This window comes from Bartonella sp. MR110HLJHH (assembly GCF_042194225.1).
Classification (GTDB): Bacteria; Pseudomonadota; Alphaproteobacteria; order Rhizobiales; family Rhizobiaceae; genus Bartonella; species Bartonella grahamii.
In genome coordinates, this window is record NZ_JBHIMQ010000002.1 from 185,593 (window position 1) to 243,263 (window position 57,671).

General features: G+C 40.1%; 54 protein-coding genes, 1 tRNA gene, 1 other RNA gene and 2 pseudogenes. 40 read left to right on the forward strand and 18 right to left on the reverse strand.

The annotated features are described in order from the left end of the window. Positions 1-2,246: 2,246 nt before the first annotated feature. Positions 2,247-2,816 (reverse strand): hypothetical protein, encoded by a 570-nt coding sequence (locus tag ACFIKB_RS02765; RefSeq protein WP_375635598.1) that lies wholly within the window; start codon positions 2,814-2,816, stop codon positions 2,247-2,249. A 237-nt stretch (positions 2,817-3,053) separates the two neighbouring features. On the opposite strand from ACFIKB_RS02765, the gene ACFIKB_RS02770 reads away from it, so the two are divergent. The 4 genes from ACFIKB_RS02770 to ACFIKB_RS02785 all read left to right on the forward strand — a co-directional run bounded on the left by ACFIKB_RS02770 (position 3,054) and on the right by ACFIKB_RS02785 (position 5,489). After that, on the forward strand, positions 3,054-3,473 hold the full coding sequence (locus ACFIKB_RS02770) for a hypothetical protein (RefSeq protein ID WP_375644509.1): 420 nt from the start codon (positions 3,054-3,056) through the stop codon (positions 3,471-3,473). 58 nt (positions 3,474-3,531) lie between these two features. After that, on the forward strand, positions 3,532-4,155 hold the full coding sequence (locus tag ACFIKB_RS02775) for a hypothetical protein (protein ID WP_375652764.1): 624 nt from the start codon (positions 3,532-3,534) through the stop codon (positions 4,153-4,155). 24 nt (positions 4,156-4,179) lie between these two features. Next, on the forward strand, positions 4,180-4,863 hold the full coding sequence (locus ACFIKB_RS02780) for a hypothetical protein (RefSeq protein WP_375644511.1): 684 nt from the start codon (positions 4,180-4,182) through the stop codon (positions 4,861-4,863). 281 nt (positions 4,864-5,144) lie between these two features. Beyond that, a complete protein-coding gene (locus ACFIKB_RS02785; protein WP_375635606.1) occupies positions 5,145-5,489 on the forward strand; it encodes a hypothetical protein in 345 nt (114 codons plus the stop codon). Here ACFIKB_RS02785 and ACFIKB_RS02790 read toward each other — a convergent pair. Further along, positions 5,480-7,519, reverse strand: coding sequence for a toprim domain-containing protein (locus ACFIKB_RS02790; protein WP_375652765.1), 2,040 nt, complete (start codon positions 7,517-7,519; stop codon positions 5,480-5,482). The genes ACFIKB_RS02785 and ACFIKB_RS02790 overlap by 10 nt on opposite strands. Positions 7,520-7,873: 354 nt before the next feature. On the opposite strand from ACFIKB_RS02790, the gene ACFIKB_RS02795 reads away from it, so the two are divergent. Then, a complete protein-coding gene (locus ACFIKB_RS02795; RefSeq protein WP_375647332.1) occupies positions 7,874-8,062 on the forward strand; it encodes a hypothetical protein in 189 nt (62 codons plus the stop codon). Positions 8,063-8,199: 137 nt separating this feature from the next. On the opposite strand, the gene ACFIKB_RS02800 is transcribed toward ACFIKB_RS02795, so the two are convergent. Beyond that, positions 8,200-9,270 (reverse strand): YdaU family protein, encoded by a 1,071-nt coding sequence (locus ACFIKB_RS02800; protein WP_375635609.1) that lies wholly within the window; start codon positions 9,268-9,270, stop codon positions 8,200-8,202. Between the two features lie 415 nt (positions 9,271-9,685). Here ACFIKB_RS02800 and ACFIKB_RS02805 point away from each other — a divergent pair, with 415 nt between their 5' ends. The 6 genes from ACFIKB_RS02805 (at position 9,686) to ACFIKB_RS02830 (ending at position 12,837) form a co-directional block, all read left to right on the forward strand. Further along, positions 9,686-10,003 (forward strand): transcriptional regulator, encoded by a 318-nt coding sequence (locus ACFIKB_RS02805; RefSeq protein WP_015857134.1) that lies wholly within the window; start codon positions 9,686-9,688, stop codon positions 10,001-10,003. Positions 10,004-10,315: 312 nt separating this feature from the next. Continuing rightward, entirely contained in the window at positions 10,316-10,705 is a 390-nt protein-coding gene (locus ACFIKB_RS02810; RefSeq protein WP_375652767.1) for a hypothetical protein, read from the forward strand. A gap of 2 nt (positions 10,706-10,707) precedes the next feature. Beyond that, positions 10,708-10,896, forward strand: coding sequence for a hypothetical protein (locus ACFIKB_RS02815; protein WP_375635610.1), 189 nt, complete (start codon positions 10,708-10,710; stop codon positions 10,894-10,896). 23 nt (positions 10,897-10,919) lie between these two features. Next, positions 10,920-11,054: a hypothetical protein gene (locus ACFIKB_RS02820; RefSeq protein ID WP_375652768.1), complete on the forward strand. Its 135-nt coding sequence runs from the start codon at positions 10,920-10,922 to the stop codon at positions 11,052-11,054. Between the two features lie 614 nt (positions 11,055-11,668). Then, positions 11,669-12,412: a YqaJ viral recombinase family protein gene (locus tag ACFIKB_RS02825; RefSeq protein ID WP_375647299.1), complete on the forward strand. Its 744-nt coding sequence runs from the start codon at positions 11,669-11,671 to the stop codon at positions 12,410-12,412. A 245-nt stretch (positions 12,413-12,657) separates the two neighbouring features. Then, positions 12,658-12,837 (forward strand): hypothetical protein, encoded by a 180-nt coding sequence (locus tag ACFIKB_RS02830; RefSeq protein ID WP_375652770.1) that lies wholly within the window; start codon positions 12,658-12,660, stop codon positions 12,835-12,837. A 186-nt stretch (positions 12,838-13,023) separates the two neighbouring features. Here ACFIKB_RS02830 and ACFIKB_RS02835 read toward each other — a convergent pair. Next, a tRNA-Thr gene (locus tag ACFIKB_RS02835) sits at positions 13,024-13,098 on the reverse strand. A 177-nt stretch (positions 13,099-13,275) separates the two neighbouring features. Here ACFIKB_RS02835 and ACFIKB_RS02840 point away from each other — a divergent pair. The 8 genes and pseudogenes from ACFIKB_RS02840 to ACFIKB_RS02875 all read left to right on the forward strand — a co-directional run bounded on the left by ACFIKB_RS02840 (position 13,276) and on the right by ACFIKB_RS02875 (position 21,217). After that, a complete protein-coding gene (locus ACFIKB_RS02840) occupies positions 13,276-13,428 on the forward strand; it encodes a hypothetical protein (RefSeq protein WP_015856869.1) in 153 nt (50 codons plus the stop codon). A gap of 175 nt (positions 13,429-13,603) precedes the next feature. After that, the gene (gene murA, locus ACFIKB_RS02845; RefSeq protein WP_375652771.1) at positions 13,604-14,899 is read left to right on the forward strand and encodes a UDP-N-acetylglucosamine 1-carboxyvinyltransferase; all 1,296 of its coding nucleotides are present in this window, start codon (positions 13,604-13,606) and stop codon (positions 14,897-14,899) included. 190 nt (positions 14,900-15,089) lie between these two features. After that, a pseudogene (locus tag ACFIKB_RS02850) lies at positions 15,090-15,283 on the forward strand (UDP-N-acetylglucosamine 1-carboxyvinyltransferase); the annotation flags it as partial. A gap of 163 nt (positions 15,284-15,446) precedes the next feature. Beyond that, a complete protein-coding gene (locus ACFIKB_RS02855; protein ID WP_375652773.1) occupies positions 15,447-15,713 on the forward strand; it encodes a hypothetical protein in 267 nt (88 codons plus the stop codon). Positions 15,714-16,515: 802 nt separating this feature from the next. After that, positions 16,516-16,920 (forward strand): helix-turn-helix domain-containing protein, encoded by a 405-nt coding sequence (locus ACFIKB_RS02860; protein ID WP_375652774.1) that lies wholly within the window; start codon positions 16,516-16,518, stop codon positions 16,918-16,920. A 525-nt stretch (positions 16,921-17,445) separates the two neighbouring features. Further along, positions 17,446-19,352 (forward strand): annotated as a pseudogene (traG, locus tag ACFIKB_RS02865) (Ti-type conjugative transfer system protein TraG). An 837-nt stretch (positions 19,353-20,189) separates the two neighbouring features. Continuing rightward, complete coding sequence (locus ACFIKB_RS02870; protein ID WP_375644519.1) at positions 20,190-20,582, forward strand: helix-turn-helix domain-containing protein; 393 nt, start codon at positions 20,190-20,192, stop codon at positions 20,580-20,582. A 281-nt stretch (positions 20,583-20,863) separates the two neighbouring features. Continuing rightward, positions 20,864-21,217 (forward strand): helix-turn-helix domain-containing protein, encoded by a 354-nt coding sequence (locus tag ACFIKB_RS02875; RefSeq protein ID WP_375652775.1) that lies wholly within the window; start codon positions 20,864-20,866, stop codon positions 21,215-21,217. 368 nt (positions 21,218-21,585) lie between these two features. Here the strand turns inward: ACFIKB_RS02875 and ACFIKB_RS02880 are convergent, their stop codons facing one another. The 5 genes from ACFIKB_RS02880 to ykgO all read right to left on the reverse strand — a co-directional run bounded on the left by ACFIKB_RS02880 (position 21,586) and on the right by ykgO (position 25,390). Next, the gene (locus tag ACFIKB_RS02880; RefSeq protein WP_375652776.1) at positions 21,586-22,407 is read right to left on the reverse strand and encodes a TIGR00282 family metallophosphoesterase; all 822 of its coding nucleotides are present in this window, start codon (positions 22,405-22,407) and stop codon (positions 21,586-21,588) included. An 18-nt stretch (positions 22,408-22,425) separates the two neighbouring features. Then, positions 22,426-23,031, reverse strand: a complete 606-nt coding sequence (locus ACFIKB_RS02885; protein ID WP_375635661.1) for a 5-formyltetrahydrofolate cyclo-ligase — start codon at positions 23,029-23,031, stop codon at positions 22,426-22,428. Positions 23,032-23,374: 343 nt separating this feature from the next. After that, positions 23,375-23,535, reverse strand: a non-coding RNA gene (ssrS, locus tag ACFIKB_RS02890) — 6S RNA. Positions 23,536-24,338: 803 nt separating this feature from the next. Further along, on the reverse strand, positions 24,339-25,124 hold the full coding sequence (locus tag ACFIKB_RS02895) for a tetratricopeptide repeat protein (protein WP_375635618.1): 786 nt from the start codon (positions 25,122-25,124) through the stop codon (positions 24,339-24,341). Between the two features lie 140 nt (positions 25,125-25,264). Next, complete coding sequence (gene ykgO, locus ACFIKB_RS02900) at positions 25,265-25,390, reverse strand: type B 50S ribosomal protein L36 (protein WP_013545486.1); 126 nt, start codon at positions 25,388-25,390, stop codon at positions 25,265-25,267. Positions 25,391-27,967: 2,577 nt separating this feature from the next. Between ykgO and ACFIKB_RS02905 the strand changes: the two genes are divergently transcribed. Then, positions 27,968-28,111 carry a hypothetical protein gene (locus ACFIKB_RS02905; protein ID WP_375635619.1) on the forward strand — a complete coding sequence of 48 codons (144 nt, stop codon included), beginning with the start codon at positions 27,968-27,970 and terminating at the stop codon, positions 28,109-28,111. Between the two features lie 248 nt (positions 28,112-28,359). Here ACFIKB_RS02905 and ACFIKB_RS02910 read toward each other — a convergent pair whose 3' ends face one another. Further along, on the reverse strand, positions 28,360-29,565 hold the full coding sequence (locus tag ACFIKB_RS02910) for a 5-(carboxyamino)imidazole ribonucleotide synthase (protein ID WP_375652778.1): 1,206 nt from the start codon (positions 29,563-29,565) through the stop codon (positions 28,360-28,362). A 1-nt stretch (position 29,566) separates the two neighbouring features. After that, a complete protein-coding gene (gene purE / locus ACFIKB_RS02915; protein ID WP_015856858.1) occupies positions 29,567-30,064 on the reverse strand; it encodes a 5-(carboxyamino)imidazole ribonucleotide mutase in 498 nt (165 codons plus the stop codon). 815 nt (positions 30,065-30,879) lie between these two features. On the opposite strand from purE, the gene ACFIKB_RS02920 reads away from it, so the two are divergent. The 3 genes from ACFIKB_RS02920 (at position 30,880) to ACFIKB_RS02930 (ending at position 32,465) form a co-directional block, all read left to right on the forward strand. Further along, positions 30,880-31,032, forward strand: a complete 153-nt coding sequence (locus ACFIKB_RS02920; protein ID WP_015856857.1) for a DUF5993 family protein — start codon at positions 30,880-30,882, stop codon at positions 31,030-31,032. Between the two features lie 10 nt (positions 31,033-31,042). After that, positions 31,043-31,624: a disulfide bond formation protein B gene (locus ACFIKB_RS02925; protein ID WP_375635621.1), complete on the forward strand. Its 582-nt coding sequence runs from the start codon at positions 31,043-31,045 to the stop codon at positions 31,622-31,624. A 697-nt stretch (positions 31,625-32,321) separates the two neighbouring features. Next, positions 32,322-32,465 carry a hypothetical protein gene (locus tag ACFIKB_RS02930; RefSeq protein ID WP_375652779.1) on the forward strand — a complete coding sequence of 48 codons (144 nt, stop codon included), beginning with the start codon at positions 32,322-32,324 and terminating at the stop codon, positions 32,463-32,465. Positions 32,466-33,521: 1,056 nt separating this feature from the next. On the opposite strand, the gene ACFIKB_RS02935 is transcribed toward ACFIKB_RS02930, so the two are convergent. After that, positions 33,522-33,887 (reverse strand): helix-turn-helix domain-containing protein, encoded by a 366-nt coding sequence (locus ACFIKB_RS02935; RefSeq protein WP_375652780.1) that lies wholly within the window; start codon positions 33,885-33,887, stop codon positions 33,522-33,524. Positions 33,888-34,839: 952 nt separating this feature from the next. On the opposite strand from ACFIKB_RS02935, the gene ACFIKB_RS02940 reads away from it, so the two are divergent. Beyond that, positions 34,840-34,977 carry a hypothetical protein gene (locus ACFIKB_RS02940; RefSeq protein ID WP_375652782.1) on the forward strand — a complete coding sequence of 46 codons (138 nt, stop codon included), beginning with the start codon at positions 34,840-34,842 and terminating at the stop codon, positions 34,975-34,977. 132 nt (positions 34,978-35,109) lie between these two features. On the opposite strand, the gene ACFIKB_RS02945 is transcribed toward ACFIKB_RS02940, so the two are convergent. Continuing rightward, positions 35,110-35,475, reverse strand: a complete 366-nt coding sequence (locus ACFIKB_RS02945; protein ID WP_375652783.1) for a helix-turn-helix domain-containing protein — start codon at positions 35,473-35,475, stop codon at positions 35,110-35,112. A gap of 155 nt (positions 35,476-35,630) precedes the next feature. On the opposite strand from ACFIKB_RS02945, the gene ACFIKB_RS02950 reads away from it, so the two are divergent. From ACFIKB_RS02950 to ACFIKB_RS02975, 6 genes are all read left to right on the forward strand, one after another. After that, entirely contained in the window at positions 35,631-35,768 is a 138-nt protein-coding gene (locus ACFIKB_RS02950) for a hypothetical protein (RefSeq protein ID WP_375635625.1), read from the forward strand. A 38-nt stretch (positions 35,769-35,806) separates the two neighbouring features. Continuing rightward, a complete protein-coding gene (locus ACFIKB_RS02955) occupies positions 35,807-35,998 on the forward strand; it encodes a hypothetical protein (protein WP_375652784.1) in 192 nt (63 codons plus the stop codon). Positions 35,999-36,666: 668 nt separating this feature from the next. Then, the gene (gene infA / locus ACFIKB_RS02960) at positions 36,667-36,885 is read left to right on the forward strand and encodes a translation initiation factor IF-1 (RefSeq protein ID WP_004857577.1); all 219 of its coding nucleotides are present in this window, start codon (positions 36,667-36,669) and stop codon (positions 36,883-36,885) included. 220 nt (positions 36,886-37,105) lie between these two features. Continuing rightward, positions 37,106-37,819, forward strand: coding sequence for a Maf family nucleotide pyrophosphatase (locus tag ACFIKB_RS02965; RefSeq protein ID WP_375652810.1), 714 nt, complete (start codon positions 37,106-37,108; stop codon positions 37,817-37,819). A 98-nt stretch (positions 37,820-37,917) separates the two neighbouring features. Continuing rightward, positions 37,918-38,124 carry a DNA gyrase inhibitor YacG gene (gene yacG / locus ACFIKB_RS02970; protein ID WP_375622490.1) on the forward strand — a complete coding sequence of 69 codons (207 nt, stop codon included), beginning with the start codon at positions 37,918-37,920 and terminating at the stop codon, positions 38,122-38,124. A gap of 363 nt (positions 38,125-38,487) precedes the next feature. Beyond that, a complete protein-coding gene (locus tag ACFIKB_RS02975; RefSeq protein ID WP_375652786.1) occupies positions 38,488-39,636 on the forward strand; it encodes an MFS transporter in 1,149 nt (382 codons plus the stop codon). 468 nt (positions 39,637-40,104) lie between these two features. Here the strand turns inward: ACFIKB_RS02975 and ACFIKB_RS02980 are convergent, their stop codons facing one another. Continuing rightward, positions 40,105-40,476 (reverse strand): helix-turn-helix domain-containing protein, encoded by a 372-nt coding sequence (locus ACFIKB_RS02980; RefSeq protein WP_375652787.1) that lies wholly within the window; start codon positions 40,474-40,476, stop codon positions 40,105-40,107. A 1,017-nt stretch (positions 40,477-41,493) separates the two neighbouring features. Between ACFIKB_RS02980 and ACFIKB_RS02985 the strand changes: the two genes are divergently transcribed. Beyond that, a complete protein-coding gene (locus tag ACFIKB_RS02985) occupies positions 41,494-41,634 on the forward strand; it encodes a hypothetical protein (RefSeq protein ID WP_375635629.1) in 141 nt (46 codons plus the stop codon). 990 nt (positions 41,635-42,624) lie between these two features. Here ACFIKB_RS02985 and ACFIKB_RS02990 read toward each other — a convergent pair. Together ACFIKB_RS02990 and ACFIKB_RS02995 are read right to left on the reverse strand one after the other, a co-directional pair. Beyond that, entirely contained in the window at positions 42,625-42,957 is a 333-nt protein-coding gene (locus ACFIKB_RS02990; protein ID WP_375652788.1) for a hypothetical protein, read from the reverse strand. Beyond that, complete coding sequence (locus ACFIKB_RS02995; protein WP_375644527.1) at positions 42,954-43,550, reverse strand: DUF3472 domain-containing protein; 597 nt, start codon at positions 43,548-43,550, stop codon at positions 42,954-42,956. The genes ACFIKB_RS02990 and ACFIKB_RS02995 overlap by 4 nt, the downstream gene beginning before the upstream one ends. Positions 43,551-44,419: 869 nt before the next feature. Here ACFIKB_RS02995 and clpB point away from each other — a divergent pair. Beyond that, positions 44,420-46,999, forward strand: a complete 2,580-nt coding sequence (gene clpB / locus ACFIKB_RS03000) for an ATP-dependent chaperone ClpB (RefSeq protein ID WP_375652789.1) — start codon at positions 44,420-44,422, stop codon at positions 46,997-46,999. 417 nt (positions 47,000-47,416) lie between these two features. On the opposite strand, the gene ACFIKB_RS03005 is transcribed toward clpB, so the two are convergent. Next, entirely contained in the window at positions 47,417-47,788 is a 372-nt protein-coding gene (locus ACFIKB_RS03005; protein WP_375652790.1) for a helix-turn-helix domain-containing protein, read from the reverse strand. 1,902 nt (positions 47,789-49,690) lie between these two features. Here ACFIKB_RS03005 and ACFIKB_RS03010 point away from each other — a divergent pair. The 5 genes from ACFIKB_RS03010 to ACFIKB_RS03030 all read left to right on the forward strand — a co-directional run bounded on the left by ACFIKB_RS03010 (position 49,691) and on the right by ACFIKB_RS03030 (position 54,062). Beyond that, entirely contained in the window at positions 49,691-49,960 is a 270-nt protein-coding gene (locus ACFIKB_RS03010; protein ID WP_375652811.1) for a DNA polymerase, read from the forward strand. 538 nt (positions 49,961-50,498) lie between these two features. Then, positions 50,499-51,734: an MFS transporter gene (locus ACFIKB_RS03015; RefSeq protein ID WP_375652791.1), complete on the forward strand. Its 1,236-nt coding sequence runs from the start codon at positions 50,499-50,501 to the stop codon at positions 51,732-51,734. 164 nt (positions 51,735-51,898) lie between these two features. Then, positions 51,899-52,021: a hypothetical protein gene (locus ACFIKB_RS03020; protein ID WP_375652793.1), complete on the forward strand. Its 123-nt coding sequence runs from the start codon at positions 51,899-51,901 to the stop codon at positions 52,019-52,021. A 974-nt stretch (positions 52,022-52,995) separates the two neighbouring features. Then, positions 52,996-53,391, forward strand: coding sequence for a hypothetical protein (locus tag ACFIKB_RS03025; RefSeq protein ID WP_375652794.1), 396 nt, complete (start codon positions 52,996-52,998; stop codon positions 53,389-53,391). Positions 53,392-53,918: 527 nt separating this feature from the next. Further along, complete coding sequence (locus ACFIKB_RS03030) at positions 53,919-54,062, forward strand: hypothetical protein (protein ID WP_375652795.1); 144 nt, start codon at positions 53,919-53,921, stop codon at positions 54,060-54,062. A gap of 1,279 nt (positions 54,063-55,341) precedes the next feature. Here the strand turns inward: ACFIKB_RS03030 and ACFIKB_RS03035 are convergent. After that, positions 55,342-55,713: a helix-turn-helix domain-containing protein gene (locus ACFIKB_RS03035; protein WP_375639156.1), complete on the reverse strand. Its 372-nt coding sequence runs from the start codon at positions 55,711-55,713 to the stop codon at positions 55,342-55,344. Positions 55,714-56,836: 1,123 nt separating this feature from the next. On the opposite strand from ACFIKB_RS03035, the gene ACFIKB_RS03040 reads away from it, so the two are divergent. The 3 genes from ACFIKB_RS03040 to ACFIKB_RS03050 are packed head-to-tail and all read left to right on the forward strand — an operon-like array spanning position 56,837 to position 57,498. Then, positions 56,837-57,163: a hypothetical protein gene (locus tag ACFIKB_RS03040; RefSeq protein WP_375639170.1), complete on the forward strand. Its 327-nt coding sequence runs from the start codon at positions 56,837-56,839 to the stop codon at positions 57,161-57,163. Between the two features lie 13 nt (positions 57,164-57,176). Further along, a complete protein-coding gene (locus tag ACFIKB_RS03045) occupies positions 57,177-57,314 on the forward strand; it encodes a hypothetical protein (RefSeq protein WP_375647317.1) in 138 nt (45 codons plus the stop codon). Then, entirely contained in the window at positions 57,307-57,498 is a 192-nt protein-coding gene (locus ACFIKB_RS03050) for a hypothetical protein (RefSeq protein WP_375652796.1), read from the forward strand. The genes ACFIKB_RS03045 and ACFIKB_RS03050 overlap by 8 nt, the downstream gene beginning before the upstream one ends. Positions 57,499-57,671: the final 173 nt, after the last annotated feature.

Consider the following 57,671-nt stretch of genomic DNA (forward strand, 5'->3'; position numbering starts at 1 on the left):
TTGAGCAGTATCCGTTGAGGGGAAGGGTGCACTCTTTTGAGGGCTGGAGTGCATCCTCTACAGTTTGGATGCTGCTTTATCAGGGTTGAGCAGTATCCGTTGAGGGGAAGGATGCACTCTTTTGAAGGCGGAGTGCATCCTCTACAGTTTGGATGCTGCTTCATGAGAGTGAGCAGTATCCAAAGGGAAAGGCATATTCCGTAAAAAACAGGGATAGCCAAAAGATTTGTTTTTATATTTTTATTGATAGGTTGCTGTATTTGTTAGGGCTATTCATTCTTTATTCTCAACATTTAAGATGATTATGTGATCAGGGTTGTTCGTCAATACAATCGTAAAAGACGCTGAGTATTTTTATAATAATTAAGATATTTTTGTGCCTTTTTCTTGTTTTTTTTATGTTTACACAAGATTTACACTGCTTTTCAACAGTTTGTTTTTTTGCTTCGCTAATGGCGTTGGTTAAACACTTTAATTATTTTAACTGTTTCAACACCGCCTTAAAATAACAGTGCTTTATAATATGACAAAATGAGCTGTATAACGTTTGATTCTTGAGGGATGCTAGAAAGAGGGGGGTGTTAGGAGAGATGTTGTATATATTTTTAGTTTATCTTTTAAAGCAGGAAGATCAACATATTTGAGAAGAATATGAAGTGCTATGGATAAAGCTTCCCTCCGTCTTTCCGAGATCTATGTTTTATGCGGTTTGACGGTTAAAGAGCAATAGCTGAATGGAATCACGCTTGCTTTATGTTTTTATCCTCACGCTTTAGATTTTTTCTCGTGGGGATACCAGTTTTTTAATGGGGTTTTACGCGCCTTACGTAAAACAGAATGTTCTAAACAGAATATATTTTTGTTGCACATTTACGTCCTTATTTAAAAAACATCATGTTGTCTTATCTCACAATAATGTTGGTGAATGGGGATGTTGGTGAATGGGATAATGGGGAAATCTCTCGTGAAGTGGATAAGCCCTTCTTTAAAAGCTCATAAGGGGAAAGCCAGCACTATCATACTATTCTAGTGCCTAATGTGATGACAGCCTTTAGTGCTTGAGCGTGTTTATAAGAGGCATTTTGATTCTTTATCTTTGAAGTGTTTTATTTCATATGTCTCTCATGTTGGTAATGTGCAAAAGACATGGCGTTGATTCTTGCAACCTGAAATAAATTTAAAATGAGAGAACCCTTATGATATTCGGGTCTCTTATTTTAATATGAAGAACGGGTGATTATAATTATAAATCAATATGGTGTCGTGATACATCAACCTTTTGGTGGGGTACAGGATAAAGAAAGTCATTAAATATAAGTCATTCTGTTATGTCGTAAAACACTGTCATTTGCGGTTTGGTGATATGAGAGCCAGCCGCCTTGGATATATTGAAGTGTTTTTTTAAGGGTGCGGTGGATTTTTAGGGCAGAGCTTGTTTTGTCGCACCTTGAGTTTAGCTGAAAACCCTGAATGGAAAATCAAGAGTGAAGTCTATCCAAGCTGTTTGTAGATCAGATTGGGTTAAAAAGCTTTGTTCTTTGAGGATGGAACGCAAGCCAATTTGACAAAAGAATGATCCATTTTGCGGGGAGATTTTATGGAGGAATATAACAAAGCTCATAAGAGAGTGATTTAAGACAATACAGTTATAAAAAAGTACAGTCGTAAAAAAAAGTCCCCTGTTGTAATCAGAGGACTAAAAGCAGGAGAATTTTAACATTGGCTAGTAGGACATGTTAAAAAAATGAACTCAAAAGACTGTATTCAATCCACAAATTCATACTTACAAAACTATTACGCTATAATTAGCAGAGAATTGAAAAGATATCAATATAAAAAATACTTTTTACAAAAAAGAAGATTATGTCATTTTGCATTAAAAATTAATGAATACTTTTTTCAATTGAATATTTATTTTGAGATTCGATATTAATTAAACAATTAAACTGTATTTAAAGCTGTTATGATGCATGCAAGCATCTTAAACAAAACGTATTCTTCAATAAAAAACGAATAAACGTAAAAGCACCCCATGATTACAGGACTGGTGTGGGGGAAGGATTTTTGTTTTTAAGGGTGCGGAGTGTATTTTGAGTGGGTGTGGAGTGAAGTATTGTCCTTTTGGGTGTGTGGGGGGGTGAGGGGATGGAAGAGGTGGGGGGGAGCTTCTGGATGGTTGAGCCCGTCTGGGGGGCTTTAGAGGGGGCAGCAACATGGGAGGTAGCTTAGAATGGCGAGGAGGGGGATTATTCAGAATGTTTATGGTTTGCATATCCCCAATGAAATGCTAACAAGTCTAAACAATCTCGTAAATGATCGGCAAGGGAATTTTGTTTGCGTTTTGAAGAACTTAATTCTTTGATTGCTTGTCCATAGCCGATAACGCGTTCAAGCAGTGAATAGCCAAGAATACCCAGTTGAACTTTGATTGTTTTTAAATGATTGGATGCTTCTATTTGACGTTCAATGGGGTGTGTGTACCCTTGGCTACAGGAAACCTTTTCACGGGTGTAGTCAAGGCTCATGTGGAGATCGGCTTGACTTTGACGCCAGTAAAAATAAAAACGTTCTGCCGCTTTATATTGGGCTTTGCTGAGATGTCCTTTGGCATATAAAAGTGCAATGGGATGGCTTTGTGCATTGGCAATGGCATTGATGGTACGCGGATTGCTGGAGTTTTCTGGATGATTGGATTGAAAATAAGGATTGCTCGTTTCAACAGGGATTTCTTGCGCCTTTAAATGACCAATGTGCCTTCCTTTATCTTGATGGTCAAGCGGGCAGGTTTGCGTATTTTTTCTCTCTTGATGGGTCATATCATCTCCTTAAAAATTATCGTTTGCTTCTCGTTTTTAAAAAATGTTGCTTGCTCTAGGCAAAACAGGGGGATTAGAGGAAGACATGTGTTGGAGTGTGCGTGAGGGTTTGTGCGCTCTTGGGGGTGACTTGGACTGTTGCGTTTGTGTGGGGGAGCCCCATGGATTTGACTCTTGAAAAGAGGGGTGTTTTGTTGCATGGTGGATTTTCCTTGAATGGCTTGATGGGGGAGTGGAATGATGTTGCGCGGTGCTTTGTCTTTGAAAAGACTAGTATTTTTCTGCATTGTGGTTGTTGTCTTTGTGTCTGTTTATATGGAAATGAAGGCGTTGGGGATGACGTGGGGCGTATTTTTACGGGCTGTGGTATTTTATGGCACTCCTGGCATTTTCCTTATGTTGGGTTATGAAGTAATGCAGCGGCGTGGTGTAAATCAGGGTTTGTTCTTCAAGATGTTGTTGTTGAGCTTCATTTTTGCTGCTGTCATTGATTTTATTTATGCGCAAGCTGAGCTTTTTGGTTTGACTTGGGTGTGGTTCTCAAACAGGTGGGTGTTTAACATTCTTTTTGGCGTTGTCTTTGGTCTTGTCCTTGGGCTTATTTATCGTGGGGCAAGGCGTTTTGGGTTTAGGCTTTCATTCTTTGAAAAGGATTGATCTTTTGCTGCATTTTTGGCATGGTCTCTGATTTTTACTTAATAAAGGAGCGGGGCGTATGGTGGTTGCGCGGGACATGTTTTTGAAGGGGCTGGCGTTTTTCTGCGTTATTGGCTTGGTCCTTGGTTTTGCTTATGAGGATGCGGGGCGACCGGTTATTACGTGGGAGGTGTTTTGGCAGGGGGTGGAACTTTCTTGCATTGCTGGAGCGACCTTTTGTTTTATTGTTGTGGGAGCAAACAGTAGAACTGTATCGTGGGGCGTGTTTTTCAAGGCTGTGGTGTTTTGCACCATTGCTGTAGTGGTTCTTGGCTTTGCTTATAAGGGAGCGAAGCGTTTTGATATATCGTGGGAATTTTTAGTGATCGGAGCGGTGTTTGTTGCATTGCTGGGGCTGTCCTTGGTTTTGCTTATGAGGGTGCGGGGTAAATGGATATCGCGTGGGGTGTCTTTTTTGAAGTTAGCGGTGTTTTCCTGCGTTGTTGGAGCTGTTGTTGGATTGGCGTATAATGGCGCCAAGCATATGGGGGTTCGCTGGTTTGTGATCTCGAACAATGGGGTGTTTGCGGGCACTATTGGACTTGTTCCTTTTTTTGCTCTGGAGGGGGTACGGTGTATGCGTGTACTGTTGGGGGGCTTAAAAAGAATGAGCGTTTCTCTTCCCTACGGGCGTGATCTTTGATGTTCTTTCTATGAGGGGTATTTGATGTCGAACGATGTGATGTTTTGGCTGTTGTTGGTTTTTTTCTGCTTTTTTGCTCTGGCCTTGATTTTTATTTATGAGGGAGCAAAGCGTCGCTCTGTTACAGGGTGGATGTTTTGGAGGTGGGTGGTGCTTTATGGCATTGTTGCCACCTACCTTGGTTTTGTTTATGTGGGCGTGGGCAGTCGCGCTGTTGGTGGGGAGCTGTTTTTGAAGGGGGCGGTGTTTTCTTGCATTTTTGCAACTGTCCTTGGTTTGGTGCATCTGGGCGTCAAGAGTATGCCTGTGGCGGGGCAAGTGTTCTTAAAGGCGGTCATGTTTTGTTGCATGATGGGCTTTATCCTGTGGTTTGCTGCTGTGGGCGTCAGGGATATGGATAGCGTAAGGGCGGTATTCTTAAAGGGATTGCTCTTGACTGTATTGTTGAAAGTGCTCTTGGGGTTCTTTATACGCGAGCAAAGTGATACGGTGTTACAGAGGTTGTTGCGTTCTTTGAATTTTGTGCTGTTTTGCTGCATTTTGGCACTAATCCTTTTTTTTACTCGTGAAGGAGCAGAGAATCTAGGGTTGAGCTGGCTTTGGTTCTCGAAGGATTGGGTGTTTTTATTCATTTTTGGATTTCTTTCTCCTTTGATTTATCAGGGTGTAAGGCGTGCGCGTGTTCTAGGGGCTTGGTTCTTGAGGTAGGTGGTGTTTTTTTCTCCATGGGTGTGACCTTTAATGTGCTTGCTGTGAGTTATTTTGGATATTGATGTCGAACGATTTGTTTTTTTTGCTGTTGTTGGTGTTTTCCTACCTTTTTATTGTTGTCGTTATTGGTACTTATAAAGTTTCCAAGCGCTTCGATATTCCGTGGTGGCGGGCGGCGTTTTATTGTATTTGTGGTATTTCCCTCTTTTTGAAGGAAGTGCTGTTTTACTGTATTTTAGGAGTCGTCTTTTTTTTGGCTCTTTTAGGGGATGGAGAGTATGGATATACCGTGGGGACTCCTGTCCTTGATAGGGATCGTGTTTGCTGTAGTGTTGGAGTGGTTCTTGATTTTGCATATGAGGGGGCGGCAAGATGGGGTGCTGACGCGTTGTTTGTGGCTATTGAAGGGGCTGGTGTTTTGCGCCGTTGTTGGAGCGATCTTTTTTTGTTTGCGTTTGGGAGCAGAGAATATGGGGTTGGGCTGGCTTTGGTTCTCGAAGGATTGGGTGTTTTTTATTATTTGTGGATTTATCCTTCCTGTTGTTTCTGTGGGAGCAAGGCGTGCGCGTGTGAAGGCGGAGGCGTTTTTAAAGAGAGTGGGGTTTATGGAGCATTACAGATAACGTCGAGGGAATGTTTGTTCAAAAGAACAGCGATAGCGGTAGGTTTGAGGATCAAACCAAAGCCCTATTTTGCCTTCAAAATCACCAGAACGTTGTTTGGCAATATTCATAATGACGCCAGGGCGTTTGGCTAAATCTGCTTTTTCTTGTGCTAGAGAGGCGGCAAAGATTTTGTCTTCTAACGATCGATTGCGCCAAATGGTGATGATATTAAAGGCATTGGCGCCAATTTCTGAGGCACCTTTAATGTCTTCTGTGCTGGGGATATCTTTATCCAGACCGCCTTTGCGGGCATGGGCTACAAGATGAATGTGTACACTGTTTAAAACAGCCCAATCAACCATTTTATAAACGGCTTGTTCTTGTCTTGCATAATCATCAGAGGCAATGCCAAGCCGCATGAGACTGTCGATGATAAATTGATCGCAGCCATAGCGCGCACGACAATAGTCAAAGACATCAAGCAAGGTGTCAACGCTTGATTTGCCAACATGTTCATAAAGAATAAGCCCATCGTCTAAAAAATGAAGAATCCGTTCAATCGTCTCTTTTGTAGGCTTTTCTAAGCCGCCTGTTTGTTTGGTTAAGCGCCGTAAAGATTGTTCTCCTTTCATTTCTAGAGACGCTAAGCAAAGGCGACTCTTTTGCGCAATCCAATGGGGAATACAGTCTGATAACAATTGGCTTTTTCCTGCACCACTGGCACCACTCCAAAGCGTTAATTCTGCTGGGCGGAAATGCAATTTGTCCTTCAGTTTAGGATAGGGAACCGTATAACCAAGATGTTTTTCAGGCTCTGGCCAAAAAAGCCCAATCACTTGATCTTTATAGTCTGAGGCGCGCCGTAAACCTTCTGGTGCAAAGCTTTGTGCTGAGGAAAAGGCGGCTTTTATGGTGGCTTTATCAATCCCTGCGGTTAAACAGTCATTAGCATCTTTAAGGGGTAAACGTACACGGTAGCAACGGTGGCGTCCAAGCCTGCTGGCAATCTCGAGGGCTGCTTCTTCTCCGGGCTGGTCCATATCTGTGGCTAAAAAAATCGTTTCAAAAGATTCTAAATGATCAAATTCATTTTCAATCCAGTTGTGTTTGCCTCCACTTCCTCCCCCAAAGGGAACAGAAACCGCCGGATATCCATAGGCAGCTAAGGAAAGTGCATCAATTTCTCCTTCAGTGATAACAATTGTACGGTTTGTTGAAGAAAAAGTGGGAAACGGCGCGTGCTGGGTTGCCTGTTGGGCCGTGTGCGTGGAGGCGGGGTGGGCTGAGGCGGTGTTTTGGGATGCGTGTGTAGAGGCGGGGTTGGTTGAGGGTGTATTTCGAGATGCCTGTGTGGAGGCGGGGTGGGTTGAGGGGGTATTTTGGGATGCGTGTGCAGAGGTTGGGTTGGTTGAGGGTGTGTTTTGGGATGCCTGTGTAGAGGCGGGGTGGGTTGAGGGGGTGTTTTGGGGGGGGCAAAGGGCTTGCCAACCAAACAAAATCGGTTCACATTGAGAGGCTGTTGGTTTGCTTTTTGCTCCTGCTTGCGCGAGCCGTTCTTTAACTAGAGCAAGGGTGCCATCGGGTTTATAAAAGGGGAAAATGATTTTTTCACCATTTTCTCCTATGCGGTAACGCTTTATAACCTCTAGAGGAATGTGGCGTTCTTTGTGGAGATAGTTTTTTACGAGATTCTGCGGGGTCTGCCCTGTAGGAACCGGTGGACGGCGATAGGAACGATGAGGGACCATAAAGGGTTTTGGGCGTGTCAGATTGAGAGTTGCGCGTGCTTCTTCTAATGCTTGAGAGAGGCTAATGCCTTTGACTTCACACCAAAGGTCTAAAAGATCTCCTCCAGTGCCTTCTGCAAAATCATACCAAAGTCCTGCTTTACTGCCACTCAAGCAAATTGATAAACTTTGACCAGCTTCACCACGTGTGTTGCCTACAATCCAATTGTTGCCTCGTTTGTGCCCTTGGGGAAGAAGCATTTCTACTATTCTATCTGCTTGTGAGATAAGTTTTTGTTTGATTTCAAAAATTGTGCTCATGGTCATTCGTGATATTATTGCTGTTTTTCTCAAGATTTAGGAGATGAGGACTCTCTTTTGCTGTTCTAGCCGTTCGATCTGATAGTGAAATCCGTGGTGCTATGGGGCTTGCCAGTCTACTTTGAGAGCTTCTTTGTCGCTCTTTTCTTGCCAATAGTCGCGAAACTCCTTGGCTTGCCAATGGGCTTGGCTCTCACTCAAACCTTCTGAAACTGCTGCCTTGATGTCTGCTTGCTAATGCTCAGGAAGACGGTACCCCTTTTGGCAAAGGCGGTAATTGGAAGAAGGGTGTTTCTCGAGAAAGAGGGGGTGGATGCTGAAAGGCTGACGAGCGTTGTTTGAAGGGTATGATCTTTGCTGAAAGTTTCTGAAACTGCTGCGTTGATAACTATTTTCCAAGTGCATGGAAGACGGTGTCCTTTGGCAACTGAGGCGGTGGTTTTTTTGTTGGAAGAAGGCGGGATGGATACACAGAGGCTGGAGAGCGTTTGTGTTCCTTTGCGTGCAAGAGATGAGGCGTGTGTAGGGCGAGCACTTTTGTGATGAGAGTTGTAGGGGTGGTGTTGACTTGTTTTGCTGTATGAATAGCTTATTTCATTGTTGTTTTTGTTGTTATTTTTATGGTTTTGAAACATTTTTTGTCCCCGCGCGTGCTTGAAAAATACGTTGTTCGTGTGATGTCAAGAATTGTCGCTATAGTTGATCAAACTGCGGTAAAGCATGTCGTTGTTCTCAGAGATGAAAGATGAGGAGCTTCCCTGTTTTTGCTGTTCTAGCCGTTCGATCTCACGGCGAAACCAGTTGCGCCATGTGGCTTGCCAGTCTACTTTGAGAGCTTCTTTTCCGCTCTTGGCTTGCCAATAGTCGCGAAACTTCTTTTCTTGCCAATAGGCTTGGCTTTCACTCAAACCTTCTGAAACTGCCGCCTTGATGTCTGCTTGCCAATGTTCAGGAAGACGGTGTCCTTTGGCAACTGAGGCGGTGGTTTTTTTGTTGGAAGAAGGCGGGATGGATACAGGAAGATTGCTGGGTGGGAGATTGGTGGCGGATTTTGTTTTTTCCCCCATGACAATTTGCGCAATAGGGGCGGGGGCAAAATCGGCTTGTGGAGTGTTTAGGGGAGAGGCGTTTTTTTGCTCCGCTTCTTCTTGTGGAGGGGAAGGGAGAGCAGAATCAAGAGCTAAAGAGAGAGACTGGTGATCGCTTTGTTCAAAGTTTTCTTCGCAGGAAAAACAAGGTTCTATCTCATCACACAAAATTTTCTTTTCAAAAACACCGTGAGGTGTTTTCTTTTCTTCTGTCTTTTGAGCTTCTAAGCTTTGTGCAGCATCTTTTGTACTCTCGTTAAGCAGTTGTTGAATCTCAGCATTGATTTTTTTACGCTTTTTTGCCGAAGAACGACCCGCAAAGGATTTTTGTTCAAGCAATTTTTCACGCTCTTGAAAAACATTTTCGCAACGCTTGTTCCATAATCCATTGGCTAAATTTAAAATCTTACCCTCTTGGATGAGCATTTCTAAAACATTAACAAAAGTTCGCTTGTCACAACCACAAAGACGCGCTAAACGTTCTTCCGATATTTCTAGAGGACGACCGCGTGCATACATTTCATTGAGAAGAATCGTATAGATTCCAATCTCGTGTGCGCGCATCCCACGAACACCTCCTAGAAAGTCATTTTGATACCAACAAACATACGGAAGCCTGGACGATTCATAATGAGGAGTTTCTTGTTGATTAGCGTGTTTCATACTGCAGTCTACTTTCTTTTTTTTATACATTCTTATTGACGATAAAAGCGCAAATAGGGATTCAGCTTGTGTTTTGTTTGGCTCTGTTTGATGATGACGAGAGGCTTCTTTACGACGTTTATAAATGAGTGGGTGTGCTTGAAGCGCATGCAAACTTACGATTTAAGATTGCGGTGATGGAAAAAATAAAGAGTACCACACATTTTCAATATATCTGCTTTTGGGCAGCAACTTTTGGAGGTGGCTTTTATATCCTTTGGGGTGGTTAAAGTGTTTTTATGATCCAAAAATAAAAAATTTTCCCCCCTAAAAAGTAAAATTTGTTTCCTTAATTTTATCCTTTTTAGAGGATAATGCAAGCCAATTTTATAAAAAGGACGTGTTTTTTGTAAAAGACGCGCTATATGGTGAAATTATGAATATCGATGGTTGGCGTCAAAGATTAAGGATCGCTTTGGAAAAAAGTGGGCGGTCAAAAAGATCTATCTCCCTCTCTGCTGGTAAAGGTGCGGGATACCTTCATTCTATTCTTTCTGAAGGAAAAGAACCAACAATCGAATCTCTTTCGCGAATTTGTCACGAAATTAATATCAGTATGAATTATATTCTTTACGGTAAAGGGGCTAGCCCTGAAGATAAAGAATTTATAGAGCTTATTTCAAAACTCTCTCCGCAAGAGAGACAGGCGATTTTGACTCTTTTGCGGCGACCCGTTGACGAAGCTCCAAAATAAGTTCCTTCTGTGCTTTTGAATCAAGACGACTCCAGTATTTTATTAATATTATATCACTCATTTTATCTCTCCAGCGTGTTTATAATTGCAATCGAGTAAGAACAAATAGAGAACAACAAAGGGACATGAGAGGAACAAAGAATAATAGATTTTTATTTACATATGTCATTTGAACCCCGCAGAGATTTAAAATATATCTTTTATGAAGGATAAAATGGTTGACATCTCTCCTATAGAGGATATAAGACTAACGCTATATTTAGTCTTGTCAAGACAAGGCTATGCTTTATCAACTATCTAAAGGGGGAAATCATGAAAAATATTCCATTCGTTAAAGAGGATGAAATCATTATCGTTTTATGCGAAGAGGAAAATCCTAATACTTATGAAGGACCAATCGATGAAATCGAAGAAGTGCTCGAACTGATTGAAGAATGTGAAACTGTTTATAGAGTTTTACGACTCGATCTGACAACTTCTCATGCTGAAGATGTTACGGAACAAATCGCTGACTTTTATGTCGAAAATCATGAAATGAATGAAGAAAATACGCCATTGCAGCCCTTCGTTTTGAATAGTGAAGCTTATCATGCTTGTTTAAATGAAAGAGCCGCTTGCGATTATGAAGATAATCTCTATGGCTCTTATGAAAAACAGCATCGTTTACGCCCATGTGATGTCTTGACAGATTATTGGTGGTAAACATGCCAAGTTATCTCAAGACTTCTTATCAAGGGGTTCCACTTTATTATGCTGGAAATATGCGAAATTTAATCAGACTCGAACCACAAAAACACAACGCTATTCTTTTCATATCGCAAGAGGTGGCTCAGTTTATGGCAAAAAAATTGGAGGAAGAATATTGCCGCCATGATTTTTCCGTCGTGCAATAGCTAGATTGAAAAAGGGAGCCGCAATGATGGGCCCAAGTGCTTTTTTTATTGCGGTGACCATGATGCGCGTTATGTTTTCCTTCTTGGGGGGGGGAGCTTGGGGGAAAATTTTTAGCCGATATGGGAAAGGGGATATGAAGAAAAGAGCCTATGGATGAGAAACTGCGGGAGCTTTGCGAGGGGAAAAGCTGTCGGCTGGGTTCATTGGGGGGATTGAGGAAATTGGGGGGAGAGGTAACTATCAGTGGCTTGGAGTGATACGTAAAGCATGTTGGAAAATGGAAGGAGATGTTTGAAGGGGGAATTAAGACCGTTAAAGCTTGTTTAGACGTATTGGGACACGTGTGTTCTGGGAGCTTTTATATTGAGTGTTAAGGGGGCATTATTTTACTCATGAAAGGGCAAATGCTTTTTTATTGCGGTGACCATGATGCGTGTTATGTTTTCCTTCTTGGGGGGAGCTTGGGGGAAAATTTTTAGCCGATATGGGAAAGGGGGGCATGAAGAAAAGAGTCTGTGGATGAGAAATTACGGGCGGTTTGCGAGGGGGAAAAGTTGTCGGCTGGGTTTTTCATTGGGGTGATTGAGAAATTTGCGGGGGGGATGTTGAGGGGGGCAGCAGTTTTTTTGTTTTAGGGGCACAATACTTGAGGGATGTATTGAAGGATGCTGTCGCCTTTAGTCCGTGTGAGGGATACAGGCTTAAACAATGTGAATGTTTCAAAGAGGATATATTGCAAAAAACACTTTAAAGATGAAGGGGAGAAATACTATGCCAATCATTATCGATTGTATTCAGGGAACGGAAGAATGGCAGAAAGTACGCAATGGTTTGATTACGGCTTCTTTGTTTGAGATGGTTATGGCACAAAAAAAACAGGGGCAAAAAACTTCACGATATCATAGTGTGATGATGAAATTGGCGGGAGAAAGAATTACAGGAAAAACCGTTGAGGAAGGAACAACGGTTTCTCAGCGACGTGGGACAGAATTAGAACCAATCGCACGACAACTCTATGCAAAACTTACGCATACAGAACCTGAATGTATTGGCTTTGTTTTGGCAGATGATCGCGGACAAGGATTTTCTCCCGATGCTTTTGTGGGAGAAAATGGCTTATTAGAAATAAAAACAAAAAAACCTGAAATTTTGATCCCTCATTTTATGCAAAAGACTTTTCCAGCAGAACATAAAGCACAATGTCAAGGAGGGTTATGGATTTCTCAACGCGAATGGGTGGATTTAATGCTCTATTGGCCTGATATGCCACCTTTGATTAAACGTGCTTATCGTGATGAAGCGTATATTTGCAAGCTTGAAAATGAAATTAGCCGTTTTAATGAGGCTTTGGAGAAGATGGTACAGCAAATTAAGTGTGTTGAGACAGGTTTTAGTATAAGGACAGAAATTGCTTTGAAGGAAAGGAAAAACAGAGAGCGGGGAGCGAATGCAAAGCGTTTGCTGGTGGGCAAAACAAGAATGAGGCGGGCAAGAAAGGGATCTGTACAGCATTGAGCAGGGGAAAAGTTTTATAAAAAGGAAAGAGCAGAGGGGGAAAAGCAAGTGGGGTGTTTGAGGAGAGCGGCAAGTAGGGGGCACAGGAAGCGCAGGGGATTTGGAGTGAATGTGAAAACTTGTTGGGAAATGGAAGGAGATGTTTGAAGGGGGAATTAAGACCGTTAAAGCTTGTTTAGACGTATTGGGACAGTGTGTTCTAGGAGCTTTTGTGTTGAGTGTTAAGGGGAGATATTATTTTACTCATGAAAGGGCAAATGCTTCTTTATTGCGGTGACAATGGTGCGCGTTATGCTTTTGTTTTTTGGGGGCTATCTGTTTTAGTCGGTATAGGGAAAGAGAGGTATGAAGAGCCTATGCATGAGGAACTGTGGGAGGCGTGTTGGGGAAGTGAGACAGGAGACGTATGGGGGCGTGGGTTTTAGCTGCTTTTATGTTGAGTGTTAGATGTTGAGTGTTAGGGAGGCACTAATAAATAAGGCAAGAGCCTTTCTCACTGGGGAGAGAATGCTGCGCATGATACTTTCGTTGATGGAGGATCAATGGAGGTGATTGATGCTTATAGAAAAGAGGAGAGGGGTAGGAGAAGAATAAACAAAAGAAGAATAAAATGGTGCTGCGAGAGAGGATTGAACTCTCGACCTCTCCCTTACCAAGGGAGTGCTCTACCACTGAGCTACCGCAGCCCCTTTTCAATCTTTGCGCTGTCTTGTGCCATATTGTCAGAAAATAGGCAAGAGAACATTTGTATATTCTTGCAAGAAAACGTATCTTATGTCATGACATATGTTTCTTATACACTTAAATATTTAAGGCTATGAGTTGCTTGGATAGAAGCTCAACACTGTTTAAAAGGTTGCGCAATGACACAAATGCATCAAAAACAAAAACAAAATGAAATGAATCATCAAGATGAAAAAGCAAAACGACGTCAAGAAAGATTGGCGCAACAATTGCGTCAAAACCTGAAACGTCGAAAAGAGCAAAGCCGACAAAGAGCGCAAACAGAGCTCTAAAATGCAAAAAGCCCTAAAATGCAAAAAAATGTTTTTTAGTGAAGCTTTGCAACTAAACTTCTCAATAATTTATTCTCATATTTAGAATGCGTTCTAAAACGATTAATAAAGCATAACTTCCCGAAGGGGGAAAACCTTTGGAAGGGCAGGCACAAAGGAAAAGAGGGAAAACACTATGGATTCTATTCAAATTGTTGGGGGGAAAAAGCTTAAAGGAACCATTCCTATATCAGGGGCAAAAAACGCTGCATTGCCTCTTATGATTGCGGCGCTTTTGACAGAAGAAACGCTCACTTTAGAAAATATCCCTCATCTGGCCGATGTCGAACTGCTTATTCGTATTCTCAATAATCATGGTGTTGGGTATGCTGTTGATGGACAAGAGTTTAACGATGAGTGTGTGAATTCAAGAACAATTCATTTTACTGCGCAAAAAATAGTGACAACACGTGCGCCGTACGAACTGGTGAAAAAAATGCGCGCAAGCTTTTGGGTTATCGGACCTCTCCTTGCACGATGCTTAGAGGCTTATGTGTCGCTTCCTGGAGGATGTGCTATCGGAACAAGACCTGTCGATTTTATCCTTGAGGGACTCAAAACTTTAGGCGCACAGATTACGATCGAAAATGGATATGTTCATGCAAAAGCACCAAGGGGGTTAAAAGGTGCTCACTATCGTTTCCCTAAAGTCACAGTTGGTGGAACACATGTAATGCTTATGGCGGCGACATTGGCAGAGGGAACAACCTTTCTTGAGAATGCGGCTTGTGAACCAGAAGTGGCAAACCTTATTCGAACCCTGAATGCTATGGGGGCTCAAATAACTGGTGAAGGAACAACAACGCTTACAATTGAAGGGGTTAAAAAACTTAAAGGAACAAAAATACGCGTCATTGCTGATCGAATCGAAGCGGGGACATATGCAATGGCTGTTGCTATGACAGGAGGCGATGTCTTTCTTAAAAATGCAAATCCTAATCATCTTACAAAAGTGCTTAAGGTACTTCAAAAAACAGGACTCGAGATTCAAATAGAACCTCAAGGAATTCATGTTAAGCGAAATCCAAAGAACACAAAAATTATGCCTGTTGATATTAAAACAGGACCTTATCCTGCTTTTCCAACCGACCTCCAAGCGCAATTCATGGCGCTCATGACACGGGCTGAAGGAATCTCGCATATTACAGAGACGATTTTCGAAAATCGTTTTATGCATGTTCAAGAACTCAATCGTTTAGGGGCCTCGATAAAGCTTGATGGGCAGACAGCAACTGTCTATGGAACAGAGAATTTGCAAGGGGCTCCTGTCATGGCGACGGATTTGCGCGCTTCTGTTTCTCTTGTGATTGCAGCATTGGCAGCAAAGGGAGAAACAATCGTCAATCGTGTCTATCATCTTGATCGTGGATTTGAGAGATTAGAGGAAAAATTAGTCCGTTGTGGCGCAAAAATCCAACGTATCACAGTGTAATTCCCTTTGAGGGTATTCTTTAATCTCTCTCTTCGGGGGGCTTAATCTCAGAAAACAAGGTTTGTTAATCCTCTCAATAAACGTGGGGTTTATCTCATGGTTTTGGAGTTTTTACGAGCGGGCATAAGTGTTTGAGAGGCGGGTGGAGCTCATAAAACAAAAAAAGATTTGTATCATTGTCTAAATGTCGTTTATGGCGCTCATAACACGGGGTTGAGGGAACCGCGCATATTACAGAGACGATTTTCGAAAATCGTTTTATGCATGTTCAAGAACTCAATCGTTTGAGGGCGTCTAGAAAGCTTGATGGGCGAGAGGGCAACGCATCTCATGGAACAGAGAATTTGCAAGGGGGGCCTCATCATGGCGACGGATTTGCGCGCTTTTTGTTTCTTTTGTATTTGTGTTATTTGTATTATCATTGCCAAAGAAAATAATTCAAAATGATAGTAAACGTTCACAATATTTATTGTTTTTTAATATAAAAATATGATAATAAAATAATCTATGTATTTTATAGTGTTTATAATTATTCAAGGAAAATGAAATGAAGCAGACTTTTAAATTATTGAGTGCTTTATTGATTATGATTGGATGTTATCAAGCTCAATTGCCTCAAACCATTGCAGGTACATGGAAAAAGTCTGGTGTAAATCAACTTGAAAAAAAAGTTCTTTATGGTGCTTCAGAAGATTTTCAGAATGACCCTGCTTATATAGAATGGTGTATAGTACATGACAAGAATCCGGAGTGTAATCCTTTAGAATCTCGCAATCCACCGAAGTTTAGTATAACTCTTGGGCACGGGTACTGATGAAAAGGGCAATGTAATCTCTTTAATTGATGAAAAAACGAATATGGAAAACCTATAAAAGACAATCATAACAAAAAAGTATCTTCATTCTTTAAAAGCTGAGGATGGCATTGTTAATGGGGCGCCGATAAAGCGCTATGGATTAGAGGGTAGCGCATCTCATAAAACAGAGAATTTGCAAGGGGGGCCTCATCATGGCGACGGATTTGCGCGCTTTTTGTTTCTCTTGTGATTGCAGCCCTCTTATCTTGTTACATTGGCAGCAAAGGGAGAAACAATCGTCAATCGTGTCTATCATCTTGATCGTGGATTTGAGAGATTGGAGGAAAAATTAGTCCGATTTGGCGCAAAAATCCAACGCATCACAGTGTAAATCTGTAAGATGTCTCTCAAAAATGGCTTTGGGAGGGGGCTATATGTTGTTAGGTGTGCTTTTGGGAGGCTTGATCTCAAAAATAAAGGGTTATTAGTCCTCTCAATAAACGTGGGTTTTATTTCATGGTTTTAGAGTTTTTACGAGCGGGCATAAAAGTTTGAGAGGCGGGGGGTGGAGCTCATAAAATAAAGACTGTTTTTAAATTTTATTGCTAATTTCATGAAATTACTTTATAAATAACACTGTAACTTTGGTCGTCTACGCAACGATCAAGAGGGATTCAAAACCCCTAAAGTTCAGTACATAAGATTAGCCTACTCTTGTGGGTTTCCCGGGATTCCGGGAGTTTTTGCCATGTCCAGGTGCGATGAGCACTAAAAGCAAAAAAGCTGACTGAACTCAGTGTTTTTGACTCCCGGAATACCAATGCGAGGGCGCTCGCAACCGGCAGGGGAGCTTGAAGTGAAAGCTAAAAATCCACACTTTAACGATATTTCGATAGGCAGAAAAATTCGCTTTAAAAGAACAATGATCGGAATGTCGCAAAAGAAATTAGGTAGCCAGTTAGGTGTGACTTTTCAACAAATCCAAAAATATGAAAAAGGCTCTAATCGTATAGGAGCTGGGCGTTTACAAGAAATTGCCGATATTCTTAATGTTCCCATTTCTTTTTTCTATACGGATCTCTCGACAAAAGAAAATGCCTTGTATTGCTGTGATGAAGGGATCGCAAGTAAAGAAGAGCACATCCTTTTGAAAAGTTTTAGAGAGCTCAAACCTCAAAAACAGAAGGCAATTTTGTGTTTGATTTCCTCCCGCTCTACGCTCTAAAGGATGCATATTCCTGACTTAAGGGCTGCTCTGTAAACAGTCCGGCTTCTGTCGACGGGGGGGTGACCTACTCCTAACCACTCATGTGGTTCACTTTAAAAAGGGCGTTACAGGGCAAGCCATGCCCATTTATTACACACTCTAAAAACACTTAATATGGAAAGTTTTACATGCCTTATATCACCGCTCTAAACAATAATGTTTTACGGCACAACATGATAAACCGCGCTTTTTTTCAGTGAACACTAATGCGTATTGTTATTGGTTTTTTTTCTGTTAAGAAGCGTATACAGTGTCGTAAAAGAGTTAAGTAAGAAATTTAAATAGCGCGTGAAGCATCAAAGAAACTTTGGAAAAATTCTTGAAAAAATTAGTTTAGGGGAGCTTTTTATAAAAGCCCGTCTTAGAGAGGCAGATAAGTCTTTCATCTTAAGATGGTTTGCTTTACGTTTCAAAACTTGATAAAAATTCAAAAATTTCGAAAAAAATAGGAAGAGAAGCTTTTTCTGGTATGCAGGGGGGAAAATGGTCAATAAATTAGACAAAAAACAGATTATATTTTTAGCATTGCCACTCATCTTTTCAATCATTGTAGCTTTTTTGGTCAATATAACCATCAATAACATTACAGAAAATGGAACGACGCCTGATGCTTATTGGTTTGTAAGATCAAAGCCACTGGATATTTTAATCCTTATTGCACTTTCATGTTCTTCATTCATCTTATTACAAAAAAGGCATACCAGAAAAAATATCATTATTTCGTCCATGATCATCTTTGGTTTGTTTGCAACTTATTATAGTGCAAATGAATATATCAGACTTAGTCCCTATGTAGGTCAGATAATATGACATGGGCGGATGTTTTTCCTTTCTTTGATAGGATGGTTTTAGGGGGTGTTATTATTGGCATTGTTATCCTTGGTTACACGATAAAACTATCATTACCTAAAGCTTCACCTTTGAAAATTTCAAAAAATACGATCTTTGGTGGTGTTCAATGGATGAGTATGAAAAAGATTGAAGAGATTTTTCCTCGTGATGGTGAAGTCGTCATAGGAGAGCGCTATAGAGTCGACAAAGATATTGTTAAAGATGTCCCTTTTAATCCTAAAGACAAAACAACATGGGGAAAAGGTGGTCGCCAGCCATTGTTGACATATAAACTGGATTTTGATTCAACCCATATGTTATTTTTTGCTGGTTCTGGTGGTTATAAAACAACCAGTAATGTTATTCCAACTTGTCTCAAATATTCCGGTCCACTGATCGTTTTTGATCCTTCAACTGAAATCGCTCCAATAGTTAAAGACGCAAGGGAGGATTTTAAAAGAAAAGTATACGTTCTTGACCCCCATAGTTCTTCAACAGAAACTTTTAATCCTTTAGATTGGCTGTTAGATGAAAATCTCCCCCTTTATGAAAGAGAAGCGGGTGTGGTTGAAGTTGCTAGACTCCTTCTTTCTGAAAACTACAAATCAACTTCGACAGACCAATTCTTTGTATCACAGGCACATAATTTGTTAACAGGAATACTTGCGCATGTGGTCTTTTCTGATGAATACACATTACAGGAAAAAAACTTAAAAACCCTTCATACGATCATGTCAATGCCAGAACCGTCTGTGATTGGAAAATTGCGTTCCTTACAGGCTTCATCGCCATCCCAATTTATTCGTGAAACTCTTGGGGTGTTTACAAACATGATTGAACAAACTTTCTCAGATGTCTATTCTACTGTTGCAAAAGATATACAATGGCTTTCCCTCTCTAATTATGCAGATCTTATCAGTGGTTATAACTTTAAAACTAATGATATAACAAAAGGAGATATCGATGTTTTTTTAAATATCCCCTCAAAAATTTTAAAATCTTATCCAGGTGTTGGGCGTGTCCTTGTTGGCTCTTTTCTCAGAGCTATGGAAGCTGCTAATGGTAATTATGCAAAAAGAGCGCTCTTTATTTTAGATAATGCTGATCTTTTAAGATATATGAACATTTTAGAAGAAGCACGTGATCATGGACGCAAATATGGCATATCTCTCATGCTTTTTTACGAGTCTGTAGAGCAAATAGAACGTTATTTCGGTTCGTTAGGCGTTATGACATGGTTTGAAAATTGTGCTTTTGTAAGCTATGCCGCAATAAAAGATATTAAAACTGCTGAAAATATATCTAAGGCATGTGGTCAAATGACCATTGAAGTGAAAGATTCAAGCATAACTCTGGGAACATCAGGTATAGAAGGAACAGAGTATTTAAGTTTGCGACAAAGACCCTTAATATATCCACATGAAATAACACAAGAAATGCGAAAAGACGAACAGATTATTCTCGTGCAAGGAGAGCTCCCTATCCGTTGTGGACGCTCTATCTATTTTAGACGTAAGGATTTAACAGCTCTTGCTAATGAAAATAGCTTTTCTTCTTAATAAAGCACTTGTTTTTTAGTTAAAATGAATAAAGCATTATTGTATTTTGGGGTGATATAATTAGAGATAAATCATTTTTATAGTACATTTTTATAGTACAGTGGCTTGAAAATGGGAGAAAGTCATAAGCGATCTTTCTGCTAAGAAGACAAACACCAAAAAAATCAAGACATAAAAAGAGTATCTTATCAATTATAATGTGTGGGGTGTTCAAGATAATACGTAGAATATTGGCTGTGATAGTTAAAAAGTTGCTTTACGCAATCTTCCTTATTCTATTATTTATTCGTAAACCAGTTTTTGCCTTCTTAAACTTCTTTGCTGGTGGCTTGATTTTATTCCTATTTTTTCTTTTTTGGGGATATACAGCGAGAGTTGCACCCTATGAACACCAAACAGCAATGGTCATTGATGATATCATCATGATATTTCTTTGCTTGTTTGCTAATGATGTCTATGAAAGGCTTTTACTACGAGCTAATACGTCTAGCATCTCTTGATTATGATCTTATACTTATTTCAATAAATAGCGCTCATTTCGTTCGTATATAATTTAATCAAAAAAGAGAGGTGGGGTGCCTCTGATAAAAATACAAATAAAGACTGTTTTAAATTTTATTGCTAATCTTCTCCAATTCCTTTATACCTTAAAGGGTGACTTTGGTCGTCTACGCAGCGATCAGTAGGGTCTGAAAGCCCTAAAGTTCGATCATAAAATGAACCTACTCTTGTAGGTATCCCGGAATTCCGGGAGTTTTTGCCATGTCCAGGTGCGATGAGCACTAAAAGCAAAAAAAGCTGATTCGAACTCAGTACTTTCAGACTCCCGGAATACTTATGCGAGGGCGCTCGCAACCGGTAGGGGAGCTTGAAGTGAAAGCTAAAAATCCACACTTTAACGATATTTCGATAGGCAGAAAAATTCGCTTTAAAAGAACAATGCTGGGGATGTCGCAAAAGCAATTAGGCAGCCAGTTAGGTGTGACTTTTCAACAAATCCAAAAATATGAAAAAGGCTCTAATCGTATAGGGGCGGGGCGTTTACAAGAAATTGCTGATATTCTCAATGTTCCCATTTCCTTTTTTTACGCTGATCTCTCAACAAAAGAAAACTTCTTGTATCCTTATGATGAAAGGATCTCGAGCAAAGAAGAGCAAGTCCTTTTGAAAAGTTTTAGAGAGCTCAAACCTAAAAAGCAGAAAGCAATTTTGTGTTTGATTGTCTCATGAGATAAGAAACACTGTTTTAATTTTTATTGCTGGTCTCCTGAAATTATTTTATGAACAAGAGCCAAGGTTCTCGTCGTACAGTGTGGTTGAATGGTGGAACCTAAAGCCTGAGAATTCAAGCTGAGACATTAGCCTGCTTTATAAGTATCGCGAGATTCCGGGAGTTTTTGCCATGTCCAGGTGCGCTCTAGCACTAAAAGCAAAAAAGCTGACTCGGATTCAGTGTTTTTGACTCCCGGAATACGCATAAGAGGCGCTCGCAACCGGTAGGGGAGCTTGAAGTGAAAGCTAAAAATCCACACTTTAACGATATTTCGATAGGCAGAAAAATTCGCTTTAAAAGAACAATGATCGGAATGTCGCAAAAGAAATTAGGCAGCCAATTAGGTGTGACTTTTCAACAAATCCAAAAATATGAAAAAGGCTCTAATCGTATAGGGGCGGGGCGTTTACAAGAAATTGCTGACATTCTCAATGTTCCCATTTCCTTTTTTTACGCTGATCTCTCAACAAAAGAAGACGTCTCAACCTGTGATGAAAGGATCGGAAGTAAAGAGGAATACCAGCTCCTGAAAAGTTTTAGAGAGCTCAAACCTAAAAAGCAGAAAGCAATTTTAAGATTAAATTTTCGTTAGAATTAAAAAAAAATTAAAGAGGCTCTTGCTAAATAATAAATTATTATATAAACCCTTTTTCAGAGAAGGGGGTTAGCATTTCTCCCTCCCCCCCCCCCGCAGAAATGTCCAAATAAAACCTCCTTCTCATCGTTTTAACAATCACGAAAAATTTTATCCTTTATCCTTTATTTTTTTTAAAAAGAGTGACTTATTTGTGCTAGAAAAGTTGCTGTATTAGGCAAATTGGGGGGTGGGGTGTTTTTAGGATTTGGGAAGGGTTTGAAAAATCGTCTTGCCAAATAGAGTTCTCAAAAGGAAACAGTGGAGAGCGATCACCAAAGGGCGCACAGTGGAGAGTAATCATCAAAGGGGCGGCTTAAAAGAAGCTACCAAAAATCCGGAACTTCAGGCTTTAAATGAGGACCAATCCGTACCGCCGAGACCTTTTCTGCTAAACCGGTGCGATCTGAAATCTCAACCGCTAAACCACAAAGGGTGGCAGGACCACACGCCGGTTCAAAACGATCTTGCTTCGTCTTATAAAGAAAACGGTGTAAGGGTTCTTCTTTATCCATTCCAAGAGATGAATTATAATCTCCACACATGCCTGCATCTGTTAAATAGGCGCTCCCACCTTCTAAGATCTGCGCGTCAGCCGTGGGAATATGCGTATGTGTGCCAACGATAACACTCACACGACCATCAAGAAAATGGCCAAAACATTGCTTCTCGCTTGTCGTTTCTGCGTGAAAGTCAAAAATAACCGTATCGGCTTGCTCCATCAATGAACAGGCAAGCAGAATATTTTCCGCTGTTTCAAATGGATCTTCTACTTTGAACGGCATAAAAACGCTGCCCAACAGATTGGCGACAAGAACACGGGCTCCATTTTTTGCCGTAAAAATACCAACACCTCTTCCGGGAGTTTCTTTCGAAAAATTGGCAGGGCGTAAAAAACGATCGCTCTCATGGGCATACTGCAATGCTTCTTTGTGAGAAAAAGCATGATTGCCCGTGGTGACAACATCAACACCGGCTATCAAAAGATCTTGATACGTTTCTTGTGTGAGACCAAAACCACCAGAGGCATTTTCACCATTTACCACAACAAAATCAAGCTGCCACTTCTTAATCAGTTGAGGAAGGTGTTCAAAAACAGCTTTACAGCCTGTGTTACCAACAATGTCACCTAAAAATAAAAAACGCATAGGCACTTTAATCACATTTTAACATTTTAAGAAACCTTTTTCTGTAAAAATTCCCTGTACCTGTAGATCATGTTCTGCTGCGGGAATAGAGGAAACCTCCTGACATGAAAATCCTATGCCCCATAATGTCATTTGATGCCCTTGTTTTTCAAGAGCTTCAACCGCACGGTCATAATATCCTCCTCCATAGCCAAGACGGTGACATTGACGATCAAACGCAGAAAGTGGAACAATAATATTATTGGGGACAACAACACCATTGTCGGCACTGGGACCAAAGGTGCCAAAGCGCATGGGTTCTAAAATCGTGCTGGGCGAAAATGCACGGAAAACCATGGTGGTGGGATCAAGTACTGCTGGTAAGGCTAAACGTCCGCCGCGTAATGCTACAGCATCCAGTAAAGGACGCGGGTCAATTTCCGATTTAATGGGCCAATAGCCTGCCAAAATGAGGCGTGAAAAATCTGTCCCCTTTTTTTCAAGGTATTCAATAAAGTGGCAACAAGCACGCTGCGAAAAGAGTGTGCGCTCTTCTATTAAAAGAGCATCACGACGCGATAAACCGCTTTTGCGCTGCTGTGTACGAAGGGATGAAGCAGATTCACAGGGGGGATTATGTGTCATTGTCTCGCCAGTTGTTTTATAAGATGCTGGTATTTTATCTATTGTTGGCGTTTTGTAAATCTCTGTTAAGATAAGAGCTGTGCTCATGAAAAAAAAGCATGAAAAAATGTGTGCTCTTTAGGGGGTATCTTGGTGCGACAAGCCGCTTTTGCGCTGCTTGCTGTGCAAAGGGATGAAGCGGATTTACAGAGGGGATTTTTTTGTAAGTGCTGTCTGTTTCATAAAATAAAGCCCCTCGTAATTTTTATTTTTTGAAAAGAGAGTATCGTCATTAGTCTTATGTAAAAGGTCGCTCTCAATTTTTATCTGGAAAAATTTGATGTAAAAAAGTTATATAAATAAAGGGTGATCCACAACAGCCGATGGAAAAAGCTGATCCCGGGAACCTATACAAATAGGTGGGCGCCATATGAAAAAGCCCACGGGCTTGATCAGGGACAGCTCCCTTGGAGATCATTAAGGTCTCAGGAATACGTTATTTCCTGTCGAGAAGCGCAGAACACCCTCCTTAATATAAAACAATTTCAGAGTTTCTGCTAGAGATAAAATAACCGCAATCTCTTATTTTTCATAAAGTTTTTTCAAGATGGTTTTACAATCTTGCTGGTGGCTGCTGGAAATGGCTGTATGATATATAGAACGCTTTATTCAAAGTAAAAAAAAGCAAAAAATATGAGTGGGGGTGAGTGATTGAGTGACGCAGAACGGTTTATTGGCAATCGCTTGATTTTTATGTTTCGCGGGAATGCTTGGAGGAGCTTTGAAGGGGAAAAGTTTCTTATTCAAGGATGTTTGTTTAACTGACATTGCGTCTTTGAAGTTTTTTCCTTGTAGGGAATATTTCAGTGCTGTTTTATCAACTTTGAGGGGTGGAGGAGAGCCGATACGGTATGTGCTCCGCTATGGTTGAAGCTCATAAAAATAAAAAAAGACGATGACAGTTTATCAAAGGTGCTTAGCGATGTTTTAAGCTTTTTTCAAAAAATATTTTTTGAGGATCGTATTTACAAATTTTTTATCCATGATGGAGGGATGTAAAAAAAAGAGGTGGTGTGAAGAAGACTCAGGTGTGAAGCGTTTGCTTGCTATGAGAAGAAATTCTGTAGAGGGTATATTGGAAGTGTTTGGAAGCTGCCTTCAATACAAAACAGGTCAAAATTCAAAAAAGACATTGTCAATTGCGTGGTGGGGGGTGATGGCGTGGTTATAAGCAGGGGGCTTTTAGTTTATTGAGTGGAATGTGAAGCCGGCTTGCGTTTTATCTAAGTTTGAAAGGATGTCGTAAAGCGTCTCGTTCTTGAATGGTTTCAAAGAGCTTGTGGTGTTTGTTCGTCTAACAGAGCTTGCACGCGCTTTTGAATCCTGCGCATTTGTGGGTAATACTCTAATGCTGCTTCATAAGCTTTAAGAGCAAGTTTTGGACGCTCTGTTGCCTCCATGGTAACGCCAAGTTCAAAAAAAGCTATATAGTTGCGCGGCTCAAGTTCAAGAGCATGGTTGAGATCAAGCATGGCAAGCTTGAAGTCGTTTAGTTGAATGTGAATCCAAGCACGTCTTACCCAAGCTTCAGCGTAAGTAGGTAAAAGTGCAAGAGCATTATCAATATAATCAAGCGCAAGTCCATAATCGTCGCTACTGATCGCATTTTCAGCCCATGACATTAAAAGATCAATTGTATCGCTCCCCGATTGCGACCATAAAAGTTGAAGTTGTTGACTGATCTTTTTCGCTTGAGAAACATCAGCACAATATTTCAACTCTTTCAGTAAACGTAAAATTTCGGCTTCTTTGCGTTGCTTAACTCTGTCAACATGGGAAAGCTGCTCTTTGTCAAAATCTTCAAGAGTAATCGCAGACAAATCAGAATCAGAGGGCATTGAGGAAGGGGCAGGAGAATTGGGAATAAGATCATCTAACGGTAAAAGCGATTGTGGAGAAGGACGATCTTCAGGAAGCGAAGGAGGATTTTGCCCATAGCTAGAGGGAACAAAACAAAAAATGCCAACAAAAAAAAGAAAAAAAATGTGCTGGAAGATACAGAAAAAACGCAGCTGAAAAAATCGAAAAGCTTTTAGAAAAATAGAAGAATCCATAAAAACAAGCCCCCAAAAGATAAATCACCAAATATTATCAAACAATGGACTCGTAACCAACGGACTTATAACCAAAAAAAACTTAAGAAAAATTTTTAAGCCTACAAAAAGTAGGCATAAAAACATTAACCCTAAAAGAGTTAGCCCTGACGCGCTCTAAAACGTGGGTTCGTTTTATTAAGAATATAAATACGACCTTTACGACGCACCAAACGATTGTTACGGTGGCGCTCCTTTAGTGCTTTAAGCGAATTTTTAATTTTCATCATATTCACCGTTAAACAGTTTACGTAACACAATACTATAATACAACATTAAAACACGAAAATACAATATTACAACCCCAATACACTGCTCACACTATGAACATTGCATTGCGATATCGTACTTGCATCATAACATCACACGACACACTTTTTCACTGTGATCACAAAAAGAGAAGCGCACTCTTAAGGTACGCATTAACCACTTCATTAGCACAACGAATAAGTGAAAATTGCAAAAAAAGTAAGAAAGATTTAACAAGAAGTCTTATTCTTGTCAAGGGTGTATTATACATTTCCTATGGTGGGTTAATGGTTGCCTTGAAGGTAAAAATATTCTCGCAAAAAAGAAGAATAAAAAGTGGAAACAAGTAAAAGCTTCTCATTTGTGAGAAGAGAAACCTGTTTTTCCGTAAAATATCATCGTTTAGGCGGTGTAGAAGGCTTATGTAAAATTTATACCATGATGTGTTTTTTGTTAGTGTGTGAGGATATTCTTAAAGTTTGCTCTTAAAACCTAGAAAATAAATTGCATGATGAAGACAAAAGGGATGAATTGATAAGGATCAATTTCTACTGTTCATAGTAGACATAGCAAACTTAAGAGTCTCGCATAGTGTTATGGTTTTCTCATTACAAATCTATGTATCTTTAACCATAGCATTTGCTGCCTGCATATCACAAGCGGGATTGGTGTATGGGTAAAAACACTTGAAGAGTAAGGAATAAAACGGTCTTTTATAAATGCTTTCAAGTGCAAGAGAGTGCTGCAACATTGGGGACTGGCAAAACGGTGTGATGAGGCTGGCGTTTACGCTTCATAAGCTTGAAGAAGGGGTGGTGCACTATAAATGTTTAAGCTATTATCGAGAGCTTTTATACTCTATGATGAGGGGCTGTTGTGAAGTGGTGGCAATGTGCATTGGCCAAGTGTTTCTTTAAAATAAGCGCGTAAATTGGTAATACAAGTGTCTTCTGTTTGAGGCTTTTTATTTTACGTGAGGGCTGAGAGGATGTTTGGGAATGGATAAGCTTAGTGCTGTAATCACGTCCTGTAATTATATCTTTGACGTGGAGATCAGGAACGGAGTGGCGCGCTTGGAACTTCTAATGGGGGATTAAATTTGTGCTATTAGAGTGAAAGATTCTGCATAAATTTCTCTTTGAAGTCAATAGCTTATGATTTTTTGCAACCCAATTATTTCTACGTGTATTTCTACGTGGGGTGGATTGCTGGATATTGTCAAGCGGATGGGGAATTCAAATTATCCGGTGAGGGAACCAGTATAGTGAGAATATACTTTGGCTCTTGAATGTGGATAGTTTGAATTCCTTTTAATATCCATGCTGTAGAAAAAATTTGACCTTCCCAAGGGTGATCTATGATGATGTTTATTGAAAGAGTGAAAGGTTCACATTGTCTGGCGATAGACGTAATAAAAGTATGTCATAATACCAATTTATATACATGTTGCCAATGCCAAAGAGAGCTGACACAATGATCATTGGTATCCCGATCGATAGGGGCAGTGACTCTCTTCCTCCCATAAGGCATGCTATACAAAGAATTCCTGTCATTAATAAAAAGCCTATTGCGAAGACTTTCGTTACGAGAACAATGGGTTTACGAAAGGTTAAAAGAAAGAGGAATAGCATGTGTCTGAATGGACCCCCTCTCCGTTTTTTTGGGAGGAACAGGCTGTGCCTCATTTAAAGTTGCTTCATTATTTTTAGAAATGAAGTATTTTTTCGCTAAATGAGCGTTTTAAAGGCAATGATAGTATTAAAAGTATAATTTAGCTTTACTAGGATAATAAAATAAACATTTATACTTAGTCAATTAAGGGTGCTGTTAGGTGCTCTTGAAAGAAGCTTGGAGCGCGAAAAAAATTGAAACTTCGTGAAGTGTGCGGGTCTGATGGTCTTGATGAATGTCATTGTTGAGCAGGATAGAGAGTTACAGAGAATCTTTTGTGGGTGAGAGTATGCGTAAACAAAGTACGCTTACGATAAGGGAGTTCATAAAGAACTGTGCGGGATGCAATAAAGATATGCCATAAAACCCATGAGCATTATACGGTGGTGATGCGCCTTATAATTTATTGTCTTAACAAGCTTAAAGAAAAGGTGGGAAAATCGATGCGCTGAAAAGAGGGGGAGCGTGAGAGAAGAAAAATTGATTTGTAAAGAAGAAATTTAAGCCGTTGGGGGACGTTGAGGAGACTTTTTCGAGAAAGATGTTGAGCGGATGAACAAAAGAAGAAGGTCCTCTATCCGTTAAGGAAAAAAGAGAGAGAGGAAAGTTGCTATGCTGGAGGGGCTATCTTCTGATCAATATTGGGCTGCGTTTGCGAGAGTTGTTTGGGTAGAGTAATACGTTTTACCTCTCAGCGATTTTATGAGAAAACAAAACTCATGCTTTTGTGAAAATGCTTTTGTGCAAAAATAAACATAAGAAGAGAAGCTAGAGGCAATAAAAGCGCATCGTGGATTGGTATCTATGGGCGCAATCGATCAGTCTCTTTCCTAAAGATTGGGATTAAAAGGAAAATGAAGGGGCTGCCTCTATCATGGGGAATAATGATGCCTAGAGGTAACATGTTGGATGAGGCGGTGATGTTGGATGAGGGGATGATGTTTTTGAGAAAAAAAGGGGGACAGAGTTTTGGGTGGGAAAGAAGGGTTGAAAGGGGTTGGGGAGCGTTTGTTGAGCCGCATGGATAGTCAATCGGTGTGGAGTGAAGATTTGTTTTTGAGGGGGGATGAGATGTGAAACGATTTGTGGGCGAGAAGAGGTGATGTTTTTAAAAGAGCAGGGCTTGTAGGAGGGTGTGAAGGGGGGAGAAGCCCATGTCAGGGGAAAGTTAAAAGGTCAGGGGTGTGCGCGATTTGAGCCGCTGGATATCGGTGTGAGGGGAGAGGGTGCTTTTTCTGTCTTCACTTGGGTGAAAAAGCGTTTTTATATGTGAGCGTTAAGATTTGCTCGCTGGTCCCATTAATTGGATGACATGCCCCATTTTGCGGTAGGGTTGAACAGTGCTTTTGCCATATAAATGGATTGAGGTGCGCTCTTGCGTGAGAAAATATTTTAACGTGCTTAAATTGTTCCCAAGAAGATTTGTCATTTGGCAATCGCTATGACGGTATGTGCTGCCTAAGGGAAGACCGCAAATAGCACGGATATGCTGTTCAAATTGTGAAGTTATGCATGCTTTTTGTGTCCAATGACCAGAATTATGGACACGCGGCGCGAGTTCATTTACTAAAAGATGACCATCCGTTAAGACAAAAAGTTCAATACAAAGAACACCAACATAATCGAGGGCATCCATTACTGTTAGGCTGATTTCTTGGGCTGCTTTTTGCACGTCAAGTGGAATATGGGATGGAACAAAGGATTTATGAAGAATTCCGTTTTTATGTTGGTTTTCAGGGCAATCATAAAAAATATGTTCCCCTTGTTTTGTGCGAGCCGAGAGAACTGAAATTTCTGATAAAAAAGGAACTATTTCTTCCAAAATACAAGGCTGCTCCTGAAAAGTCCTTAAGGCTTCGTCAAGGGTTTGTTCATTGGGGCGGTCAAGTTTGATCTGGTTTTTCCCATCATAACCAAAACGACGCGTCTTTAAAAGACCACGTTCGCCTAAGGCATCGAGAGCGGAAAGAAGAGAAGAAGAATTGTCAACAGCATACCATGAGGCGGTTCCAATCCCTTGATCACGTAAAAATTGCTTCTCAAAAAGTCGATCTTGCGTGATCTCTAATGCTTTGGAAGAAGGATAAACAGGCTTACTCTTCTCTACATATTGAACCGTTTGAAGCGAAAGATTTTCAAATTCATAGCTGACAACATCACACTGAGAAATAAAATGATCTAAAGCTGATGTATCGTCATAGGAGGCAACAATATGGCTGTTTGCTGTTTGAGCGGCTGGGCAATCGGCCTCAGGGCAAAAAATAACTGTTCGAAATCCTAATTCTGCGGCCGCTATGGCGAGCATCCGTGCTAATTGTCCGCCCCCGATTAAACCAATGACGCTGCCTGGAGGTAATATGTTAGGTGAGGGGGCGTTGGACGAGAGGGGCGTGTTGGATGAGGGGGTGGTGTTGGATGAGAGGGTGGTGTTGGATGAGAGGGTGGTGTTGGATGAGAGGGTGGTGTTGGAAAACGGTGCCATTTTAAACCTCCGTTACAGGCGTTTTGGCGACATTGGCTGTTTGTTGTTGACGCCAATCTTGTAATCGCTGGGCGAGATCATGATCATAAATGGCCATAACGGCTGCGGCTAAAAGTGCTGCATTAATTGCGCCTGCTTTGCCAATTGCTAATGTGCCAACGGGTATCCCTGCTGGCATTTGCACAATTGAAAGCAAAGAATCTTGACCAGAAAGAGAATGAGAATGCACTGGAACGCCAAAAACAGGAAGAGGCGTAAGGGCTGCTAGCATACCAGGAAGATGCGCTGCACCCCCTGCACCGGCAATTAAAACTTTAAACCCTGCGTCTTTTGCTTCTTTTGCAAATTGATAAAGGCGTTCAGGAGTTCGGTGTGCTGAGACAATATGCGAACTATGAGAAATACCAAGATTCGTCAAAATATCTGCACTATGGCACATCGTTTGCCAATCCGATTGGCTCCCCATTAAAATCGCGACATCACATGATTTTTTCATCATTCACCATCCTTTTCAAAGGTTCAATGCGATTCTTTATCATTATTTTTTTAAAAGTTTTATATTCTCTTTGCAAAGCCAATTGATGACAGAGAAACAGTTATTTTTCAAATAAGATGGAAAGCTAAAAATTTAAAGGGGGATCTCGAGAGTTGAAAAATTAAAGTATTGAAGGTTATGAAGCACTTCTTTTGAGGGGGAGGGATGAATTTTGAGGGGAGGTGTTAAGGGGTGGTATTGGACCTATGAGGCTGTTGAGCTGCGGAATTGCCGTTTATTTAAGGTAAGAGGAAAAAATACATCGGGGGAAAGCCATTGATTGTAAGTTTTAAAAAATGTCTCATTTTTATTTGCTAAAATAAACATGGTCACCATATATTATAAAATCTGCTGCAATTTGAAAAATTGCTTATGAGAAAAAGAGATTTTTATGGCGAAAATGCGTTGCAAAGTGAGGATATTCTTTTGAGAAAAAAGAGATGTCGCTCTCTTAATTTCAAAGGCTATTTATTTTGCTGTTCAAGTGATTCTATTAATTGAGTGGGGGAATATGCTCTTTGTAATCGTTGATATATTTTTAATAATAGCTGATATAAAGGGAAGCGAATAATCAACGCTTTTGTGCTTTTGTTAAGATGTGTTTCTTAGCGATTATATGGTTCTGCGTTTTTTTTTCACTTAAATATAATGACAAGATAAAGTGAATGACGAATTGTGAATAATAAATCCATGGTCTCTTTTTTGCCCAATTTTGTAATAATGGTGGAAGCTGAAATAAATTAAAAGTTAAACACCGGATGTAAAGGAGATTTAAAGCTATGTTTTTTCCATTTTTAATCGCTTTAGGTACTGCAATAACGACTATGTATGGCAAAAAAAATATAAGTTATGCTTTGTGGGCAATTTTATTCGTTGTCATTCTTCTCACTTTCAATCATCACGCAACTTCTACTTTAAATTTATCTTTTTGAGAGAATAGCCATGGAACAAGTTGAACAAAAAAACCCTCATTTCGTCATCTTTATGAATACGCTAGGACTCATTGGGTTATCTATTGTCTTGGTGGTGGCTTTTTATTATCAATTGGTAAAGTTTGAGTTACCTTGTCCCCTTTGTTTGCTACAGCGCGTTGGATTGATGCTGGCAGGTTGTGGGTTCTTGCTCAATATTCACCATAAGGTGAAAAATACCCATTATGGTATGGTTATTCTCGGTTGTATGGTAACGAGTGCCGTTGCAGCACGGCAAGTGTTTTTGCATATAACACCTGATGATTTGGGATATGGTTCAACGTTCTTTGGATTGCATTTTTATACTTGGGCTTTCATTATTTCTGTCCTTTGTATCTTTGCTGTCTCATTTGTCATGATTTTAGGCGAATTGGCACATAAGTTCAAAGAATTTTCTCCTTTTCCATTTTTGAGTAAAACGGCAAGTTTTTTATTTGTGTTTTTGATTGCGGCAAATTTGATTTCTACCATACTGGAATGTGGTGGTGGACAATGTGCTGATGATCCTGTAAGGTATGAATTGTTATCAAATTGGTTCCCTTCACAGTCTTGAATTTTTAATAATCCCTCATCGTGATTTTATTGTTAAAGAGGCGGAAATGTTAAAAAATCCGCTTCTTTTTTATTGATTGGGAAGACATTTTAGCAAGATTATTCGATAATCTGATCTTTTATGCCAACACTGGCTTTTATGAGCGCTTGCGATTGATGTTTTTTAAGCGAAGACTTGCTCTGTGAACCTTTTATACTGTCTTTTGAGGGAGATAAAAGGATTGGTTGCAGGTGTTTTTAGAACAATCCCAGATTATTGAGCTGCGTGGGTTAAAAAGCTTCGTTTTTTAAAGGTGCATTAACGATAAAAAATTTTTATTCTTGATTTTTCTTAACATTGCGTTAAATAAGTTATTGTATTCATTTTGATGCTTCTGAAGTATCTTTGCTGCTTTTAGAGGGATTAATTTAAAATTTTGAAAATTATCTGAATAATTTTCTGCAGAGGTTTGTTTATTAGAGGCAAACCTTTTTTTTTATCTAATTTTTAGATCTTTTCTTTTCAGTGTGAAGCCTTTTTTAGAAAAAATAAAGCGTCTGGATGACTCTCTTTTTTATTAAGATGTTGATTTATAATGATAAGTTATCATTTCCAACGTGAAGCACAACGCTGAAATATAATAAGATTTTCTCATCACCCGTTCTCTCATATTGAATCAATTCAAATTACTTGCTTGCACATCATGAGCGGGTGGGCCATGTGGGTCAAAACTGTACAAGAAAGGCATGCCTTTAATGAATTGGCTCTTGAACTGAAGGCTGTCCGCAACATTGGGAGCTGGCAGAGTTTTTGTGATGCTGCCAGTGTGTTCCTCCATAAGCGTAAAGATAGGGGGGGCTGAATGGATTTTATACATTTCATGGGGGGGGGATTTTGCCATTCCTATCATGGATAGCGTTGGCGAAATGGGTGTGATGAGCGTTGAGAGATCTGTCTTTAAAACAAGCGTGTGAATATGCAACGCAAGTATATTGTGTTTTGTGCGTTTTGTCTTACGAAAAAATACTGTGACTTATAAGGATAAGTTATCATTGCGGATGTTGAATGAGAAAAACGAAAAGGTTCTCTCATTTCAAATTTTCTTATAGTCAATCAATTAAATGTACTCTCGTACGTTACAAGAAAGCACTGGATGTAAATAAAAAATCTTTTAAAAGTCGTAAAATGCTTCCTATAAATCCTTTTGATAGCTAGAAGTTGTCGAAAAAATTTATGCTGGTCAATGCAAATAATAGGGCGGTTTATATCTATGATTTAAGTGAAAATAGAGGGATTTAAATGAAAAGGGAGGCGAGATTTTAAAGACAGTTGTTGAAAACGTTATTGTATAATGCTTTTTTTACAGATTTTCTGCTTTCTGTAATGACGTAAAAGCGTAAAAACGGAAATGTGCAAAAAAGTAAGCTGCGATTTTATGTGTGGTGTGTGATTTTATCATGGCATGGAATGTAGAGAGAAGATTGGGGTTTGGGGATGAAGAGTCTGTGAAGGGAGGGGAAGTTTGGATGAAGAGGCGGGTGCGTTGACGAGAGAGGGTTTGGAGATGAAGAGTCTGTGAAGGGAGGGGAAGTTTGGATGAAGAGGCGGGTGCATTGACGAGAGAGGGTTTGGAGATGAAGAGTCTGTGAAGGGAGGGGAAGTTTGGATGAAGAGGCGGGTGCGTTGATGAGAGAGAAGAAGAGGGTGTGGGAGAATAGAGGGGGAAAGTTGCTTTTTGAAGAGGGAGTGAACGGGTGCTTTCAGTGATCTTGCTTTAGGGTGGTGAAGGGGCAAGAATATTTTAGAATAGGACGTATCTGTCGCGTTTGATGAAACATCATCTTTTGAGGGGTGGGTGATCTGAAGTTTATAGGGGGAGTTGGATATTGGCAAATAATGTCAATTGTTACTCTTTTGCTTAATCAGAAATCAGCCATAAGATTGCTTTTTGTTTTTTCGCTTTGAGTTCTCTAAAGTTTTTCAAAAGGGTGTGTTCTTTTTCGCTGTATGTTTCTTGATCATAGTGTGCGGCATGTGTTGAAAGATTTTCTTTTGTGGCAATATCTGCATAAAAAAAGCTTATGGGAACATCCAGTTTTTGGGCGATTTCGAGTAAACACCCTGCGCTTACACGATTTAAGCCTTTTTCATATTTTTGGATTTGTTGGAAACTGACGCCTAAATAGCTTCCTAATGCTTTTTGGGAAAGTCCCATGGCAATTCTTCTTTGACGGATTCTTTTGCCTATCAAAATGTCGATAAAATTTGGATTTTTGGTTTGCACTTCAAGCCCCCCTCCGGTTGCGAGCGCCCTCGCATTGGTATTCCGGGAGTCTGAAAACACTGACTTGACTCAGCCTTTTGCTTTTAGTGCTAGAGCGCACCTGGACATAGCAAAATCTCCCGGAATTCCGGGATACCCGCAAAGCGGGATAAATTCATGTGTCAAGTCTTCGGGTTTTCAGTTCCCTATTGGTCGTTGCGTATACGACCAAAATTACAGTATTCATTTATAAGGCAATTTCAGAAAATTGGCAAGAAAAATCAAAATAATCTCAAAGACTACAAGATTGGGTACTTTTTAAAAAAGTGCGAAATATGGATTATAAATCGCGTTTTTTTCCTATAGAAATGTCGATAAAATATGGATTTTTAGTTGGCACTTAAAGCCCCCTCCGGTTGCGAGCGCCCTCGCATTGGTATTCCGGGAGTCTAAAAGTACTGAATCCGAGTCAGTTTTTTTGCTTTTAGTGCTGGTAAGCACTTGGACATAGCAAAAACTCCCGGAAACCCGGGCCCCCCACGAAAGTGGGTTCAATTGTACGCTAGGGTTTAGGGCTTGTTTTCCCTCTTGATCGTTGCTTGGACGATCAAAATATCTTTTAAGTGATAAAGTAATTTCAGAAGATTGGCAAGAGAAATCAATATGTCATAAAACGGCGTTATTTGGAGGGGCGGTGATATCGGGCATATCAATTTATCAAGGTGTTTTTTAGAGTGTGATGAATATTTTAGGATGGATTTCTTTGCCTGGCCTGATGAAACAGTCTCGTTTGAGGGGTGGGTGATCTGAAGTGCGTGGGGGAGATTGGCTAGGCAAGAAGCTGGGTTGTAGAGCATTGTTTTCAGAGAAGTGCGGGGTTGGTGGTGTGGGAATTTTATTTGGCTTTATTCTGTGAATGTGTAAAAGCGTGAAGACGTATATTCGTGAAAAAGGAGAGGAGAATTTGTGCATTGTGTATGCTTTTAGCATGGCATGGAATGTGGTGAAAAGATTGTGGTGGGAGGATGAAGAGTCTATGAAGGGAGGGGGAAAGTTGCTTTTTGAAGAGGGATTGATCGGTGCTTTCAGTGATCTTACTTTAGGGTGGTGAAGGGGCAAGAATATTTTAGAATAGGACGTATCTGTCGCGTTTGATGAAACATCATCTTTTGAGGGGTGGGTGATCTGAAGTTTATAGGGGGAGTTGGATATTGGCAAATAATGTCAATTGTTACTCTTTTGCTTAATCAGAAATCAGCCACAAGATTGCTTTTTGTTTTTTCGCTTTAAGCTCTCTAAAGTTTTTTAAAAGTGCCTGTTCTTTTTCGCTGTATGTTTCTTGATCATAGTGTGCGGCATGTGTCGAAAGATTTTCTTTTGTGGCAATATCTGCATAAAAAAAGCTTATGGGAACATCCAGTTTTTGGGTGATTTCGAGTAAACACCCTGCGCTTACACGATTTAAGCCTTTTTCGTATTTTTGGATTTGTTGGAAACTGACGCCTAAATAGCTTCCTAATTCTTTTTGGGAAAGTCCCATGGCAATTCTTCTTTGACGAATTCTTTTGCCTATAGAAATATCAATAAAATTTGGATTTTTAGTTGGCACTTCAAGTCCCCTCCGGTTGCGAGCGCCCTCGCATTGGTATTCCGGGAGTCAAAAATACTGAACCTAAATCAGCTTTTTGCTTTTAGTACTCATCGCACCTGGACATAGCAAAAACTCCCGGAAACCCGGGAAACCCACAAAAGTGGGATAAATTTATGTTTAGGTTTCGGGTTTTTGATCCCCTATTGATCGTTGCGTATACGACCAAAGTTACAGTATTCATTCATAAGGCAATTTCAGGAGATTGGCAAGAGAAATCAATATGTCATAAAACGGCGTTATTGGGGGGGTGATATCAGGCATATCAATTTATCAAGGTGTTTTTTAGAGTGTGATGAATATTTTAGGCTGGATTTCTTTGTCTGGTCTGATGAAACAGTCTCGTTTGAGGGGGGGTGATTTGAAGTTTATAGGGGGGTGTTGGGTAAGAAGCTGGGTTGTAGAGCATTGTTTTCAGAGCAGCGCGGGGGTGGTGATGTGGAAGTTTCATTTGGCTGCTTTCTGTGAATGTATAAAAGCGTAAAAACGGAAATGTGCAAAAAAGGAAAAGGATTTATGTCGTTAGGGGGCGTTGTGGTTAATGAGACGGAATGTATAGGGATCATGTTTTCAAGCTGGGAGTGCAACATAAATAGAGGATAGCTTAGATGAAATGTGTGGAGAGAGGAAAAATGGGTCAGGCTGTGCGGGGAAATGCATAGAGAGTGGAGAGGGCTGTGGAGCATGTCGTGGATGGATTTGTGAAGGATGTTTTTGAAAAAAGGAGGGGGCTTCTGGATGGGGAGAGGTGTTTGCATTTATCCCAATGGCGCATGTTTAGGGTGTGGAAGGCGGAAGGTGAGGTAAAGTTGGAGGGATGAGGATTGTTTGTAAGTCGTGGAGATAGTCAGAGGCATTGGGAAAACGCTTGAGGGGGAGAAATTTTAGCGCAATTTCTCGTCACTCTGAAATCAAGATCATCCTAAAAATTGGAGGAAATGGGTGGGAAAAATTGGTGGAGAGAAAGTTTTGAGCCTCAATGTGTGTGGTGATATGTGTGGTGATGTTTTTTGAGCGCATGAGAGAGTAAACTTGAAAAACCTTTCTCTTTTTGTTGAATTTTTATTCACAAACTTAAGAAAATAGGATATGAACGCTGGAAATAACGCACAGCTTAACAAAATATGTGCACTGTAAAGGAAATGTTTGTTTATGTCAAAAGAAGAAGTTTTAGAATTTTCTGGTATCGTTACTGAACTCTTACCGAATGCAATGTTTCGTGTGAAACTGGAAAATGATCATGAAATTATTGCGCATACTGCTGGTAGAATGCGGAAAAATCGTATTCGCGTGTTGGCAGGTGATAAAATCATGGTGGAAATGACACCTTATGATTTGACAAAAGGGCGCATTACATATCGCTATAAGTAGCCTAAGGGGTGGCTTGCGCTTTTTTGTAAAAGCCATCATATTATTTCTATTATTTTTTAACAGTTTTAAAGCTTGCTTTTCATGAGTGAAAAAAGGGGAGTGTTTGAATGGCATTGAAAAACTGTAAAATCAATGCGGAAAAAAGATAAGGAGATTAATGGCGCTTAAAAAGGGGGCGCGTAAAAGGGGCGAGAGGGAAGTCGATTGTGAAGGGGTGGAAATGAAAAATATAAGAGAGTGGGGGAAAAAACGTTTGGCAGATGCTCTTACAGAAGGAATTCATTTGGTGCTTGCTTCTGCTTCGCCAAGACGTTTAGCGCTCTTAGCACAAATAGGGATTGATCCTCAGCAGGTTTGTGCAAGCGATATTGATGAAACGCCAAAATTAAAAGAACATCCTGCAAACCTTGCTAAACGTTTGGCAAAAGAAAAAGCCCTGAAAGCCCAAGAAATTTTGCGCTGGTACGATCAGAATGGTCAAGAAGAGTTGCAGAATGGTCAAGAAAAATTACCTCAACAGAAAATGATTATCTTGGCTGCTGATACGGTGGTGGCTGTGGGGCGCACCATTCTCCCCAAACCAGAGGGTGAAGACGAGGCTTATGAATGTTTGCGATACCTTTCTGGGCGTTCGCACAAGGTCTATGGCGCCGTTTGTGCGCTCAATGAACGTGGAAAAATAACCGTAAAATTGGTTGAAAGTCGTGTCCGTTTTAGACGCTTAACTTCTGCTATGATGAAGGCTTACCTTGCTTCTGGTGAATGGCAAGGGAAAGCTGGTGGCTACGCTATTCAGGGAAAAGCCGGTGCTTTTGTTGTCTATATCACGGGTTCTTATTCTAATGTTGTGGGATTGCCTTTGGCTGAAACAGTCGATCTCTTGACCGCTTATCACTATCCACTTTTCACTCATTGGGTTGAAGAAACGCATTAGAAAAACTTTAAGGCAAGATCAATGCAAGGTGAAAAGCAACAAAAAGAAAAAAGCAAAAATGAAAAAAAGGAACAGAAGAAAAGTTAATGAAGGAGCAGATGACAAAGGTGCGCCAAGAAAAAAAAGAGCTAAATTTGCAAAAAGAGACTCGTCCTCCGCATCCTTGTCCTATTTGTGGTCAAATGTCACAACAAAACGCCTATCCTTTTTGTTCCACACGGTGCCGAGCCATTGATCTTAATCGTTGGCTTTCAGGCGCTTATATTTTACCGCCCCCGCCGCAGAAAAGTGATGAAGAAGAATAAAGAGTCCTCTTGAGAAGAGAATGCTCAGAGCGTTTTTCGTGTTGGAGCTGAAGGTGAGGGCGCGCGGGATTATCGTAAATGGATTCAAGAGCTGGATTAACGGCTTGGTTATTGTCGTCATTCGCAAAGACGCAGATTAAGTTCAATCAATGATGAAAGTTTTAATACATATCTAAGACTTAGCACCAGTGGTTTTGTAATTATAAATTTCTTTGTTGCGGGAAGGTTGTTGATGCCTTTAGGGTGTGGGGGAAGGATTGATAATTCAATCAGTATTGCTAAGGAAAAAGAGGGGCGCGTGTTTTGGTGCAAATAGATGGGGCAACAAAAAATCGCTTGTTGGTGCTTTTGCTGGGTAATGGCATGGTGTCATTTGGGGGCTGGATTGATTATATCGTGATTTTGACCGTATCTGTGTTCATCTGGAAAGCTGATCAATATGATGTCGCTTTTATTGGAGCGGCAACATTATTACCGGGTATCGTTCTGTCTAAGCTAATTGGAATGTTGGTCGGTAGCCGTTATATGATACATTGGCTGCGTGCATCGTTGCTGTTACGAGCGTTATGTACTGTCGTTTTATTGATGGCGACGAGTCTGCAAGCATTTATTATACTGGCAGTTATTCGAGCGATATTCAACAGTCTAGCTATGCCTGCAATTTCCGTTCTTAGTGCAAATTCGGTGCCTGAAAACGGGCGGACTCGTTACTATTCTGTGCTTAACATGATCAATAGCGCAGCAAAGATGATAGGACCTGCTTTGGGGAGTACGCTCTCTGCGTTTTTGTCAGATACATATACTTTATTGTTTTCTGGATTTCTGACATTGCTAGGCTTTATAGTGTTTTGTTGTATTGGTGCACAACCTGTCTCGTCGCTCATGGTAAAAACAGCAAACACCATGAAATCACAGCATAGGCTTTATGGGACAACTTGGTATGCCTATGTGGCGGTGCTGTTTGTGTATTTTGCCATGATCTTTATGGTGAATAATCAGCTGCCTGTCATCCTTAATGCGCTGAAAATGAATAAACAGGCTCTTGGGATGTTGGTATCGGCTTCGGCAATCGGTAATTTCCTCTATGGGTTTTGGAGTGTGAAACAATCAAAGCATAAACCCCTTACAGGAAAAATATCAGAGTTGTTAATGCCGGCAATGTCAACAATGATTGGTTTTCTAATGATCTCAGTGTGCTTTTTTTACTTGGATTTACTCCGTATTGAAATTTTGTTGCTCTGTTTTTTCCTTATTGGAATGGTTAGTGCCTACTTTTCCATATCTTCTAACGTTTATCTGGTAACCAATTTCAATGAACAGATTGGGTTGGCTTCTGGATGGGTGCAGTCTATACAAAATTTAGCTATGTTGGTGGCTCCCTTTGTTGGAGCGTTTGTTTTAGGTCACACTTCGGCTGGGCAGCTGTTCCTTTTTTCTGGATTGAGTGGATTATTCTGTTTATTGGCTATCAGGATATTGGTGAACCGTTCTTTGTCTATTGTTCGTTCTTAATGATTGGCTCATCAATGAAACAAATGTTTTAAATCATTTTTCTGAGATTTAGAGGGTGTGGGGATAATCCAGCATCGGGTAGCTTTTTCAACGTTATAGATTCAATTTTTGATTTTTGCTTAACCGCTCATATGTTTGTTCTGTCTAGTCTTTGCCTTCTCGATATTGTTCCACCGTCTCGTAAACGCAATTGGGGGCATGGTTTTGAGCAACAATGTCATTTTTGTTTGACTCTGCTTTGCCACGAATAGTCAAACTTTAAACTCCAGCCGCTGATCCTCAATCAGCTTGACTTAAAGCGATAACAGAAACAGAAAACGAGCTATAGCGTGAATTATCCTAGTGAATTATCCTATATGCCGTAAAACAATCACTCTTTGAGGGGTGTGGTGTACTGAGCTGAATTTTACTTAAGGATGTTTTATTGTTTGATATATTAGCGAATAACGTTGATCATTGCGCTTTTGCTTAATCAGAAATCAGCCACAATATTGCTTTTTGTTTTTTTGGCTGGAGCTCTCTAAAGTTTTTTAAAAGTGCGTGTTCTTTTTCGCTATAGGTGCATTGATCGAGGTGTAAGAGAGTTTCTTTTGTAGGAATATCTTCTTTTGTGGCAAGGTCTGCATAAAAAAAGTTCACGGGAACTTCTAGTTTTTGGGCGATTTCGAGTAAACACCCTACGCTTACACGATTTAAGCCTTTTTCGTATTTTTGGATTTGTTGAAAACTGACACCTAAATGGCTTCCTAATTCCTTTTGGGAAAGTCCTATTGAAATGCGTCTATGACGGATTCTTTTGCCTATCAAAATGTCGATAAAATGTGGATTTTTAGTTGGCACTTAAAGCCCCCCTCCGGTTGCGAGCGCCCTCGCATTGGTATTCCGGGAGGTTGGATTCACTGAACTTAAACAGTCTCTTGTTTTTAGTGCTGATAGCACTTGGACATAACAAAAGCCCCCGGAATTTCCGGGATAGCCATAATTGTTTATGTGTTAAGTTTTAAGGAATCCAACTCCTTATTGACCGTTGCGTGGACGATCAAAAACACAGATCAATTCATAAAGTAGTTTCAGGAAATTGGCAAGAAAAATTAAAATAATATCAAAGACTATAAGATTGGGTACTTTTTAAAAAAGTGTGAAATATAGATTATAAATCGCGTTTTTTGCTTAATCAGAAATGTCGATAAAATGTGGATTTTTAGTTGGCACTTCAAGCCCCCCCTCCGGTTGCGAGCGCCCTCGCATTGGTATTCCGGGAGTCTAAAAGTACTGAGCTCTAGTCAGTTTTTTTGCTTTTAGTGCTGACAAGCACTTGGACATAGCAAAATCTCCCGGAAACTCAAGATATCCGCAAAGTGGGTTCGTTTTTACGCTAGAGCTTAGGGCTCGTCTTCCCTCTTGATCGTTGCGTAGACGACTAAAACACTTTTAAATTTGTAAAGTAATTTCAGTATATTGGCAAGAAAAATCAATATGTCATAAAACGGCGTTATTTGGAGGGGCGGTGATATCGGGCATATCAATTTATCAAGGTGTTTTTTAGAGTGTGATGAATATTTAGGCTGGATTTCCTTGTCTGGTCTGATGAAACAGTTTCGTTTGAGGAGTGGGTGATCTGAAGTTTATAGGGGGTGTTGGGTAAGAAGTTAAATTGTAGAGTATTGTTTATAGAGCACTGCGGAGTGGTGAACCTTTCATTTGGTTGCATTCTGTGAATGTGTAAAAGCGTGAAAACGTATATCCGTACAATGATGCGGAGGATTTGTGGATTTATGCATTGTGCATGTTTTCGGGTCATGTTGGGATTTTGTCTGGCGTGGAATGCGGTGAGATAAATGGGGAAAGAGTTTGTGAATGGAGGAGAAGTTGGGAGGAAGAGAGTTGTTAAGCGCGTTGGTTGGAGAAGAGTGTGTGGGGAATATTTTAGGGCATGGCTTATCTGGCGTGTTTGATGAAACAGTCTCGTTTGAGGTGTGGGATAGCCATATGAAATAATCAGCAGGGGAATCTGATAGACGGGAAATCAGATTGTTTACAGAACAGTGTTTACAGAGTGGTGCGTGGGGTGCTGGTTTGGAAGTTTCGTTGGCTTCGTTCTGTAAAGATGTAAAAGCGTAAAAATGTATATCTGTAAAAGTGAAGCGAAGGACTTATGGATTTGATTGATGCATTGTGCGTGTTTTTGTCATGTTTGGCTTTTGTCTGGCGTGGAATGTGTTGACAGGATTGGCGAGCTGGAGGGTGTGCAGACTGGAAAGGAAATGAAAGAATGCTGTTAGGGGCGTTGGTTGGAGATTGGAGAAGAGTGTGTAGGGGGAATGGGGGAATGATCTGAAACGAATGGGTGGTCAGTGGTGGAAACTTGCTATGCAAGCATTTGAATTATTTACAGACTATTGTTTATAGAGTGGCGTGGGGTGCTGGTTTGGAAGTTTCGTTGGCTTCGTTCTGTAAAGATGTAAAAGCGTAAAAATGTATATCTGTAAAAATGAAGCGGAGGATTTGTCCTTTGTGTATGCTTTTATCATGGCATGGAATGTGGTGAGATAAATGGGGGGTGAAGAGACTGTGAATGGAGGGGGGAAAATTGAGATGAAGAGGGGTGTTAAGTCGTAAGTATATGACGGCGAGGAAGGGGTTGTGTGGAATGGAGGATGAAGAGAGTGCGTATGGACAAAGAGAGGGGGTGGATAAGAGGCGGGGTGGTGCAAAGGGATGCGTGAAGGATGGTGTAAGGATGATAGAGAGGGAGGTGAGGATTCTATTAAAAGGGTGTTGTGGTTTTGAGAGGAGGGTGAGAGTGGAGAAAATGTGCTGGAAAGCATGGTGATGAGGTAAGCTAAAGGGTATGGGATAAGAGAAGGGGCGGAAAAAGGAACTAGAAAATGGAGAAAAACAGTGGTGGGGAAATGAAAAAAGCTACCTCACCTCCCCTTTGTTTTCAAAGGGGCGTGAGGAATTTATGTTTTATCAAGAAGAAAAAGCTTAGTTTGCTTTCATAATTTTCCAAGTTTTTCCATCAGACATATACATGATTTTTTGGCCTGTGGTTACTTTTCGTATCTCATGATCGGTACGAATTGAGGAACTTGAAGCTGCATGGTTGTCTACGAAGATTGATTTCCACATAAATGGGCCGGGGAGTGGGAAAAAGATATTGGGTGCCCAAGCACCATCTTGTAAATGAACGACGACAAGCTCTTCTTTTTTCAATTTATCCGAAATAGTTTGTGCAGAGAGGTCTTTCCCATTGGAAATGGGGACTTTCGGCTCAGCTGTGGGGGAGGCTAAACCTCCAAGGTCGCTTATACTATTCATGCACTGAATTTACATAATATTTGGACGACGTGAGGATCTTTACAGTGTCCTTCAGCAGAGGCATTTATGAACGCTTGGTATTTGTAATCAGCTATAGGGCTGAAAAAGGTGGAACTTTGTGGACTTAACACATAACAGGAGGAAAGATGCCTCTTCCAACGAGAATGGTCTTCAACAAAACTCGAAGATTTATAGAGTTTGCCAAAAGTTTTTGGAACTTCGATAACACCGACTATTGTTGCTTTATCAGCTATAAGGTCGATTATTGTTCCTGTAACTAGATTTCCATTCTTGGAAACATCCAATCTATATCGATGTCCAATTTTCCAAGGAAATTCAATATCACAGCGTACTCCTGAGCCCTCATGGGTAAAATGTTTACATTTCTCACTCTTCCATCCAGTGGCATTCCGGATAGAAAAGTGAATGGTGCGGGTGCCTCTGTTGAATAAACCAATATAGCCACTTTTTCCATTTTTGAATTGAAACTCGTTTCCCCAGAAATAGATGGAATGAGGTCCACCATCATAAGTTATTTGCTGAAAAAAAGAAAATGTATCAAATGACCTATTTTGAGACCATGTGTGTTGCATCGTGACAACTTTACCAGCAAAAACAGCGTAGCTTGGCTTGCTTATGAGACAAAATAGAATAATTATAAGAATATTTTTTACTTTACTGTACAAATTAACCTAATTTCATTTAATAAATTTGAAATGATTCCATAAATATAAGTATATTTAATCTATTTTAAATAGAAAATATAATAAATACTTTTTATTTCACTCTTAACTACATGTCGTAAAATACGCTTTTTAAAAATCAAAAGGTGTATTTGCTTTCATTTAAATTCAATTCATTAATAATGATGTACTGATGTTGTGGTTTTACTTGTGAGGCTGTGCTGGAGGGGTTGTGATGGTGGGGCTGTGATGGTGAGGTTGTGATGGTGAGGTTGTGATGGTGAGGCTGTGCTGGTGAGGCTGTGCTGGTGAGGTTGTGGTGGTGGGGTTGTGATGGTGGGGCTGTGATGGTGAGGTTGTGATGGTGAGGCTGTGCTGGTGAGGTTGTGGTGGTGGGGTTGTGATGGTGGGGCTGTGATGGTGAGGTTATGATGGTGGGGTTGTGCTGGTGGGGTTGTGATGGTGGGGTTGTGATGGTGGGGTTGTGCTGGTGGGGGCTGTGCTGGTGGGGCTGTGCTGGTGGGGTTGTGATGGTGGGGTTGTGATGGTGGGGTTATAGGGGAGTTGCAGTTTTTATTTAAATAATGGCAGTGCGCCTTTCTCTCCCTCTTGCTATAGGGCTTGTGAGGACCCATATTCTTTTTAGCACTACGGTTCTTCTTCATGCGGCATCATTTGCGGTGTTTTGTGGGGATTAGTCGATCCTTTGAAGATGTCTCTTTTGTGGAATGTTGGGGGAGTTTAAAGTGCGGCGGTGGCTTGAGATTTAAGGAAAAAAAATGAACTTGGAAAAATATAGCGAACGGTTGCAAGGTTTTTTACAATCAGCACAAAATAGTGCCCTCTCTTCTGATCATCAGCAATTTATGCCGGAGCATCTGTTGAAAGTGCTGTTAGATGATTCTCAAGGGTTGGCGGCATCACTGATCCAAAAAGCGGGTGGTGATCTTACTCTTATTCGAAAGGCGCTTAACGAAGCACTTGATGCTTTGCCAAAAGTGCAAGGGGGAAATGGACAGCTCTATTTGTCTCAGCCGTTGGCAAAAGTCTTTAACATGGCTGAAGATCTGGCGAAAAAAGCCGGTGATCAATTTGTGACTGTGGAGCGTGTGTTGCAAGCACTGATCATGGAAAAGACCGCAAAAACCGCTGATATTTTAACAAAGGGTGGTTTGACAGCGCAAGCGCTTAATCAGGCTATTAATGATTTGCGGAAGGGAAAAACAGCAACAAGCCCCCATGCCGAAAGCCAATATGATGCTTTGCAAAAATATGCTCGTGATTTGACAAAAGATGCTCGTGAAGGAAAACTTGATCCTGTGATTGGGCGGGAAGAGGAAATCCGCCGCACTATTCAGGTGCTTTCACGGCGTACCAAAAATAATCCTGTACTGATCGGTGAACCAGGGGTGGGGAAAACAGCTATCGTTGAAGGGTTGGCATTGCGCATTGTTAATGGTGATGTGCCTGAAACTTTGCGTGATAAACAGCTTCATGCGCTCGATATGGGATCGCTTATCGCTGGTGCAAAGTTTCGTGGGGAATTCGAAGAGCGCCTCAAAGCGGTGCTGGCAGAGGTGCAAGCTGAAAATGGTCAGATCATTTTGTTTATTGATGAATTGCATAATCTCGTGGGGGCAGGAAAATCCGATGGACCTATGGATGCTTCCAATTTGCTAAAACCTGCTCTCGCACGCGGAGAACTCCATTGTGTGGGGGCTACAACTTTGGATGAATATCGAAAATATGTTGAAAAAGATGCTGCTCTTGCACGCCGCTTCCAGCCTGTCTTTGTGCCTGAACCTTCTTTAGAGGATACTATTTCTATTTTGCGCGGTATTAAAGAAAAATATGAACAACATCACAAAGTGCGCTTGGCAGATAGTGCTTTGATTGCGGCGGCGCGTTTGTCTAACCGCTATATTACGGATCGTTTCTTGCCTGATAAAGCTATTGATCTTATCGATGAAGCGGCGGCACGGTTGCGGATGCAGGTCGATTCAAAGCCGGAAGAACTTGATGCACTTGATCGGCGTATTTTACAGTTGAAAATTGAACGTGAAGCTTTGAAAACAGATGTCGAGCCAACAGCAAAAGAACGTTTGAAAAGCGTGCAGGATGAACTGAAAATATTGGAACAACAGTCCGCTGAGATGACAACGGCTTGGCAGGCTGAGAAACAAAAATTAGGGCATGCTGCTGATTTGAAAAAACAACTCGAAGAAGCACGCAATGCTTTGGCTATTGCACAGCGTGATGGACAATTCCAAAAAGCTGGAGAGCTCGCTTATAGTGTTATCCCTGAACTCGAAAAACAATTGAGCATCGCTGAAAATGATGACCAACAAAATCATCTCGTTGAAGAAACGGTCACTGCTGAACATGTGGCACGGATTGTTTCACGCTGGACCGGTATTCCTGTTGATCGAATGCTGGAGGCAGAACGGGAGGCGCTGTTGCGGATGGAAGATGAAATTAGCAAACGTGTGATTGGTCAGGGAGAGGCTGTTCAAGCTGTTTCTCGCGCTGTACGCCGCGCGCGCGCAGGGTTGCAAGATCCCAATCGTCCGCTTGGCTCTTTCATGTTTTTGGGTCCTACTGGTGTGGGAAAAACCGAATTAACCAAAGCTCTGGCCGCTTTTCTTTTCCAAGACTCCAATGCCATGTTGCGCATCGATATGTCTGAATATATGGAAAAACATGCTGGGGCGCGGCTTATTGGGGCGCCGCCTGGATATGTTGGATATGAAGAGGGAGGCGTGCTGACCGAAGCCGTACGCAGAAGACCTTATCAGGTCATTCTGTTCGACGAAATTGAAAAAGCACATCCTGATATTTTTAATCTCTTGTTGCAAGTGCTCGATGAGGGACGTTTGACCGATAGTCAAGGACGTACCGTTGATTTTCGTAATACCTTGCTGATTATGACTTCTAATCTTGGCGCTGAATTTTTAACCGCTTTGCCTGAAGGACAAACAACTGATCAGGCAAAAAATGATGTCATGAATGTCGTCAAAGCGGCTTTTCGTCCGGAGTTTTTAAACCGTATTGATGAGATTATTCTCTTTCAAAGATTGCAACGCCACGATATGGAAGCGATCGTCGATATTCAGATAGAACATTTGCAAAATTTGCTCAATGAACGCAAAATAACTTTGCAAATCGAGCCAGAGGTGAGGAAATTTCTTGCCGATAAAGGCTATGATCCTCTCTATGGTGCACGTCCGCTTAAACGGATTATCCAAAAAGAAATTCAAGACCCACTGGCGGAAAATATCTTGTTTGGAAAAATTCACGATGAAACAACGGTGAAAATTATAAAACAAGGTGATCGGTTGGAATTTTTGCCTGAAGATTAAGTTTGAAGAAATTCACGCTATAAAGGGCGGTGATAATCCTATTGTGTGATAAAACACCGCTCTTTGAGGCGTGCTGATTTAGAAAAATTCACGATGAGACAGCGGGTGTTTTATTGCAAAGCAAAGGGAGTGGTCGGTGTTTTTGCATATTAAATGAGTGTTCTCGAATATCGTAGGATTCTTTTATTTCTGTTTGTAGTGAAAACTATTTTCTTGCAATGTAATGAGTGAAGTCACAAGCGGGATTGCTTTATTGCTTTATTGCTTTATTGCTTTATTGCTTTGTGCGTAAAAGCGTTAAAGAGAAATGCCGTTTATCTGCCGTAAAATATTGCTCTTTGAGGGGGTGTGGGGAGCTGGTTTGAATGTGACTTAGGGGGGATATGAATGGAATAATGTTGATCGTTGCGCTGTTGCTTAATCAGAAATCAACCATAAGATTGCTTTTTGTTTTTTCGCTTTGAGCTCTCTAAAGTTTTTTAAAAGTGCGTGTTCTTTTTCGCTATAGGTGCATTGATCAAGGTGTAAGAGAGTTTCTTTTGTTGAAAGATCTTCTTTTGTGGCAAGGTCTGCATAAAAAAAGTTCACGGGGACATCTAGTTTTTGGGCAATTTCCAGTAAACATTTGGCACTTACACGATTTAAGCCTTTTTCATATTTTTGGATTTGTTGGAAACTGACGCTTAAATGGCTTCCTAATTCTTTTTGGGAAAGTCCTATTGAAATGCGTCTATGACGGATTCTTTTGCCTATCAAAATGTCGATAAAATGTGGATTTTTAGTTGGCACTTCAAGCCCCCCTCCGGTTGCGAGCGCCCTCGCATTGGTATTCCGGGAGTTAAAGGTACTGAATCCGAGTCAGCTTTTTGCTTTTAGTGCTGAGAAGCACCTGGACATAGCAAAATCTCCCGGAATTCCGGGATACCCGCAATGCGGGTTTGTTTTTACGCTCGGATTTAGGACCTTTAATCCCTCTTGATCGGTGCGTAGACGACCAAAATTACACTTTAAGTAATAAAGTAGTTTCAGAAAATTGGCAAGAAAAATCAAAATAATCTCAAAGACTATAAGATTGGGTACTTTTTAAAAAAGTGCGAAATATGGATTATAAATCGCGTTTTTTGCTTAATCAGAAATGTCGATAAAATGTGGATTTTTGGTTTGCACTTCAAGCCCCCCCGCTGGGGGCGAGCGCCCTCGCATTGGTATTCCGGGAGCCTGAAAGCACTGACCTCGAATCAGCATTTTGCTTTTAGTGCTGAGAAGCACCTGGACATAGCAAAATCTCCCGGAATTCCGAGATATTCGCAAAGCGGGTTCGTTTTTACGCTAGAGCTTAGGACCTTTAATCCCTCTTGATCGGTGCGTAGACGATCAAAATTACACTTTAAGTTAAAGGAATTTCAGAAGATTAGCAAGAAAAATCAAAAATTTTCTATTCTATTACGCCGTAAAACACGGCTCTTTGAGGGGGAGTGAAGAGCTGGAATATTTGAGGGCAGGGCTTGATTTGTTGAGCCTGATTAAGTGCTGTTGTTTGAGGGAGATTTGAAGTTTAAGGGTACTAGGCAAAAAGCTTTGTTCGTTTGCAGAGCAGTGCGGAGTGGTGGTTTGGAAGTTTCGTTTGGCTTCGTTCTATGAAGATGTAAAAACGTGAAAATGTGAATCTGTAAAAGCAAAGCGGGGGATTTGTGGATTTATGTGTAGTCAAGATGATTTTAAATTTAAAGTACTAGGTTATTCAGCTAGTAAAGCAGAATTTCCTAGTACAGAAAAAAGACTAATACTGTACAAACAGTTCTATATTTTGATGATAAAAAAGTTATATTTGTTATAGCAAGAACAGCTATTCGAGATTTTTTTTGATATTGTCTCTAAATTTGGAACTACCAGCCAAAATATGGGTCTAATTTATCAGTAAAATTAACTAAATCTAGTAACAATAATAGAGCTTACTATGTAATAAAATACACGGTATTGCTAATGAGACTTGACTTTAAAATAAGAATGCAAGTTCAATTTTCTAATCCAGAAACAAAAAACTTATGAGTTTAAAGATTATGAAATTTTAAACAGATATTTTAACACTGAAAAATTTATTAATCTATTACAAGAAAAAGCAGGAGCTATAATTACATTAACATAAAAATAAGCCCTCTGCTGTAACAGAGGGCTTTAAAAGCGGAAAAAATTCTCAACATTGGGGAAACAATGTCAAAAAAATCAAACTTACAAAATTTAAAACATCTTATAAATTATGCAAATTCACATCTTAGTACTTTATAGATATAAAGGCGATGGAGGAATTCGTACCTTCGGAAACCGTCACTACTAAGAATGTGTGTGAAGCTAGCAGAGAATTAAAAAAATGGCAAGCAGAAAAAAAGTTTAAACAAAAAAAGAAAACTTTGCTGTTCGTGCCCATAAATATAATGAATTAATTCCAAATAGTGCTTTTTATTGTAAAGCGTATCCAGAAACTGAAAATCAGTTAATTCACTACAATAAATATAATAACAAAATTAAACAGAAATATTGTTAAAGATAGAAGTTCTAAAAGACTGATTTAAAAAAATAATTTCTCAAAAGCTAAAGATGATATCATAAAAGATATGGTTAAAAGACATTTTATTAAAAAAGGATATTTTAAAAAAAATACGATACTTTACCAAGCCCTGTAATGAAAAATTTATCGGGAATTACAAAAGCAACTTTTTAACACCTACTTTAGAATTAAATGATGATGAGATATTAAGAAATGCATATAAAGGTGGGCTTTGTTTTTTTAATCAAGAAATGGGGACATATATATATAATGGAATTGAAGTATATGATGTTAACAGTATGTACCCAGCTATGATGTTAAAACTGTTACCTATAAGTAATTCTATCTACAAAAAAGACGAAATATTCACAAATTCATATTGTGCGTGTTTTTGGTCATGGTATGGAGTGGTGTGAGGATTGGGGGAAGAGTTTTCATAAATGGAGGGGGAAGTTTAGAGGAAGAGGGGTGTTCAGTTGTTAAGTGTGTGATGGGAGAGAAAAGGGGGAATGGAGGATGAAGAGAGTGCGCATGGATAGGAGGAGAGTGGGCTTGATTTGTTGAGCCTGACGAAGTGTTGTCGTTTGAGGGGCGGTTGGGTGTAAGCTTTGTTCTGTGGGGAAAGCTGCTTTTTGAAGTGGGGTTGTAGACCAGTGCTGGTTGGGAATTTTCATTCTTTGAGATGTGGGCTGGAAGTCAATATAATAATATAGCAGATTTTGATCTCATAATTTTTACATTCTTTCTTTTTTAAAGCAAATAAGAAAGAAAAATTAATATATTACTTGATATTGGTCTAAATGCTTATATCAAGAGGAGTATTTCTTTAAAAATTTTCACTTAACTTATTAAGCAATTTGTTAGAGTAAACAACTCTTTTGAAGTTCATATCACCAATTGTATTGAAGGGAGTGCAACTTTAACTGTAGAAAAGTTTAATATCGGATGGTTGATATGAATTTATTTTTAAAAAAGAGTCCTTTAGCTCTTTTTTCCTCTCTCTTTATTTCTAAAGTTGGTGATTATGCTTATGAAGTTGTTTTTGTTTTACTGGTCTTAGAATTAACAGATAACATCTTTTTTACAGGTCTTGTGTATTTTTTTCGATTTATCCCTTTTCTCTTTTTTGGTCCTATAGGAGGTTGGTTAGCTGATAATTTTTCTTTGAAGAAAAATATAATCTTAAGTGAACTTGTTAGATTATTAGCCTCATTATTCGTTTTTATAACCACTATAACAGGGACTGCACATATTATTGTTCTTATTTTCGCAGCAATATGTACAACGATAGGAAGAAGTATTTTCCAACCAAGTTTTCAAGCTGCTATTCCCAGAATGTTCTCAGTAAAGGATCTGACAAAGGCCAATAGCATTGCACAAATTATAGAGGAAACTGCATCCGTCATGGGTCCTTTAGTTTGTTCCCTACTGCTTTTTTTAGCAAATAAATCGGCAGTACTCATTTTTGATTTTTTTACCTATTTTATATCTATTATAGTGTTATTTAATCTCATGAATTTAAATTCAAGCGAGAATAAATCATTCAATTTTATAAAAATTTATCGAGAAACAGCTTCCTATCTTAAATATATTTCTAAAGAAAATAATAATTTATTTATTACGCTCGTTGGCTCGTCGTTTGCTATTCTCTTTACTGGTGCAATTTTAAGATTTTTAATTCCAGCTTTTGTCCTCTCTATAGGGGGAGAGGAAAGCCTTGTTAGTTATATTTTTTCTCTCATGGCTGTTGGAACTATTGTTGGTGGTTTGTTATATCATAAAATTATATTCAAGATTACATCGTTGAAACTCATGGTATTTTGGCTTCTTTATGGGGTTATTCTGTTTGTTATGCCCTTAGCTGCAGAACTTTATTTAAAACTCCTTCTCGTGTTAGCATTTGTTTTAGGATTTATTGGTGCATTTGTGGATATTAGTTTAGTCTCAGCTATTCAATTATACTCTCGTCGTGAAGATTTTGGTAAGAGTTTTGGAACTTTTTCAACTTTAGCGAACTCTGCGGAAGCAGTGTCTGGCTTTATTGCTGGACTTTTTGCACTCGTGGGATTGTTAAGCTCCTTTTTAGCTATGTCTGCATTAATTATTTCCACGGGAATGATTGGCGTTGTAAAAATTAAGAAAAATAAAGATATAACATCTCTTAACACGACAGTCGATGACGACCATTGATATATTTAATATCTCCATGCCGTTTCTTTTTTCTAAGACGGTTCGTTAATTATCCTGTTCATGATGTAAAAACATCGCTCTTTGAGGGGGGAGTGAAAAGCTGGAATATTTGAGGGCAGGGCTTGATTTATTGAGCCTGATGAAGTCCTGTCGTTTGAGGAGGGGTGTCTGAAGACTGTGGGGAGCGGATTGGCTGGGCAAAAAGCTTTGTTCGTTTACAGACCAGTGTGTATAGAGCAGCGCGGGGTGGTGAACCTTTCCTTTGGCTTCGTTCTGTAATGACTTAAAAGCGTAAAAATGTGAATCCGTAAAAGTGAAGCGAAGGATTTGTGGATTTATATATTGTGCGTGTTTTTGGTCACGTTGGGCTTTTTTGGGCGTGGAATGTGGTGCGAGGATTGGGGGAAGAGTTTTCTTGAATGGAGGGGGACGTTGGGAGGAAGAGGGGTGTTAAGTTGTTAAGTGTATAATGGGGGGGAAAAAGGGGGAATAGAAGATGAAGAGAGTGCGCATGGATAGGTTAGGAGAGTGTGGATAAGAGGTGGTGGTGCGAAGGGATGAAGGATGATGTGTGAGGGGTAGATACCCTCCTTGGGATGGAGAAAGAATGAAAAGGGGTGGGGATAAGCTTGCCAGTGGAATTTAAGTTGTGAAGTGTTTTGTTTTTATCAAATTGTTGCGTGGTGTTTTGAAATTTCATTCGTTGTTTTGGGGTAGAGCTTCACAATTGTCTCAAAAAACACATAAAATAGCTAATGATGAGCGTAAATGAAAAACCAAAAGAAACAATATCGGTACAAATTGGTAGATAGTGGGGAAGTCGGGATCTAAATGGCCCGTAAAAACCTAAATATTCAAACAATAATTACTCTTCGAGCAAGTGATAATTTCAATGTTATGGGGATAAAAAATATCATTTTTATTGCTTGGAAAGTCATCCAATGTTTGTGCTTCTTTAATGATAAATCTGTCTTAAATAATATGTAATACAGAAAATCATGAAAATAAGTATACATATAGTATATGTATACTATATTCTTTACATATGTTTTGTGTACTTTTAACATATATATTTTTTATGTTAAGCATAAGCTTTGAGTACTATTAGAGATGGTGGTTGTTCTTTTACAAGTGAGAAATTGATTAACTAATGTTTGATTGTAAAGCAGTATGTTGTTAATGCTATTCTTAGAAAGGATGCTCTTATTTCTTGTGTAGGAGCTTCTCAAAAAAGGAAATACAATTTATAGGGGAAGTCTAGATGTCTAAATATTTATTTCCGTTGCCTCTTGTCTTGGTGGCTGGTTGTGCATCTATGAGTAATTATTCATCAAATTATGTCAGTCCAAATATTACGAAAGATGATGTAAAATTAATTGCTAACGATTTTGTCCGTAATCTTAAAAAACCTTTACCGCCCGCTACAACAACACTTATTGTGAAAAAAAATAAAACAGAAGACAACTTTACTCCTGTATTTATTGATCTCTTGCGACGGAATAGATATAACGTGATCTATACAGATCAACCAAACAAACAGCAAAATGGTGTAATCTTGACTTATCAAATAATGCCAATAAAGACAGGTATTCTGTCTATGGTTTCTTATGATGAGGTTGGAGTAACCCGTTATTATTTCCGTACTTATAATAGATGAAACCCCTTTGCCGGTTTGTCTCAAAGAAGTAGATAATGAAGAAATGTGTTTCAGGGGAAATGTTGGGATTGAATTAATCAATAAAAATTTACAGATGTGAAAATTATATATTCAGCTGACAATTACCAGTCGTCTCGTTTACAATTTCAGTATTGTAATGAAAAGAGGTATCGTTTTATCTGTTCGCAATTCTTCATGTTCTGTCTCAGTTATATAGCGCTTTTATCATTTCTGTCTTATAGAAAATTACTTTCTGTTCTACAGCTCTATATGCCAATTTAATAGTCAGATCTAAACAATCAAATTCATATGAACTCTTTACGGAAATCTGTTGTTTGAGATTGTTGAAGGGTGTTTTGTTTTTATCAAATTGTCGCGTGGTGGTTTGGGAGTTTCGTTTGGCTGCGTTTTGTAAAGATGTAAAAGCGTAAAAATGTGAATCTGTAAAAGTGAGGCGGGGGATTTGTGCTTTGTGTATGCTTTTATCATGGCATGGAATGTGGTCAGAGAACTAGGGGGACGCGTTTGTGAATGGAGCGGAGAAAGCTGGGATGAAGAGGGGTGTTAAGTGTGTGATAGGAGAGAAAGGGGGGAATATTTTAGGGCAGGGCTTATTTGTCTTGTCTGATGAAACAGTCTTCTTTGAGGTGTGGGATAGCCATATGAAATAATCAACAGGGGAATCTGATAGACGAGAAATCAGATTGTTGCAGACCCGTGTTTACAGAGCGGTGCGGAGTGGTGGTTTGGGAGTTTCATTTGGCTGCGTTCTGTAAAGATGTAAAAGCGTAAAAATGTGAATCTGTAAAAGTGATACGGAGGATTTGTGGATTTATATATTGTGCGTGTTTTTTGTCATGGTATAATGATAAATCCATTGAGCACTCCTATCTTTACGCTTGTGAAGAAGCAAGCCGGTATCATCATTATATTTGCTAGCTCGTGGGTGTTGGCTACAGCCCTTGGCACTTGAGACGGTTCATAAGAGCCATTTTTATTCCTTTCTGAATCGTTTTTTATCCACACGGGCTCTCCTTGCTTTTGACGTGCAAGCGAATGATTTTGATTGATTCAACATGGGAGAGATTTGAAATGAGAGAATCTTACGATGTTTGGAACTCTCAATCAGTATCAATAATGCTAAATTATTTCTTATAAATCAATATATTGTTATGGTATGGAGTGGTGAGAAGGAGGGGATGAGGCGAAGAGTTATGCAAACTGGAGGGGAAATGAAGAGTGCTGTTCGTGCGTTGGTTGGAGAGGAGAGTTTGGGAATAGCTGTGAACAGATTGAAAGGGGGATGTGTAAAGAGGGGATGTGTGAAGAGATGTGAAGAGAGAAAAATCGTGGTTGGCTTTTATATTCTATGCGGAATTTAACAATTATATTTGCGTCTATATTTGTATGGGGGATATCCGTGAAATGGGTGTGAGAAGCATTGAGAGATGTTTTTTTAATAAGTGGGTGAATGAGAAATACAATGGTAATCCTATTTAGAGGGGAAATCCTATTAGGGGCAATACTATTTAGGGGTAATCCTATTTTAGCTCTTGTTGTTTTGGACATTGTGTTTTTTATGAGAGGCGTTTTGCTGGAACGGCGTTTTGCAAGAGAGGTGTTTTGAGGGATGTGGCTCCCTTAAAGAAAAACACAAAAATATAAAAAGAAAAATATAAAAACTTGACAAGGTAAATGTAAAAAGGTATCATAATGATACAATCGGAATTGTGCGTTTAAATCAGAAGAGATCTCTTGATAAGATTCTGTGAGAGGGGTGGGGATGTTTTTCCAAGGTTTTGGTGTTTGTTATCCTATTGTGAAGTTTGTCATCCTATGATGTCGTAAACCGGTGCCGTAAACCGTTTTTTGAGATGTGGTGGTATCAGGCGGGCAAGGCTTTAGGCAGAGGGGGATATTGGCGAGGGATGTCGATAGGTGTGCTTTTGTCTAATCAGAAATCAACCACAAAACTGCTTTTTGTTTTTTCGGCTGGAGTTCTCTAAAGTTTTTCAAAAGTGCGTGTTCTTTTTCGCTATAGGTGTATTGATCACGCTGTAGGAGAGTTTCTTTTGTGGGAATATCTTCTTCTGCAAAAATATCAGTATAAAAAAAGGTAATAGGAACTGCTAGTTTTTTAGCAATTTCGAGCAAACACCCTGCGCTTACACGATTGGAGCCTTTTTCGTATTTCTGGATTTGTTGGAAACTGACACCTAAATGGCTTCCTAATTCCTTTTGAGAAAGCCCCATTGAAATGCGTCTGTGACGGATTTTTTTACCTATTGAAATGTCGTTGAAATGTGAATTCTTAATTTGCACTTCAAGCTCCCCTCCGGTTGCGAGCGCCCTCGCATTGGTATTCCGGGAGTAGTAAAGTACTGAGCTCTAGTCAGCATTTTTGCTTTTAGTGCTTATCACACCTGGACATAGCAAAAACTCCCGGAATCCCGGGACACCCACAAAGTGGGTTCATTCTTACGCTAGAGCTTAGGGCTTTACTATCCCTTATTGATCGCTGCGTAGACGACCAAAATATCCTTTGAGTGATAAAGTAATTTCAAGGGATTGGCAAGAAAAATCAAAATAATTTCAAAGACTATAAGATTGGGTACTTTTTAAAAAAGTGCGAAATCTGGATTTTTAGTTGGCACTTTAAGCCCCCCGCTGGGGGCGAGCGCCCTCGCATTGGTATTCCGGGAGGTTGAAAATACTGAACTCGAATCAGCTTTTTGCTTTTAGTGCTGACAAGCACTTGGACATAGCAAAAACTCCCGGAACTCCGAGATACCTACAAAGTGGGGTAAATTAACGTTTGAGTTTTCGGGCTTTCAAATCCCTATTTGACCGTTGCGTGGACGATCAAAAACACAAGCTCATCAATAAAGTAGTTTCAGAAGATTGGCAAGAAAATTAAAATGTTTGCTATACGGTTATACTGTAAAATAGGGATGTTTGGGGGCGGTAATCTGATGTTAGTAGGGGAATTTATTGGGTAAGAGGTTGGATTATAGTTTAAAACCGGTGCGGGGTGGAAGCTTTATCCTGCAGAGGAAAATTTGCTTTTTGAAGTCAAATTGTAGATCAGAGCTTATCTGGCGTGTTTGATGAAACACCAATCTTTGAAGTGTGGGATAGCCATATGAAATAATCAGCAGGGGAATCTGATAGACGAGAAATCAGATTGTTGACAGACCCGTGTTTATAGAGCGATGCGGGGTAATGGTTTGGGAGTTTCATTTGGCTTTGTTCTGTAATGATGTAAAAGCGTAAAAACGTTGATCTGTAAAAAAGGAGCAGAGGCTTTGTGCTTTGTGCGTGTTTTTTATCTTTTAGGGTGTGTCCCATTTTTTTAATTGCTGGTTGCTTTTGAGGTTTCATTCCTGATTTTCATGTCATTTTTTGTGTTTGAGGTTTTGGTTTCTCTTTAGTTGGAAGGAACATGATGATGGTAGATGAACATTGTCTTCCCTTACGTCGAAGAGGGCGGAAAAAAGGGGCTTTGAATAAAACAACAAAGCGATTTAATGAAGCTCTTTTGACAGCGGCGGAGCAGGCGGGCTATCACTATGGTGAAGATGGGCTGGTGTCTTATCTTCAGTATCATGCTCTGAATAATCCCGTACCGTTTTTTTCGCTGCTTGCAAAAGTGTTGCCTCTTCAGGGGACTGGAGAAGGGGAGGTTAAAACAGTTTCGCGTATTGAGATTGTACCAGTGAATGCAAAAAGTATCGAACCGGAGAAGCGTGATCCTTCAGCAACGGAGGCTTGAAGAGGGGGCTGTGATGTTTGGGCGTTTATTGGAGAGCAGAATATTTCGGGGGGAGATATTTGGGCTTGGCTTTATGGGGACGCCGGCTTTTATGGGCGATGACAGAGGGGCGTGTGCTGAAGAGGTGATACTCGAGAGGTACGATGCTTAGAGGGCGTGATATTATCTACTGTTTTGGATTTTTTGTAAAGGTTTGGTCTTTTCTCGTTATTGAAGGTGTGGAGATATTAAAAACAGTTTCGCGTATCGAGATTGTACCAGTGAATGCAAAAAATATCGAAACGGAGAAGCGTGATTTTTCAGCAACGGAGGTTTGTGATATTGAAAAATGTTAGGCTGAGGTGGATGATGCGGGGTGACATCTTGGAAGGGGGCGGCTTTGGTGATTGCTTGTCTTGAGGGGATTGAAGCGGAGGCTTATCGTCTTTGTAGGTGCTCGTGATACTTGGCTTGGGTGAATGATGCCTGAGAGCCATGTGTTGGAGGAGATTTGGTGCAGGGTATTTGT

Coding starts and splice junctions, on each gene's coding strand:
- ACFIKB_RS02825 (WP_375647299.1), top strand. CDS start 11,669: ATGCCAATCATTATCGATTGTATTCAGGGAACGGAAGAATGGCAGAAA.
- ACFIKB_RS02820 (WP_375652768.1), top strand. CDS start 10,920: ATGATGGGCCCAAGTGCTTTTTTTATTGCGGTGACCATGATGCGCGTT.
- ACFIKB_RS03040 (WP_375639170.1), top strand. CDS start 56,837: ATGATGGTAGATGAACATTGTCTTCCCTTACGTCGAAGAGGGCGGAAA.
- ACFIKB_RS03045 (WP_375647317.1), top strand. CDS start 57,177: ATGTTTGGGCGTTTATTGGAGAGCAGAATATTTCGGGGGGAGATATTT.
- purE (WP_015856858.1), bottom strand. CDS start 30,064: ATGATGAAAAAATCATGTGATGTCGCGATTTTAATGGGGAGCCAATCG.
- ACFIKB_RS02810 (WP_375652767.1), top strand. CDS start 10,316: ATGAAAAATATTCCATTCGTTAAAGAGGATGAAATCATTATCGTTTTA.
- murA (WP_375652771.1), top strand. CDS start 13,604: ATGGATTCTATTCAAATTGTTGGGGGGAAAAAGCTTAAAGGAACCATT.
- ACFIKB_RS03015 (WP_375652791.1), top strand. CDS start 50,499: ATGAATTTATTTTTAAAAAAGAGTCCTTTAGCTCTTTTTTCCTCTCTC.
- ACFIKB_RS02870 (WP_375644519.1), top strand. CDS start 20,190: ATGCGAGGGCGCTCGCAACCGGTAGGGGAGCTTGAAGTGAAAGCTAAA.
- ACFIKB_RS03025 (WP_375652794.1), top strand. CDS start 52,996: ATGTCTAAATATTTATTTCCGTTGCCTCTTGTCTTGGTGGCTGGTTGT.
- ACFIKB_RS02965 (WP_375652810.1), top strand. CDS start 37,106: ATGAAAAATATAAGAGAGTGGGGGAAAAAACGTTTGGCAGATGCTCTT.
- ACFIKB_RS02950 (WP_375635625.1), top strand. CDS start 35,631: ATGTTTAGGTTTCGGGTTTTTGATCCCCTATTGATCGTTGCGTATACG.
- ACFIKB_RS02770 (WP_375644509.1), top strand. CDS start 3,054: ATGATGTTGCGCGGTGCTTTGTCTTTGAAAAGACTAGTATTTTTCTGC.
- ACFIKB_RS02815 (WP_375635610.1), top strand. CDS start 10,708: ATGCCAAGTTATCTCAAGACTTCTTATCAAGGGGTTCCACTTTATTAT.
- ACFIKB_RS02805 (WP_015857134.1), top strand. CDS start 9,686: ATGAATATCGATGGTTGGCGTCAAAGATTAAGGATCGCTTTGGAAAAA.
- clpB (WP_375652789.1), top strand. CDS start 44,420: ATGAACTTGGAAAAATATAGCGAACGGTTGCAAGGTTTTTTACAATCA.
- ACFIKB_RS02910 (WP_375652778.1), bottom strand. CDS start 29,565: ATGGCACCGTTTTCCAACACCACCCTCTCATCCAACACCACCCTCTCA.
- ACFIKB_RS02775 (WP_375652764.1), top strand. CDS start 3,532: ATGGTGGTTGCGCGGGACATGTTTTTGAAGGGGCTGGCGTTTTTCTGC.
- ACFIKB_RS02800 (WP_375635609.1), bottom strand. CDS start 9,270: ATGAAACACGCTAATCAACAAGAAACTCCTCATTATGAATCGTCCAGG.
- ACFIKB_RS03050 (WP_375652796.1), top strand. CDS start 57,307: ATGCTTAGAGGGCGTGATATTATCTACTGTTTTGGATTTTTTGTAAAG.
- ACFIKB_RS02790 (WP_375652765.1), bottom strand. CDS start 7,519: ATGAGCACAATTTTTGAAATCAAACAAAAACTTATCTCACAAGCAGAT.
- ACFIKB_RS02855 (WP_375652773.1), top strand. CDS start 15,447: ATGAAGCAGACTTTTAAATTATTGAGTGCTTTATTGATTATGATTGGA.
- ACFIKB_RS02975 (WP_375652786.1), top strand. CDS start 38,488: ATGGTGTCATTTGGGGGCTGGATTGATTATATCGTGATTTTGACCGTA.
- ACFIKB_RS02990 (WP_375652788.1), bottom strand. CDS start 42,957: ATGAATAGTATAAGCGACCTTGGAGGTTTAGCCTCCCCCACAGCTGAG.
- ACFIKB_RS02785 (WP_375635606.1), top strand. CDS start 5,145: ATGGATATACCGTGGGGACTCCTGTCCTTGATAGGGATCGTGTTTGCT.
- ykgO (WP_013545486.1), bottom strand. CDS start 25,390: ATGAAAATTAAAAATTCGCTTAAAGCACTAAAGGAGCGCCACCGTAAC.
- ACFIKB_RS02880 (WP_375652776.1), bottom strand. CDS start 22,407: ATGCGTTTTTTATTTTTAGGTGACATTGTTGGTAACACAGGCTGTAAA.
- ACFIKB_RS02860 (WP_375652774.1), top strand. CDS start 16,516: ATGCGAGGGCGCTCGCAACCGGCAGGGGAGCTTGAAGTGAAAGCTAAA.
- ACFIKB_RS02930 (WP_375652779.1), top strand. CDS start 32,322: ATGTGGGTCAAAACTGTACAAGAAAGGCATGCCTTTAATGAATTGGCT.
- ACFIKB_RS02885 (WP_375635661.1), bottom strand. CDS start 23,031: ATGACACATAATCCCCCCTGTGAATCTGCTTCATCCCTTCGTACACAG.
- infA (WP_004857577.1), top strand. CDS start 36,667: ATGTCAAAAGAAGAAGTTTTAGAATTTTCTGGTATCGTTACTGAACTC.
- ACFIKB_RS02895 (WP_375635618.1), bottom strand. CDS start 25,124: ATGGATTCTTCTATTTTTCTAAAAGCTTTTCGATTTTTTCAGCTGCGT.
- ACFIKB_RS02840 (WP_015856869.1), top strand. CDS start 13,276: ATGACACAAATGCATCAAAAACAAAAACAAAATGAAATGAATCATCAA.
- ACFIKB_RS02830 (WP_375652770.1), top strand. CDS start 12,658: ATGAAAGGGCAAATGCTTCTTTATTGCGGTGACAATGGTGCGCGTTAT.
- ACFIKB_RS02985 (WP_375635629.1), top strand. CDS start 41,494: ATGGAGGAGAAGTTGGGAGGAAGAGAGTTGTTAAGCGCGTTGGTTGGA.
- ACFIKB_RS02780 (WP_375644511.1), top strand. CDS start 4,180: ATGTCGAACGATGTGATGTTTTGGCTGTTGTTGGTTTTTTTCTGCTTT.
- ACFIKB_RS02995 (WP_375644527.1), bottom strand. CDS start 43,550: ATGCAACACACATGGTCTCAAAATAGGTCATTTGATACATTTTCTTTT.
- yacG (WP_375622490.1), top strand. CDS start 37,918: ATGACAAAGGTGCGCCAAGAAAAAAAAGAGCTAAATTTGCAAAAAGAG.
- ACFIKB_RS02925 (WP_375635621.1), top strand. CDS start 31,043: ATGGAACAAGTTGAACAAAAAAACCCTCATTTCGTCATCTTTATGAAT.
- ACFIKB_RS02905 (WP_375635619.1), top strand. CDS start 27,968: ATGATGCCTAGAGGTAACATGTTGGATGAGGCGGTGATGTTGGATGAG.
- ACFIKB_RS02765 (WP_375635598.1), bottom strand. CDS start 2,816: ATGACCCATCAAGAGAGAAAAAATACGCAAACCTGCCCGCTTGACCAT.
- ACFIKB_RS02920 (WP_015856857.1), top strand. CDS start 30,880: ATGTTTTTTCCATTTTTAATCGCTTTAGGTACTGCAATAACGACTATG.